The sequence below is a fragment of the Brevibacillus centrosporus genome (genome assembly GCF_003710815.1).
GTDB lineage: Bacteria > Bacillota > Bacilli > Brevibacillales > Brevibacillaceae > Brevibacillus > Brevibacillus centrosporus.
In genome coordinates this window covers 1-57,671 of record NZ_RHHP01000028.1, presented here as the reverse complement: position 1 = coordinate 57,671, position 57,671 = coordinate 1, and the positions used below count along the sequence as shown (strand labels likewise).

The 57,671-nt window shown below is 51.3% G+C and carries 53 protein-coding genes, 4 pseudogenes and 1 riboswitch; of the genes and pseudogenes, 47 read left to right on the top strand and 10 right to left on the bottom strand.

Going from position 1 to position 57,671, the window contains the following annotated elements; genetic code table 11:
• Positions 1–18 precede the first annotated feature (18 nt).
• Complete coding sequence (locus EDM55_RS20935) at positions 19–1,713, bottom strand: PucR family transcriptional regulator (RefSeq protein ID WP_122961300.1); 1,695 nt, start codon at positions 1,711–1,713, stop codon at positions 19–21.
• Positions 1,714–1,974: 261 nt separating this feature from the next.
• Here EDM55_RS20935 and EDM55_RS20930 point away from each other — a divergent pair, with 261 nt between their 5' ends.
• The 5 genes and pseudogenes from EDM55_RS20930 to EDM55_RS20910 all read left to right on the top strand — a co-directional run bounded on the left by EDM55_RS20930 (position 1,975) and on the right by EDM55_RS20910 (position 6,384).
• Positions 1,975–2,583, top strand: a complete 609-nt coding sequence (locus EDM55_RS20930) for an ankyrin repeat domain-containing protein (protein WP_122961299.1) — start codon at positions 1,975–1,977, stop codon at positions 2,581–2,583.
• A gap of 6 nt (positions 2,584–2,589) precedes the next feature.
• Entirely contained in the window at positions 2,590–3,495 is a 906-nt protein-coding gene (locus tag EDM55_RS20925) for an oxamate carbamoyltransferase subunit AllH family protein (protein WP_246071041.1), read from the top strand.
• A pseudogene (fdrA, locus tag EDM55_RS31315) lies at positions 3,477–4,817 on the top strand (acyl-CoA synthetase FdrA); the annotation flags it as partial. The gene EDM55_RS20925 and the pseudogene fdrA, both read left to right, overlap by 19 nt.
• Before the next feature lie 549 nt (positions 4,818–5,366).
• Positions 5,367–5,762, top strand: a complete 396-nt coding sequence (locus EDM55_RS20915) for a hypothetical protein (protein WP_122961298.1) — start codon at positions 5,367–5,369, stop codon at positions 5,760–5,762.
• 127 nt (positions 5,763–5,889) lie between these two features.
• Entirely contained in the window at positions 5,890–6,384 is a 495-nt protein-coding gene (locus EDM55_RS20910; RefSeq protein WP_122961297.1) for a hypothetical protein, read from the top strand.
• 30 nt (positions 6,385–6,414) lie between these two features.
• Here EDM55_RS20910 and EDM55_RS20905 read toward each other — a convergent pair whose 3' ends face one another.
• Positions 6,415–6,594, bottom strand: a complete 180-nt coding sequence (locus tag EDM55_RS20905) for a hypothetical protein (protein ID WP_092274517.1) — start codon at positions 6,592–6,594, stop codon at positions 6,415–6,417.
• 239 nt (positions 6,595–6,833) lie between these two features.
• Between EDM55_RS20905 and EDM55_RS20900 the strand changes: the two genes are divergently transcribed.
• Genes EDM55_RS20900 through EDM55_RS20890 form a run of 3 tightly spaced genes read left to right on the top strand, consistent with a single transcriptional unit; the run spans position 6,834 to position 9,929 of the window.
• Positions 6,834–7,841, top strand: coding sequence for an aminotransferase class V-fold PLP-dependent enzyme (locus EDM55_RS20900; protein ID WP_246071038.1), 1,008 nt, complete (start codon positions 6,834–6,836; stop codon positions 7,839–7,841).
• Entirely contained in the window at positions 7,838–8,473 is a 636-nt protein-coding gene (locus tag EDM55_RS20895) for a YitT family protein (protein ID WP_092274520.1), read from the top strand. Before EDM55_RS20900 ends, EDM55_RS20895 begins: the two co-directional genes overlap by 4 nt.
• 43 nt (positions 8,474–8,516) lie before the next feature.
• Positions 8,517–9,929: an amino acid permease gene (locus tag EDM55_RS20890; protein ID WP_122961296.1), complete on the top strand. Its 1,413-nt coding sequence runs from the start codon at positions 8,517–8,519 to the stop codon at positions 9,927–9,929.
• Positions 9,930–9,985: 56 nt separating this feature from the next.
• On the opposite strand, the gene EDM55_RS20885 is transcribed toward EDM55_RS20890, so the two are convergent.
• Positions 9,986–10,792: a helix-turn-helix domain-containing protein gene (locus EDM55_RS20885; RefSeq protein WP_092274523.1), complete on the bottom strand. Its 807-nt coding sequence runs from the start codon at positions 10,790–10,792 to the stop codon at positions 9,986–9,988.
• Between the two features lie 166 nt (positions 10,793–10,958).
• Between EDM55_RS20885 and tynA the strand changes: the two genes are divergently transcribed.
• From tynA to EDM55_RS20870, 3 genes are all read left to right on the top strand, one after another.
• A complete protein-coding gene (gene tynA, locus EDM55_RS20880; protein ID WP_092274526.1) occupies positions 10,959–13,265 on the top strand; it encodes a primary-amine oxidase in 2,307 nt (768 codons plus the stop codon).
• A 45-nt stretch (positions 13,266–13,310) separates the two neighbouring features.
• Complete coding sequence (locus EDM55_RS20875; RefSeq protein ID WP_122961295.1) at positions 13,311–14,783, top strand: aldehyde dehydrogenase family protein; 1,473 nt, start codon at positions 13,311–13,313, stop codon at positions 14,781–14,783.
• A gap of 207 nt (positions 14,784–14,990) precedes the next feature.
• Positions 14,991–16,463 (top strand): protein adenylyltransferase SelO, encoded by a 1,473-nt coding sequence (locus tag EDM55_RS20870; protein ID WP_122961294.1) that lies wholly within the window; start codon positions 14,991–14,993, stop codon positions 16,461–16,463.
• 70 nt (positions 16,464–16,533) lie between these two features.
• On the opposite strand, the gene EDM55_RS20865 is transcribed toward EDM55_RS20870, so the two are convergent.
• Positions 16,534–17,463 (bottom strand): TIGR01777 family oxidoreductase, encoded by a 930-nt coding sequence (locus tag EDM55_RS20865; RefSeq protein ID WP_122961293.1) that lies wholly within the window; start codon positions 17,461–17,463, stop codon positions 16,534–16,536.
• A 111-nt stretch (positions 17,464–17,574) separates the two neighbouring features.
• On the opposite strand from EDM55_RS20865, the gene EDM55_RS20860 reads away from it, so the two are divergent.
• The 9 genes and pseudogenes from EDM55_RS20860 (at position 17,575) to EDM55_RS20820 (ending at position 24,910) form a co-directional block, all read left to right on the top strand.
• Entirely contained in the window at positions 17,575–18,441 is an 867-nt protein-coding gene (locus EDM55_RS20860; protein WP_092274538.1) for a sugar nucleotide-binding protein, read from the top strand.
• A gap of 51 nt (positions 18,442–18,492) precedes the next feature.
• Positions 18,493–19,188 carry an aspartate/glutamate racemase family protein gene (locus tag EDM55_RS20855; protein ID WP_122961292.1) on the top strand — a complete coding sequence of 232 codons (696 nt, stop codon included), beginning with the start codon at positions 18,493–18,495 and terminating at the stop codon, positions 19,186–19,188.
• Between the two features lie 230 nt (positions 19,189–19,418).
• Positions 19,419–19,670: a CdaR family protein gene (locus EDM55_RS29990; protein WP_141295710.1), complete on the top strand. Its 252-nt coding sequence runs from the start codon at positions 19,419–19,421 to the stop codon at positions 19,668–19,670.
• Positions 19,657–20,301: pseudogene (locus EDM55_RS20850) on the top strand (2-aminoethylphosphonate--pyruvate transaminase); the annotation flags it as partial. The gene EDM55_RS29990 and the pseudogene EDM55_RS20850, both read left to right, overlap by 14 nt.
• A gap of 97 nt (positions 20,302–20,398) precedes the next feature.
• A pseudogene (locus EDM55_RS20845) lies at positions 20,399–21,009 on the top strand (hypothetical protein).
• 13 nt (positions 21,010–21,022) lie between these two features.
• The gene (locus EDM55_RS20840) at positions 21,023–21,808 is read left to right on the top strand and encodes a DeoR/GlpR family DNA-binding transcription regulator (RefSeq protein ID WP_122961290.1); all 786 of its coding nucleotides are present in this window, start codon (positions 21,023–21,025) and stop codon (positions 21,806–21,808) included.
• A gap of 149 nt (positions 21,809–21,957) precedes the next feature.
• Positions 21,958–22,524 (top strand): SLOG family protein, encoded by a 567-nt coding sequence (locus EDM55_RS20835; protein ID WP_092274550.1) that lies wholly within the window; start codon positions 21,958–21,960, stop codon positions 22,522–22,524.
• Between the two features lie 246 nt (positions 22,525–22,770).
• Positions 22,771–23,799, top strand: a complete 1,029-nt coding sequence (locus tag EDM55_RS20825) for a VOC family protein (RefSeq protein WP_122961289.1) — start codon at positions 22,771–22,773, stop codon at positions 23,797–23,799.
• A gap of 34 nt (positions 23,800–23,833) precedes the next feature.
• Positions 23,834–24,910, top strand: coding sequence for an NAD(P)H-dependent flavin oxidoreductase (locus tag EDM55_RS20820; RefSeq protein WP_092274736.1), 1,077 nt, complete (start codon positions 23,834–23,836; stop codon positions 24,908–24,910).
• A 104-nt stretch (positions 24,911–25,014) separates the two neighbouring features.
• Here the strand turns inward: EDM55_RS20820 and EDM55_RS20815 are convergent, their stop codons facing one another.
• A complete protein-coding gene (locus EDM55_RS20815) occupies positions 25,015–25,947 on the bottom strand; it encodes a GNAT family N-acetyltransferase (RefSeq protein ID WP_122961288.1) in 933 nt (310 codons plus the stop codon).
• A gap of 217 nt (positions 25,948–26,164) precedes the next feature.
• Between EDM55_RS20815 and nagA the strand changes: the two genes are divergently transcribed.
• A complete protein-coding gene (gene nagA / locus EDM55_RS20810) occupies positions 26,165–27,337 on the top strand; it encodes an N-acetylglucosamine-6-phosphate deacetylase (RefSeq protein WP_092274564.1) in 1,173 nt (390 codons plus the stop codon).
• Positions 27,338–27,401: 64 nt separating this feature from the next.
• Here the strand turns inward: nagA and EDM55_RS20805 are convergent, their stop codons facing one another.
• Positions 27,402–27,818: a VOC family protein gene (locus tag EDM55_RS20805; RefSeq protein WP_122961287.1), complete on the bottom strand. Its 417-nt coding sequence runs from the start codon at positions 27,816–27,818 to the stop codon at positions 27,402–27,404.
• 303 nt (positions 27,819–28,121) lie between these two features.
• Here EDM55_RS20805 and EDM55_RS20800 point away from each other — a divergent pair, with 303 nt between their 5' ends.
• The 9 genes from EDM55_RS20800 (at position 28,122) to EDM55_RS20760 (ending at position 36,014) form a co-directional block, all read left to right on the top strand.
• Positions 28,122–29,114, top strand: a complete 993-nt coding sequence (locus tag EDM55_RS20800) for a LacI family DNA-binding transcriptional regulator (RefSeq protein ID WP_122961286.1) — start codon at positions 28,122–28,124, stop codon at positions 29,112–29,114.
• Positions 29,115–29,128: 14 nt separating this feature from the next.
• Complete coding sequence (rbsK, locus tag EDM55_RS20795) at positions 29,129–30,046, top strand: ribokinase (protein WP_092274573.1); 918 nt, start codon at positions 29,129–29,131, stop codon at positions 30,044–30,046.
• Between the two features lie 10 nt (positions 30,047–30,056).
• Complete coding sequence (rbsD, locus tag EDM55_RS20790) at positions 30,057–30,452, top strand: D-ribose pyranase (RefSeq protein WP_092274576.1); 396 nt, start codon at positions 30,057–30,059, stop codon at positions 30,450–30,452.
• Positions 30,453–30,485: 33 nt separating this feature from the next.
• Positions 30,486–31,991 carry a sugar ABC transporter ATP-binding protein gene (locus EDM55_RS20785; RefSeq protein ID WP_122961285.1) on the top strand — a complete coding sequence of 502 codons (1,506 nt, stop codon included), beginning with the start codon at positions 30,486–30,488 and terminating at the stop codon, positions 31,989–31,991.
• Complete coding sequence (locus tag EDM55_RS20780; protein WP_122961284.1) at positions 31,981–32,904, top strand: ABC transporter permease; 924 nt, start codon at positions 31,981–31,983, stop codon at positions 32,902–32,904. The genes EDM55_RS20785 and EDM55_RS20780 overlap by 11 nt, the downstream gene beginning before the upstream one ends.
• Before the next feature lie 36 nt (positions 32,905–32,940).
• The gene (rbsB, locus tag EDM55_RS20775; protein ID WP_122961283.1) at positions 32,941–33,900 is read left to right on the top strand and encodes a ribose ABC transporter substrate-binding protein RbsB; all 960 of its coding nucleotides are present in this window, start codon (positions 32,941–32,943) and stop codon (positions 33,898–33,900) included.
• 381 nt (positions 33,901–34,281) lie between these two features.
• A complete protein-coding gene (locus EDM55_RS20770; protein WP_092274588.1) occupies positions 34,282–34,764 on the top strand; it encodes an NUDIX domain-containing protein in 483 nt (160 codons plus the stop codon).
• 78 nt (positions 34,765–34,842) lie between these two features.
• Positions 34,843–35,661 carry a TIM barrel protein gene (locus EDM55_RS20765; protein ID WP_246071037.1) on the top strand — a complete coding sequence of 273 codons (819 nt, stop codon included), beginning with the start codon at positions 34,843–34,845 and terminating at the stop codon, positions 35,659–35,661.
• Between the two features lie 29 nt (positions 35,662–35,690).
• Positions 35,691–36,014: a hypothetical protein gene (locus EDM55_RS20760; protein WP_122961281.1), complete on the top strand. Its 324-nt coding sequence runs from the start codon at positions 35,691–35,693 to the stop codon at positions 36,012–36,014.
• Between the two features lie 56 nt (positions 36,015–36,070).
• Here the strand turns inward: EDM55_RS20760 and EDM55_RS20755 are convergent, their stop codons facing one another.
• Positions 36,071–37,741, bottom strand: coding sequence for a YndJ family protein (locus tag EDM55_RS20755; RefSeq protein ID WP_170184443.1), 1,671 nt, complete (start codon positions 37,739–37,741; stop codon positions 36,071–36,073).
• Between the two features lie 187 nt (positions 37,742–37,928).
• Between EDM55_RS20755 and EDM55_RS31480 the strand changes: the two genes are divergently transcribed.
• Entirely contained in the window at positions 37,929–38,228 is a 300-nt protein-coding gene (locus tag EDM55_RS31480; protein WP_122961279.1) for a DUF6843 domain-containing protein, read from the top strand.
• Between the two features lie 414 nt (positions 38,229–38,642).
• On the opposite strand, the gene EDM55_RS20745 is transcribed toward EDM55_RS31480, so the two are convergent.
• On the bottom strand, positions 38,643–39,479 hold the full coding sequence (locus EDM55_RS20745) for a phosphohydrolase (protein WP_246071036.1): 837 nt from the start codon (positions 39,477–39,479) through the stop codon (positions 38,643–38,645).
• A gap of 113 nt (positions 39,480–39,592) precedes the next feature.
• Positions 39,593–40,138 carry a PadR family transcriptional regulator gene (locus tag EDM55_RS20740; protein ID WP_092274606.1) on the bottom strand — a complete coding sequence of 182 codons (546 nt, stop codon included), beginning with the start codon at positions 40,136–40,138 and terminating at the stop codon, positions 39,593–39,595.
• Between the two features lie 248 nt (positions 40,139–40,386).
• Between EDM55_RS20740 and EDM55_RS20735 the strand changes: the two genes are divergently transcribed.
• The gene (locus EDM55_RS20735) at positions 40,387–42,540 is read left to right on the top strand and encodes an ATP-dependent Clp protease ATP-binding subunit (protein WP_122961278.1); all 2,154 of its coding nucleotides are present in this window, start codon (positions 40,387–40,389) and stop codon (positions 42,538–42,540) included.
• 76 nt (positions 42,541–42,616) lie between these two features.
• Here the strand turns inward: EDM55_RS20735 and EDM55_RS20730 are convergent.
• Positions 42,617–43,708, bottom strand: a pseudogene (locus EDM55_RS20730) (aminotransferase-like domain-containing protein); the annotation flags it as partial.
• Here EDM55_RS20730 and EDM55_RS20725 point away from each other — a divergent pair.
• The 15 genes from EDM55_RS20725 to EDM55_RS20655 all read left to right on the top strand — a co-directional run bounded on the left by EDM55_RS20725 (position 43,607) and on the right by EDM55_RS20655 (position 57,620).
• Positions 43,607–44,479 (top strand): DMT family transporter, encoded by an 873-nt coding sequence (locus EDM55_RS20725; protein WP_246071035.1) that lies wholly within the window; start codon positions 43,607–43,609, stop codon positions 44,477–44,479. The pseudogene EDM55_RS20730 and the gene EDM55_RS20725 overlap by 102 nt on opposite strands.
• Positions 44,480–44,664: 185 nt before the next feature.
• Positions 44,665–45,651 carry an ABC transporter ATP-binding protein gene (locus tag EDM55_RS20720; RefSeq protein WP_122961275.1) on the top strand — a complete coding sequence of 329 codons (987 nt, stop codon included), beginning with the start codon at positions 44,665–44,667 and terminating at the stop codon, positions 45,649–45,651.
• Positions 45,645–46,499: an ABC transporter permease gene (locus tag EDM55_RS20715; RefSeq protein WP_092274621.1), complete on the top strand. Its 855-nt coding sequence runs from the start codon at positions 45,645–45,647 to the stop codon at positions 46,497–46,499. The genes EDM55_RS20720 and EDM55_RS20715 overlap by 7 nt, the downstream gene beginning before the upstream one ends.
• Positions 46,496–47,287, top strand: coding sequence for an ABC transporter permease (locus tag EDM55_RS20710; RefSeq protein ID WP_092274623.1), 792 nt, complete (start codon positions 46,496–46,498; stop codon positions 47,285–47,287). The genes EDM55_RS20715 and EDM55_RS20710 overlap by 4 nt, the downstream gene beginning before the upstream one ends.
• Before the next feature lie 21 nt (positions 47,288–47,308).
• Entirely contained in the window at positions 47,309–48,370 is a 1,062-nt protein-coding gene (locus EDM55_RS20705) for an ABC transporter substrate-binding protein (protein ID WP_092274626.1), read from the top strand.
• A 198-nt stretch (positions 48,371–48,568) separates the two neighbouring features.
• Complete coding sequence (locus tag EDM55_RS20700; protein ID WP_139228113.1) at positions 48,569–48,898, top strand: YmaF family protein; 330 nt, start codon at positions 48,569–48,571, stop codon at positions 48,896–48,898.
• A gap of 202 nt (positions 48,899–49,100) precedes the next feature.
• Positions 49,101–49,505 (top strand): VOC family protein, encoded by a 405-nt coding sequence (locus tag EDM55_RS20695; RefSeq protein WP_092274632.1) that lies wholly within the window; start codon positions 49,101–49,103, stop codon positions 49,503–49,505.
• 173 nt (positions 49,506–49,678) lie between these two features.
• Complete coding sequence (locus tag EDM55_RS20690; RefSeq protein ID WP_246071034.1) at positions 49,679–50,971, top strand: copper resistance CopC/CopD family protein; 1,293 nt, start codon at positions 49,679–49,681, stop codon at positions 50,969–50,971.
• A gap of 12 nt (positions 50,972–50,983) precedes the next feature.
• Positions 50,984–51,610, top strand: a complete 627-nt coding sequence (locus EDM55_RS20685) for a YcnI family copper-binding membrane protein (protein ID WP_092274635.1) — start codon at positions 50,984–50,986, stop codon at positions 51,608–51,610.
• A 261-nt stretch (positions 51,611–51,871) separates the two neighbouring features.
• The gene (locus tag EDM55_RS20680) at positions 51,872–53,113 is read left to right on the top strand and encodes an MFS transporter (protein WP_122961274.1); all 1,242 of its coding nucleotides are present in this window, start codon (positions 51,872–51,874) and stop codon (positions 53,111–53,113) included.
• 140 nt (positions 53,114–53,253) lie between these two features.
• Positions 53,254–53,475: a WYL domain-containing protein gene (locus EDM55_RS20675; protein WP_092274641.1), complete on the top strand. Its 222-nt coding sequence runs from the start codon at positions 53,254–53,256 to the stop codon at positions 53,473–53,475.
• Between the two features lie 121 nt (positions 53,476–53,596).
• A complete protein-coding gene (locus EDM55_RS20670; protein WP_092274644.1) occupies positions 53,597–53,845 on the top strand; it encodes a hypothetical protein in 249 nt (82 codons plus the stop codon).
• Positions 53,846–54,088: 243 nt separating this feature from the next.
• Complete coding sequence (gene rsgA / locus EDM55_RS20665) at positions 54,089–55,171, top strand: ribosome small subunit-dependent GTPase A (RefSeq protein WP_246071033.1); 1,083 nt, start codon at positions 54,089–54,091, stop codon at positions 55,169–55,171.
• Between the two features lie 119 nt (positions 55,172–55,290).
• Positions 55,291–55,392, top strand: a riboswitch (purine riboswitch).
• 296 nt (positions 55,393–55,688) lie between these two features.
• The gene (locus tag EDM55_RS20660; RefSeq protein ID WP_122961272.1) at positions 55,689–56,279 is read left to right on the top strand and encodes a xanthine phosphoribosyltransferase; all 591 of its coding nucleotides are present in this window, start codon (positions 55,689–55,691) and stop codon (positions 56,277–56,279) included.
• Between the two features lie 33 nt (positions 56,280–56,312).
• Complete coding sequence (locus EDM55_RS20655) at positions 56,313–57,620, top strand: nucleobase:cation symporter-2 family protein (RefSeq protein ID WP_122961271.1); 1,308 nt, start codon at positions 56,313–56,315, stop codon at positions 57,618–57,620.
• Positions 57,621–57,671 lie beyond the last annotated feature (51 nt).

The window sequence follows — 57,671 nt, the reverse complement described above, 5'->3', positions numbered from 1 at the left end:
GGATTACATAGATAGGATTCATTCCTTTTGCAATAGCTTGTAGATTTTCAGGGCGAGCTGGATCTGCAGCAGCTCCTCGGAGTGCTTGAGGTCCGTGCCGAGAATCTCCTTGATCTTGTCGATTCGATAAATGAACGTGTTGCGATGGATGAACAGAGCTTTCGCTGCTTCGCTCACGTTTTGATTATGAGAAAAATAGCTCTCAAGCGTCGTCATGAAGCTGGTTCCAAATCCAAGATCGTGCTCATGGACTTTCCCCAGTCGTTTTAAAAAGAAATCCTCCAGCTCGCTTGCCTTGATATTGGATTCGAGAAAGTGATAGATGGAATAGTCTTCAAAGTGCGAGACGGCACCCTTCCCATTGAATTTGTGCATGAGCCGGATGGCTTCGTGGGCTTCGGAAAAGCTCTTGTGCAAAGAGGTGATGGTCTTGTACTGACGACCAATCCCGACAGAAAAGGTCGTTTTCTTGACCTTGGCCAGCAGCGTCTCGTACAGCTCATCGGCAAACTGCTTCGCTTCACTGATCGTAATGGTGGGTCTGTACTCGTTTTGCCCAACCAGCACGATGACGCGGTTATTGCGGTAAAAGCACATGATTTCCCCATTGGCAGAGCTGGCGTGTTCATAAACGAGGTCGACACATTTTTTCGCGATCAGGTCCTGCTCATATTTTCGGACGACCATGTCTTCGAGACTGCCCACCACGTCAGGCTCAATCGTAATGACCATGCAGTAGTACATGTAGTTCGCGTTGATTCCGTGCAGATCGCACAGCGGCTGGATCGAATCGATCGAGGTGAGCTTTCCCGTGAGCAGATCATCAAAAAAGTCCTGCCGGATCGTCAGCTTGACCTCCTCGAGCTCACGGGTGCGTATCCTCTCCAGCGCAAGAATGGTGGAGGACTGCTCCAGAACGATGTAGTCAAACTCGGTCAGCTCCCGCATCGTTTGCCATACGATGATATAGCCGTAAATGTAGTTGGCGACTGCGACCGGCAGGATGCGGCATTTGATTTCCCGGCCTTTGGAATGATAGATCCGTTTCACCGATTTCTTGATCTGGCTGATGTTGCGGGGGATCGTATCCGTGAATTCTTTGGTGAAGACAGGGCGGTTTCGTACCAGATGCAGGCAGGAGGCGAGCGGGATGGGATTGTCCTTGACCTCCGTGTAGTGCAGCAGGTTCCAGTCCCGGTCTAGAAAGAGGATCGGGTTGTTGATGTTGTCTGACAGCTCGGCAGAGATCCGATCGATACCGCCGCCTTCCAGCGCGATGCGGAACAGCGAGTTGTGCATGTCGAGCGATTTGCGGTTAAGCAGGTCGTACCTTCCCGACGCCTTTTCGTTGATGATCGCGATCACTTTGGACAAGGTGTACTCAAACGGCAGGGCCAACAGCGGCAGTCCGTATTGGTTGGCCAGATCGATCATGTTTTGCGGGATTTCATCGAAGTAGCGATGCATCTTGATACACAAGCCAGAGCAGTTGATTTCAGCCAGCTCCTTGATGATCCGGTTTTGCAGTTCCTCGTTATCTTTGAAAATATAACCGGTCGACAAGAGCAGCTCATTGGGAGTAAGCCAGTCAAAAGCGTCCGGGTTTTCCATGATGTTGACGATCGAGACGACGTTGTTGATGCCTTGCTCTCCGGCGATGATGCGCATGCCGTCTATCGATTTGATCTGAAGCAGGTCTTTGATCGTGAGCACTTGGTGGCACTCCTTTCCAAGTAGGCTGCTAGGAATAAGAATTGTGCATTGTGCACAACGAAGCCGATTCTTTTTTAGTTTCGATACACAATGACGACAGAGTGGATCCTGCCTACAATAAGGCTGCAGGGGTTTCATACCCGCTATTTCACCCGTCTATCTACGGTAGGCGGCGTTTTATACCAGTCAACTATATCATAGGGATTTGATTGTGCAATCTGTTCTTTTTGATAGGCTGACTAGGATAGCAGGAGGTACAACATGGCTGATAATCAACTCGTACAATCGTTCCTTGCAGCAGCGAGCGAGGGCAATATCGCAGCACTCCAAAATTACGTAGCGCAAGGCGTCGATATCAATGCGCGAAACAAGCAGAAAAGAACCGCAATTTTGCTGGCGGCGATGAACGATCACTACAACGCAGTCGAGTATTTGATCGAGGCTGGGGCAGATATTGATCTGCAGGATGAAACCTGCTTCAATCCGTTCCTGTACGGCTGCATCAACGGCAAATTGGAGCTTGTGAAGCTGATGGTCAAAGCAGGTACGAACCTCGAGCTGTTGACTCGCTTCGGCGGCGTAGGGATTACCCCTGCTTGCGAAAAAGGTCATGTGGAAATCGTGCGTGAGCTCCTCACCACCACTGACATCAATGTGAACCATACCAATTTTGTCGGTTGGACACCGCTCATCGAAGCGATCATTTTGAATGACGGCGGTGAGAGACAGCAGACGATCATCAAGCTGCTCATCGAACACGGAGTAAACGTGAATATGGTGGACAAATACGGCGTCACACCACTTACGCTGGCAAGACAAAAAGGCTTCAAGGAAATCGAGCAAATCCTGCTCGATGCCGGGGCGTACTAAACGAGCGTGATACAAGCTCAAGCATTGTCGAGTGATGCCGATTTTCTGAATCAAGTCGCCAGTGGCGTGTTTAGCGGGTCTGTTCACAGCCTTTTTGACAGGACGATCAACCTGCATTGCAGAGAGAAGGAAGAGCTGTTCACGATCGCCTGTGTGGAGCTGGATAACGGGCCAAATACGCTAGTGACGGATCGAAAGCGCTTTCAAAACCTGGGAGTAGCGGTGGACGACCCAGTGTTTGTGAGAGACGGTGCGTTGTTCATCGGTCAGGCACTGGCGTTAACCTGGCAGCAGGCCAAGCAATGGGAATGCAGGCTCCCGGTTTATCCGGAAAAGGATCAGAAGCTGCGGGAGCATGTTGCTGTCATAAAGGAGTACGTAGCCGCTCATGGAAAGCCGGGCGGTTTGAAAAAGACGTCATCGCCAGCCAATGTTTTTGAAGCAGAAGTCTCGGCGCTCTTGGGTGCGAGAACGAGTCAGCTGTATCAGTCGCTGGCTCTTGGCAGGTGGTCCGAGGCATGCGAGCTCGCGATTGGGCTCGTGGGGCTCGGACCTGGATTGACGCCATCAGGAGACGATTATCTTGCGGGATTGTTTAGCGTCTATCATCTGCCGAACGCTCCGTGCTGTTTGCCATACCCATTTTTCGAAAAGCTTGCCCTCGCTACACGCCAGCGAACGAACGAAATCAGTTACATGATGCTCAAAAAAGCAGCGGTCGGCCAGGTAAGAGAATCGATCGTAAGTCTGCTCCAAGCCGCCATCGAGGGAACGGTCGAAGACGTCATTCGCTCTTTGGACAAAGTGCTCAGCATCGGCTCGTCGTCGGGTACAGATCTGACGATGGGGCTGGTCAGCGGACTCATGCTCCAATTAGAAACGGGAGGTAACGTATGTCTATCAAAGTCGTGATCAAGAAGAGTACCTATTTTGATTCCGTGTCGCTGATGTCCTTGTCGACAAAAGCGAACCAGCTTCCAGGTGTGGAACAAGCGGTTATCGCGATGGGTACGGAAATGAACAAGGAAGTCCTGCGCAACGTCGGACTTTTGATTCCAGAAATCGAAGAGGCGAAAAGCAGTGATCTGATGATCGTTGTGAAAGCAGAGACGGACGAGCTTTGCGACGACGCTTTCGCTGGCATCGAGGAGCTTTTCGCCAAGAAAGGCGTAACCAAAGGCGCGAGCGAGATCAAGTATGCAACCATCGACTCGGCTGCCAAAAGCATCCCGGAAGCAAACCTCGCCATCATCTCCGTGAACGGTGCGTTTGCCGCGAGAGAAGCGCGCAAGGCATTGGAAAACGACCTGCACGTCATGCTGTTTAGCGACAACGTCAGCATCGAGGAAGAAATTTCTTTGAAGCAATACGCGCACGAAAAAGGCCTCTTGATGATGGGACCTGACTGCGGTACTGCGATTATCGGAAACGTAGCCCTGTGCTTCGGAAATGCCGTTCGCAAAGGAAGCATCGGGATCGTAGCTGCTTCGGGAACAGGCAGCCAATAGGTGAGCGTACGCATTCACGACTTCGGCGGCGGGATCACCCAGCTGATCGGTACAGGCGGTCGCGATCTGAGCGAGCAAGTAGGCGGCATCATGATGCTGGATGGAATCAAAGCGTTGGACGAGGATGAAGCGACAAAAGTCATCGTGCTGATCTCCAAGCCTCCAGCACCAAGCGTGGAAGAAAAAGTGCTGGCACAAGTGAAAGACTGCAAAAAGCCAGTAGTCGTGTACTTCATCGGTGGTAAAGAAGAAGCGGTCCTCGCGGCAGGCGCGCATTTCGCGAAAACCTCGAAGGAAGCGGCTCTCAAAGCCGTGGTTTTGGCAGGAGCAAACGAAGATGAAATCAACAAGCGCGCTCTGAACTGGCCGCTGATTGAAGAAGTCCGCGCCAAGCTGACTCCTGAGCAAAAATACGTGCGTGGACTGTTCTGCGGCTGTACCTTGTGCGATGAGGCGATGTACATCGCGATGGAAACGTTTGAAGACGTATACAGCAACATCCAGAAGAACCCGGATTACAAGCTGAAAAACCTGCATGAGAGCAAGGCGCACACCTTCCTGGATATGGGCGATGATGACTTTACGAACGGCAAACCGCATCCGATGATCGACCCGTCCTCCCGTATTGCCAGATTCCTGCAGGAAGCGAAGGATCCTTCTGTTGGCGTCATCCTGATGGACTTCATCCTGGGCTTTGGCGCAAACGAAGATCCAGTGGGTGTTATGTGAGCAGGCGCACAGGTTCGGACAGATGCAGCAGCACCGCATGGCACACGGCGAGATCGTATGTTTTTTCGATTGGAATGACCCCAGTGAGGTGGCCCTACGAACCGGAGCTTTTTTCTCCGTTTTCCGAATGTAAATAACCGCCACCATAAAGGTGACGGTATTCATCGAGCTCGTTAGGTTTTAGGGTGTTACCGATAATCACGTGCGACGCATCTACCTCCGTAATGAAGCTAGAAGTCTATTGCAGTGAACGGTTTTCCCTTACTCGCTGGGTGATCGTGTAAATCATCCATGGCACATCGCCTCCTAGAAGACTAAAGCCTGTTTGAATAACACACCACCGAGCTCGATGACTTTATTATGGTCCATTCTCGTTTTTATATACACGCACATCTCAAATCTTTTTGAGGACGACCAAAACTCGATTGAACCGGGCTGCAGCGTGGCGTTGGCATATTTTTGCCGAGGCGTCACACGGTCCCACACAATTTGTCCGCCGCATGCATTGGCTATAGGATAAGTCCGAGAAAAAAGGATGAAGGCGATATGGCACGTTCGGATGACAAGCTGACAGTGATTTTTCAAAAAGGAAATAAACGCATGGTTGTTAAATCCCCACTGAATGGCAACAATTCGGCTACCCAAGTGGCAGGCGGCGGGGGAACGGACAGTACTGGCGGAACCAATGCCGCCATTGAAAGCCTGAATACGAAGCAGCAGCATGCAGTTGGCGGAGGACCTGGCTCCGTCGCTTACAATAAGAGTGCGAAAAGCAATCAAAAAGGAAAAGGGAAGAAAAAGCGAGCAGCTGGCACTGGAAAAAAGGGAAGAAGCGCCGCAGCGTCAAAAGCAGTAGAAAATCAAAGAAAAGATAAGGGAAACAGAGCCAAGTCCTCAGGGGGAACTGGCTCTGTTCGTTTTCGGCGAGAAGGGTTCCATTAATTGTCATCGTGAAGGGGCTGGCTAGCTTGGACAAATGGAGTTGGACAAGTAAATCAATCGGAAAGAAGGAATTATCAGGAAAATATGGAATTTTATAAGCCGATAAAAAAGAAAAGGGGAATAATTGGTGGGCAAAGGAAAAGCCAGCGTGGCTCTTGCTCTGATCCTCCTGATGATATTGTCAGGATGCGCGGATGTAAAGACGCATGGAGAGCCGCATGAAAAAGAAAAAACCGTTTCGTCCGTGGAAGCACGAGTGGAAAAATATCTTTCCTCCGATGACATTTCCATCTTCGTAGAGAACAAAGCTGCCAAGCCAGACGAGTTTATCGTCTATTCCAGTCTGCCGCCAAAAGGTCAGGAGCTGGAACGAAAAATATTGGCACTTCGCATTGTCAATCAGGTGATGCGTGACTACCCAAAGGCCACCTTTATCAGCATTTGGGACAACGCGGAAGCAGCAGGACAGATTGCCAAGAACGGGGATCTGGATGCATCCTGGGATGGATATCTCCACCAAGTCGCCTTTGCCATCAAAAACGCGCATGGGGTACGGGTGTCCTATGCGCTCGGCCCAGATGATTTCGATAATATTTCTTTTGGAATGTCTCTCTCTAGGTAGAGGCATTCTTTTTTTTGTCGGCAGGCATGCTTAACTGTCCGTCCTGTTTATGGAATCCCGCGTGTCCTGCAGCAGCTGCTCCGTGTAGGTTTGTTCGTACTTATCGGGAGTCAGCCGTACCTTTCGTTTTCTCCGCGAAAAGAACTCGTAAGCGCCCCCAAACAGCAAGAGTCCACCGAACACTAGGATCAAAAATACCCATAGCTTCATCCAGCAAGCCTCCTTTTTCTCCCCATATTCATAGTCAGAAATTTGGCGCGAAATGCGAAAAGTGTAAAGTGCTTTACTGATTCCGGTCGAGCTCTTCCTGTATCGTGAAGGTATTACATCGATAGGCCATCCAAGACGGAGCGGTACAGCATCTCTTCATCCTCGATGGTGTACAAGCCGCCATTTTTAGAGAGGATGTGCCTTCTCTCCAGCTCCTTCATCGGGCTTATGTGGACACCTTGCGCTACACCGGGATGGACTGGAATCTGTGGATGGATAAGGTGGAGGAAGCCAAAGGACAGTTCGCCCGACTGATCAACGCTTCTCCGGAAGAGATCGCGGTGCTGTCCTCTGTTTCAGACTGTGCCTCTTCTGTTGCTACTGCCCTGGACTTCTCGGGGGAACGCAATCAGATCGTCACGACCGAAATGGATTTTCCCAGCATCGGTCACGTGTGGCTGGCCCAGCAGAAACGAGGCGCACAGGTGCAGTTTCTTCCATCGGCAGATTCTGTTATACCGCTAGCGTACTACAGCGAGTCGGTGAATGAACAGACCCTGATTACGTCGATTCCCCACGTATCGTATTACAACGGCTTCAAGCAGGATGTCAAGCAAATCGCCCAGATCGTCCATAAAAAAGGCTCGTATCTGTTCGTAGACGCCTATCAGTCTGCGGGAAGCGTGCAGATTGACGTAAAAGCGATGGACATTGATTTTCTGGCAGCGGGCGTCCAAAAGTACATGCTGGGAATCCCGGGGATTGCTTTCTTGTATGTCCGCAAAGAGGTAGCGGAAAAGCTTACGCCAGTCGTAACAGGCTGGTTCGGGCGTGTCAGCCCGTTTGCGTTTGACATCAAGCAACTGGATTTTGCCCAGGCAGCACGTCGCTTTGAGACGGGGACCCCTCCGATGATCAATGGCTACGCGGCGGCGGCAAGCATCGGCATGCTAAACGAAATCGGGGTAGACCGGATTGAAGCTTATCTGCAAAGCCTGTCCCGTACGGCGATTGCCTACGCGCAGGAAAAAGGGCTGGGGGTGATGAGCCCTCTCGATTTGAGCCAAAAGGCAGCCAACACGGCCATCTACATTCCGCAAGCCTCCAAAGCGGAAGCCATTCTCAAAGAAAAAGGAATCCTGGTCTCGGCTCGCAACGATGTGATTCGGATCGCTCCGCACTTCTACAACACAGAGCAAGAAGTAAAGGCAGCGATCGACGCGTTGGCTGCTCTTGGGAATCGATGAACAACGCGTCCCTCGTAAAATCGCTCGGGAAGGAATGGAGCATGATTTTGGCGGGTACCGCATTGGTGGCGCTCGCGTACTACCTATTCATGCAGCCCAATGAAATCACAGCTCCAGGCTTGGGGGGAGTAGCTGTTTTGCTCGGCTACTTTCTCCCGATCTCCCTCGGACTGATTTACTTCTTGCTAAATGTACCGCTATTTCTGCTAGGTTACCGATTCGTCGGGCGCAAATTTGTCGTCAACAGCTTGGTCGGTATGGTGAGTTTGTCGCTGTTCTTATGGGTATTTTCTTTCCTTCCCGGTTGGCATCAGCCGCTGGCAGGAGTGCTGCTCGGGGGCATAGTCAGTGGGGCGGGGATTGCATTGGTCCTACGTGCCGGTGGAACGACAGGCGGTGTCGATATCGCTTGCGTGGTTCTGAACAAGATTTGGCCAGCCGCTACGATCGGCAAAATGATGATCGCCATGAACGCCCTGATCGTTATCGCTTCCTGGCTGGTATCGGATGCGCTGCACTCGATTTTTACGCTTCTCTCTTTGATTGTCGCAGGAAAAGCGGTCGACGTGTTCATGGTATGGGGGCAGCGAAACCGTGGTGAACAGCAGGCCGAGGCAGGTACGACAGGTTAATTCGCAATATTTGAAATCGAAAGTCATGACGGGGGGCAACTGTATGAAGGATAAGGACAACTTTCTCGAACGTGAATCAGGTCTACACCGAGGATTAACCAAAAGTCAGCTGACGATGATCGGGCTCGGGGGAGCGATTGGAACCGGGCTGTTTATGGGGAGTGCCATCGCAATCAGCTACGCAGGGCCGGGAGTCATCCTCAGCTATGTGATTGCAGCGTTTATCGCCGTGATCATGATGTTCTCTCTCTCGGAAATGGCTGTCGCCCATCCGACTGCTGGATCCTTCGGGGTCTATGCAGAAAAGTATTTGGGCGGCTGGGCAGGCTTTACCTCTCGCTGGACGTACTGGGCCGCGCAGGTCATTGCGGTAGGCGGAGAAGCGGTCGCGGTCGGCATCTACATGACATACTGGTTTCCTGACATTCCGGTATGGGTCTGGACCCTCGGATTTGGTGCGGCATTGCTCTACGTCAATTCTCGTTCGGTTGAGAACTTCGGCAGCATTGAGTATTGGTTCGCTATGATCAAGGTAGTAGCTATTATTGCTTTCATCATTTTCGGTATCGCGGTCGTGCTGGGGATCGGGACACCAGCAGTCGGCTTTGAAAACTTTACCAAGCATGACGGATTTTTGCCGCACGGGTTTGGCGGCGTATGGATGGCGGTGCTGATGGCGATCTTCAGCTTTGTCGGGGTAGAAGTCATCGCTGTGACGGCTGGGGAGGCCAAGGACCCGCGTTCGGCTGTTCCTCGGGCGATGCGTACGATGGTTGTCCGTTTGATCATCTTTTACTTCCTCGCGATGGGAATCATGATCGCTGTCGTTCCTTGGATCCATGCAGGTGCAAAGGAAATCGCCCAAAGCCCGTTTGTTCTCGTTTTTGATCACGTCGGGATATCCGCTGCAGCAGGTATCATGAACTTCGTCGTCCTGACAGCAGCCTTGTCCAGCATGAATACCAATCTGTACATGACTTCGCGGATGATCTTTTCCTTGTCGCGCAGCAACTACGCACCAGAGTCTTTTGGCAAACTGAACAAGGACGGCACACCGGTCAACGCCCTGCTGCTGTCGAGCATTGGTGTGGCGCTCGCAGCTCTCATCTCCAAAATCAGTCCGTTGGCGTATAACTACTTGTTTGGAATTGCCTTGTTCGGTGCCTTGTATGTTTGGCTGTTGACGCTTTTGTCGCATTTGAAATTCCGCAAGCAATGGGAGCAAAATGGAGGAGAGAAGCTTCCTGTCCGTGCACCGTTGTTTCCGGTCCTGCAGATCATCGGGATCGTACTGATCGCCGCGATCTTGATTACCATGGGCTTGGATACCGAGTTCTGGAACGTCTCCTGGATTATCGGAGTTCCATGGCTGGTTTTCCTCACCCTGATCTACTATGCCAAGTACAAGAAAAAGCTATCGCATGCGGATTCGAACCAGTCTGGAAAAACGGCATAAGAGGAAGGATCAGCAGTCCACCTTATCTGAGGTGGACTTTTTGCTGTCTGCAGGGACTAGAGTGGGGGAGTTTGCAAAAGCATGATGATCTGCATCGGAGTGAACAGGCTAAAATGCTTGAAATCCTTGATGAAATGAGCCTGATCGTAGTAGCCATGCTCGTTGGCGATCGTTCCCGAAGTGCTCGTCCGGTTCATCATGGCAGAGAGTGTATTTTGAAAGCGAGTGATGCGGCTGTACTGCTTCGGCGAGAGCCCGAGTGTGTCGACGAACTTTTTGCGGATATAGCGGCTGGATAGGCCGATGTCATCTGCGAGAGTATCGACAGTCACGTTCCCTTTGGATTGATAGATTTGCTGCAAGCAATAGGGAAGCAGTCCAGTAGGCTGCTCGGATGACAGCAGCTTCGGCAGCAAATATTTCTCGAAATGCGCGATGCGCTCCTCAAACAGCTCCAGCTCCGCGATGTCATCACAGAGACTTTCAGCTCCATGCATGACGTCACTCACATTTGGCTGACGGTCGATCAGATCGCGAAACGGAGTGGGGGACAGATACAAGCTTTGCAAGGGCGTGAGACGTACACCGAAATAGGTGGCGCCAGCATGAAAGGGAATGGTTTCCCCTTTCAGAATGGTCCCGCACATCAGGGAATGAGGGCGAAGGGGATCACAGCAGATCAGCACATCCATGCAGCCATCAGGTACGACGCGAATGGCATGGACAGACGTTCCCATAACGTATTGGTAATAGAGGACGGTCTGGCCTTGATAAGGGACGAGCTTTTCCTGATAGCTGCTGGTTTCCAGACGAAACCCGTACTGCACAGGAGGTAGATTGGCGGCGATTTCAAAGCGATTCATTCATCCATAACCACCTTTACAAAATCGTCAGGTTCACGCGTGATACATAGCTACCAATAGTATGATATAAACGCCAAGAAACTGATAGTTCCGAAATTTACAATACATTTGTCGCAGCCTGCCCCTACAATGAGTGTGTAAACACGAACAAGCGGGGGGATCTTTCATGCATCCACAGAAAAGCGAAAGAAAGAAGCTGCCAAAACAACTCGTCCTATCCACGGCAGCGTTAGGAACGGCTTTGACCTTTGCGCTGTCGCCGTCAGTGCCATTCGCGCAGAAGGCAAATGCACATGGCGGAGAGGCAGAATACCTTCCACTCCGGGCGATGGTGGAGGAATTCGGGGGAACCGTTGCTTGGGATAGCAAAACCCAAACGGCGCAAGTGAAGCGGAATGGCACCATTGTAACATTGAAGCCGAATCAGTCACAGGTGCTGGTAAATGGTACTTCTATCCAGCTGGAGGCGCCCGTTGTCTATAAAAATGGATCGTTGTACGTAACGCATCATTTCCTCAACGAAGTATTCCAATCCGAGCTGGATCAGACGGTTTCGGTTCAAAAGGTGGAGCATCCATTGAATCCGTTGACAGCAGAAGAGATTAACAGTGTTGTAAGCGCTGTCAAAGCGTCCGAATCCTATAAACAGAGCATGCGCTTTACGCAAATCTCGTTGAAGGAGCCGGAAAAAAGCAAGGTATGGAGCTGGGTATACGGGCAAAAGGGCGCATTTGAGAGAGAAGCGAATGTCGTGATGCTGGATGGCAAAAAGGTCATCGAGGCACAGGTAAACCTCGCGACGAAGAAGCTCGTCTCCTGGAAGGAAGTCGAGGGGGCACACGGGATGGTCATCTTGGATGACTTCCAGACTGTCCAAGCCGCAATCGAGCAGAGCAGTGAGTATGCGGATGCCCTGAAAAAACGGGGGATCAATGACGTGAAAAAGGTAGTTGCGACTCCGCTCACCGTCGGGTATTTCAACGAGGCAGATGGCTTGAAGCAGGACCTGCGTCTGCTGAAGGTCGTCTCTTACCTGGATGTGGGAGACGGAAACTACTGGGCGCACCCGATCGAAAATCTGGTAGCTATCGTGGACCTGGAGCAAAAGAAAGTGATCAAGATCGAAGACGCAGGCGTAATCCCGGTGCCTTTGAAGCCGACTCCTTACGATGGCCGCAGCCAGCAAGCGAAGCAAAACGTCAAGCCGCTCACGATCACGGAGCCGCAAGGGAAAAACTACAGCTTTGACGGTAATACGATCCATTGGGGCAACTGGGACTTCCACCTCCGGATGGATTCACGCGTAGGTCCCGTCCTGTCGACGATGACGTACAACGACAATGGCATCAAGCGCAAAATCATGTACGAGGGCTCGCTGGGCGGGATGATTGTTCCTTATGGCGATCCGGACGTGGGCTGGTATTTCAAAGCGTATCTGGACTCCGGGGACTACGGGATGGGAGTATTGACCTCTCCGCTGGAAAAGGGCACGGACGTACCGGATAACGCGCAGCTGCTCGAGGCGACCATCTCGGACAACGACGGAAACCCGTACACGATTCCAAATGCCATGGCGATCTTTGAGCAATACGCCGGACCGGAATTCAAGCACCAGGAGATGGGAAAAGACAACGTAAGCCGCGAGCGCCGTGAGCTGGTCGTTCGCTGGATCAGTACTGTGGGCAACTACGACTACATTTTCGACTGGATCCTGTCTCCGAACGGAACGATCAAGATCGATGTGGGCGCGACAGGTATCGAAGCAGTGAAGGCCGTGAAATCCTCCACGATGCACGATCCGACTGCGAAGGAGGATACCCGCTACGGCACGTTGATCGATCACAACATCGTCGGAACGACTCACCAGCACATTTACAACTTCCGCCTCGATCTCGATGTGGATGGCGAGAACAATACGTTGACAGAGGTCAATCCGCAGATCGCCGAAAATACAGCAGGTGGCCCGCGCAAGAGCGTGATTGTTACCGAGCAAAAGACCGTGACCACGGAGCAGGACGCAATCCAGACCTTTGACCCGTCCACGATTCGCCTGCTGAGCAATCCTTCCAAGGAAAACAAAGTCGGAAATCCGGTTTCCTATCAGATCATGCCGTACGCTGGAGGAACACATCCGGTGGCAAAAGGAGCTATGTTCAGCAAGGACGAGTGGCTGTACAACCGCGTGAATTTTATGGACAAACAAATCTGGGTCACCAAATACAATCCAGACGAGCGCTATCCAGAGGGAGAATACCCGAACCGTGCGAAGACGGATACAGGCTTGAAGGAGTTTACCGCAAACAACGACTCCATCGAGAACACAGATAATGTGGTGTGGATGACCACGGGCACGACGCACGTAGCTCGGGCAGAGGAATGGCCGATCATGCCGACGGAGTGGGTGCACGCGATGCTCAAGCCGTGGAATTTCTTCGATCAGACACCTACCTTGGACTTGCCTGAGAAAAAGTAGCGCTGCCATGTAAGATCAATCAAATGGGAATCGGGGGAGATTAAGATGGCACAATCATACCAATTGTTCATTGATGGAAAATGGGTAGATGCTTTGTCAGGCAAGACATTCGATTCGTTCAATCCGGCGACGGGAGAAGTAAACGGCGTGGTGGCTGAAGCGGGGGCGCAGGACGTTGATCTGGCGGTAAAAGCTGCGCGCAAAGCGTTTGAAACCGGAGCTTGGGCGGAAATGGCGCCAAGTGATCGCGGCAGGCTGCTGTACCGTGCCGCACAAAAAATGTGGGAGAAGCTCGATTATCTCGCAGAGGTAGAGTCCAGTGACAACGGCTTGCCGATCAACGAAACGAAGTACATTGCGATGCCCGCAACCATCGATGTGCTGGAATTCTACGCGGGACTCGCCAACAAAGTGCAGGGAGAGACGCTGGCTTCTCCTGGGAATCGCTTCAACTACACGCTGCGAGAGCCACTAGGCGTCATTGGAGCGATCGTGCCGTGGAACTTCCCGCTCATGCTGGCGATGTGGAAGCTGGCTCCGGCTCTGGCAGCGGGCAACACCATCGTCATCAAGCCGGCGGAGCAGACGCCGATCAGCATGCTGGAGCTGGCAAAGGTATTTCAGGAAGCGGGAATCCCGGATGGCGTAATCAACGTAGTTCCCGGGTTCGGCGCCGTTGCGGGAGACGCGCTGTCTTCTCATCCGGATGTAGACAAAATCGCCTTTACGGGTTCTACCTCGACAGGCAGACTGATCATGCAGGCGGCAAGCAAGCATCTCAAGCCTGTAACACTTGAGCTTGGAGGCAAATCGCCAAACATCGTCTTCGCCGACGCAGAGCTGGACGATGCCGTGAATGGCGCCCTCTTCGGAATTTACTTTGCGCAAGGCCAAGTGTGCGCGGCGGGTTCTCGTCTGTTCGTACAGGACAGCGTCTACGACCGCTTCTTGGATGCTTTCAGCAAAAAGGCGCAAACCATTCGGGTCGGCAACCCGCTCGATCCTGCCACGCAAATGGGTCCACAAGTATCGATGGCTCAGCTGGAGCGGATCGAGCACTATGTAGAAAAGGGACTGGAGGAAGGAGCCAACCTCGTGCTGGGCGGCAAACGCAATCCGCAGGCAGGCACCGGCTATTTCTTCACACCAACCATCTTTGAAAATGTGACGAACAACATGACCATTGCCCGTGAAGAAATTTTTGGTCCGGTCATCTCGGTCATTCGCTTCAAGGACGAAGAGGACGCGCTCCGTCTGGCTAACGAAACGACCTATGGACTCGCTTCCGGTGTTTGGACCAACGATTTGAAACGCGCACATCGCATGGCACGTGGCCTGCACGCAGGAACGGTGTACATTAATACGTATTCCATGCTCGACAGCACCACACCGTTTGGCGGTACGAAGCAGAGCGGCTTTGGTCGCGAGCTGGGGATGCAGGCGATGGACATGTATACGCATACGAAGAGCGTCTGGGTCGACCTGGGCAAGCAAGGCCTGAACTGGTACGGGGTATAAAAGAGAGCAAGATTACAGCAAGGTGCGATCAGCCTTCCTCATGCAGGGAGGCTTTTTTTCATTCCCTACACTTTGAAAGCGGAAAGGGCACGCGTCTGGTGCACGAAACACGTTATAATAGAATGGCAAAAGTAAACAATAATAAGGGCAATTCTGTGCAGAAATAGAAGGCTGCAAACCCAATGACGCATAGAAAAAGGAGTTACAATGACAGAGAAAAAAGCAGGTCGCAGTGCTGGATGGAATTTCGACAACAGTTATGCTCGTTTGCCTCAAACCTTCTTTACCGAGCAACAGCCAACCCCTGCTCGCTCGCCAAAGCTGGTCATCCTGAATGAAGCTTTGGCAGGTTCACTTGGGTTAAATAGTGATGCGCTGAAAAGGGAGGATGGCGTGGAAGCTCTTGCAGGCAGCCAGATTCCCGAAGGTGCTCTGCCGCTGGCGCAAGCCTATGCCGGGCATCAATTCGGCTATTTTACGATGCTGGGGGATGGCAGGGCGGTCCTGCTCGGCGAACAAGTGACACCGGATGGACAGCGGTTTGACATTCAGCTGAAAGGGGCGGGACGGACGCCTTATTCCCGGCGTGGCGACGGGCGCGCGGCACTTGGGCCGATGCTTCGCGAGTACATCATCAGCGAAGCGATGCACGCTCTTGGGATTCCTACCACGCGCAGCCTGGCTGTCGTGACCACGGGCGAGAATATCATTCGCGAAACGTATTTGCCCGGTGCCGTTTTGACTCGTGTGGCTGCCAGCCATATTCGCGTGGGCACGTTTCAATATGCCGCCAAATGGGGGACTCAGGAGGAGCTGCAGGCCTTGGCGGACTACAACCTCGAGAGGCATTTTGCGAAACCGGACGAGGGGGAAAACCGCTATTTGTTCCTTCTGAAAGAAGTGATCAAACGGCAGGCTGCGCTGATTGCCAAATGGCAGCTGGTCGGCTTCATTCACGGCGTGATGAACACTGACAACATGGCCCTGAGTGGAGAAACCATTGACTACGGTCCGTGCGCCTTCATGGACACGTTCGATCCAGCCACCGTCTTTAGCTCGATTGACGAGCAGGGGCGCTACGCCTATGCGAATCAGCCGTATATTGCCGTGTGGAATCTCTCGAGATTTGCGGAAACGCTTCTCCCGCTGCTGCATGACGATCAGGAGCAGGCAGTCAAAGCGGCAGAAGGAGCACTTGCAGGTTTTGCCGAGCAGTATACGGGGGAATGGCTAAATGGGATGAGGGCGAAGCTGGGGCTCTTTACGGAAGAGGAGCAGGACGGATCGCTTGTAGAGAGCTTGCTCAAATTGATGGAAAAAGAGAAAGCCGACTATACGAATACGTTCCGAGCCCTCACGCTGGATAAGCCGCAAGAGTCGGCGATGTTTGGCACACCGGAATTTACCGAATGGCTGGGGCAATGGCAAGCAAGGTGGGACAGACAGCCGCAGTCCAAGGAGGAATCTCTGCAGCTGATGCGCCAGAACAATCCAGCTGTCATCCCTCGCAACCATCGCGTAGAGGCAGCGTTGGACGCGGCAGTGACAGGAGATTTCAGCGTGCTGGAAAGGCTGCTGGACGTGCTTGCAAGGCCGTTTGCGTATACGACCGATCAGGAAGAGTACGCGGCTTTGCCTGCACCCTCGCATTATCCTTATCAAACCTATTGCGGGACCTAAGGCACAATACGAAAAGGCAGCGAATGACGGAAAGGTCTATCGCTGCCTTTTTTGATTTTCTACAGAGAGCTTACGCGTTGGCCTTCTCCGGTACGAGCAGATCTCGCAGCGCTGCCTCTAGATCGATGTGACCAAAGGAAAAGCCGCTCTCTAGCAGTTTCGCCGGGACACAATTGCGGCCAGTCAAAGCGAGACTAGGGTCCGTTCGCATGACTAGATAAGCGCCGAGCCAGACGAAGGGTGCAGGAGTCGGAGGAGCCCAGCCCTTGTTCAATACCTTGCGAAGTGTCTGCATGAACTCACGGTTGGTAACCGGCTTTGGACCCGTAGCATTGACGATGCCGCTGACCTGCTCGTTTTCCATGGCATAGAAAAACATCTCGTTCAAGTCATCTACATGCAGCCAGCTAATGTATTGATTCCCACTGCCGACAGTGCCGCCGAGTCGCATCGAAGCAAGCTTGGCGAGAGGCTCGAGGGCACCGCCATTTTTCCCCAGCGCAAAGCCGATCCGCAGCATGACCTTGCGTGTATGCGTCAGCTCGCGTTCAAAAAACGCCTGCTCCCACCGCTGGCAAACCTGCACGGAAAAGCCTGTGCCATGCGGGGCATTCTCGTCGCATTCCTGCAGCGTATCGCCGAAAATAGCGAGAGAGCCGGCTTGCACAAAGACAGCGGGAGGCTTTGCGCTTGCCAGAATCGCTTCGGTCAGGACTCGCACGGAATCCAGGCGAGAACGAATGATTTCCTCTTTGTTTTTGGGCGTGTACAAGCAGTTGACGCTTTTGCCGGTAAAGTTGATGACGGCATAGCTGCCATCGATTGCATCTGTCCAAGCTCCTCTTGTCGCGCCATCCCATTGCAGATAGCGGATAGATCCAGCTGCCCGAGAATTCCCTCGAGTCAGAATTACGACCTCAAATCCCTTTGCAGCGAGAAAATCAGCCAAGGCGTTTCCCAGAAAGCCGGAGCCGCCAGCCAGCACGATTTTTTTACTCATGGTAACATCCCCCTCTCGGACCTTCCTCTTTTTGGTAGATCATGGTGGGCTCTCTGAGGTATATTGTACTGGAATAAACAGGGAATGGACAGAGGAAGGGGAAGGGATGCGATGAAAAGGCAACGGATCCTGCTGCTGGGGGGAAGCGGCTATCTGGGGGCGCAAATAGACAGCTGCCTGAGGACGAGCCAAGAGCATGAAGTCGTCGCCACCTGCTTTTCGGGCGCGATCCAGCCGGGATGGACTCGGGTCAATGTGAAGGACGCAGAGACTTTTGCGGCGCTGGTCTCTGCAGCTTCACCGGACGTCCTCATATGGGCCCTTCGGGGGAATGATAGCGCGGATGCCCAAGAGCTGATCGAAATAGGCATGCGGGTACTGCTCGCCCATATACCGAAACAGGCAAAATTGATCTATCTTTCCACGGATGGCGTGTTCGGCAATAAGCCAGGCCCGTTCACCGAGCAAGAAGAATGGGAGCTGCTGGATGAAAGAAATCCACTGGCAGGCTACTGCCTGGCCAAAATCATGGGGGAGCAGATGGTACGTGAACAGCATGATCATCACCTCATTCTGCGTTTTGGGCCCATCTATGGAAAGAATGTGCAAGGCATCTGGGACAAACGGACAAAGGCATTGGTCAGCGAGCTTCAGGAAGGCAGAGGAGTTGTACGCACTGAAAATCTGTACAAGTCATTCGTTCATGTGGAGGATTTGGGCCGTGCAGTAGCAGAGCTCGTGACAAGCTCGCACAAAGGCACCCTTCACTTGGGACCGGAGGAAAAAGCGAGCTACTACACGTTTTGCCGGAGCATGGCGAAAGATTTCGGCTATGCTCCCGAGCTGGTACATGGGGAGATCTTGTCTGCTGAAAAAGCCCGAGAGCTGGGGATTCCGCTTGATACCTCACTCGACACGAGCAAGGGGAGGGCTTGGGTAAAGACGGAATTTCGAGGGGTATCAGGGCAGGAGAAATGAGAGAACGATGAGAAGATACAGGAAGAATGAGAACATGGAGGGGGAGTGGGAATGAGAACAATTGGACTGATCGGCGGCATGAGCTGGGAGTCTTCCCAGATGTACTATCAAAAGGTGAACGAAGCGGTGAGAGATCGGTTGGGAGGCTTGCATTCGGCGAAATGCATCCTGTATTCGGTCGACTTTGCTGAGATAGAAGAGCTGCAGCATGCAGGAAAGTGGGAGGAAGCTGGCACGCATATGGCGAATGCCGCTCGCAGTCTACAGGCAGCAGGAGCAGACATGATCGTCCTTTGCACCAATACGATGCACAAGCTGGCGTATGCGATACAGGGGGCTTCTTCTTTGCCGTTTATTCACATCGCGGATGCGACAGCGGGCAAGATCAAAGCGGACGGGTATCAACGAGTCGGCTTGCTCGCCACACGCTTTACGATGGAGCAAGCGTTTTATACCGGTCGTCTGCAGCAGGAGCACGGGCTGGAGGTACTGCTCCCCGATGAAGCGGAAAGAGAGGCTGTGCATGCGATCATCTACGAGGAGCTGTGCCGGGGCATCATTCGTGAGGAGTCAAAGCAGGTTTACCTGCGCATCATCGATAAACTGATCGAAGAAGGCGCGGAGGCCATAATCCTCGGGTGCACGGAAATCGGTCTGTTGATTACACAAACGGACTGCTCTGTGGCGGTGTACGATACGACAGAGATTCACGCGATTGCCGCTGTGGAAGCTGCCCTGGAAAAATAGCAACCGATATGGCTACAAAAGGTCACCAGCATTTGCTGCGTGGTCTTTTTTTTGAATGGATGAAGGAAGAAAGGCAGCCTGCCTCTTAACGGGTGAAAGACGGGCTGTCGGTTATGTGTTCCATCCAAAGCTACTCGACTGCCAAATAATCCAGTACGATTCCTATAAAAAGCTTCCCGATGTTCAGCATGGAGCGCTCATCTACATCAAACTTCGGGTGGTGGTGCGGTTTGATTGCACGCATCAAAAGAAAGCTGGAAACGAATCGTCTGCTCATCTTTGGCTACCACAACAAGGTCACGCTGCTGGCTATGATGTCCTCGAAGGAGGATGTCGATAAGCTGTGTCAAAAGGTCGCTGATGTAGTGGGGGAATGGTCAGAGAGTGAAGGTCTGCCTTTGTGTGCGGGTGTAGGAACGGCAGGTCAAGGGATCTGCGCGATCAAAAAGAGTCACGATGAGGCGCAAAAAGCGCATCGGTGAGGCAGCCAAACGATTTGGCAAAACCTTTATCGTGGAGGCCATGAGCAGCTTCGGTGGTGTACCGATGGACATCGCAGACCTGCATATCGACTACCTGATCTCCAGCGCAAACAAATGTATTCAGGGTGTACCTGGTTTTGGCTTCATTGTCGCTAAAACAACGGAGCTTATCGCATGCAAATGCCGTGCGCGTACACTTTCACTCGATTTATACGACCAGTGGGAAACGATGGAGAAGCATAATGGCAAGTGGCGGTTCACATCCCCAACTCATGTGGTGCGTGCTTTCTACCAGGCGTTGGTTGAGCTGGAAGCAGAGGGTGGTGTCGCAAAACGCTACGAGCGCTACAAGCGCAACCAAGAGATCCTGGCAGAAGGTTTGGAGCGTCTCGGATTCCGCATCCTGCTGACCAAAGAGTCGCAATCTCCTTTCATCACGTCGATTTACTACCCGGATCAAGAAGCGTTTTCTTTCCAAGCCTTCTATGACCGGCTGAAAAAAGCGGGTTTTGTGATCTACCCAGGCAAAATCTCGCAGGCAGATACCTTCCGCATCGGCAATATCGGAGAGATCTATCCAGAAGATATGGAGCGGCTTTTGAAAGCGGTGGAAGAGAACCGTTTCTGGTAGAAAGTAAGCCTCTTTTTTTGACAAAAGAACCAAGGAAATGCACAAAAAACAACAAAACGCTGTCATGCAGCCGATTGAATACAGGGAGGATCCTAACATGAAAGTCTTTTGTCTAGGTGGAGCAGGTAACATTTGTCGGGAAGCGGTAATTTGCACAAATCACGATCGGAGATTTCAACGAAGAGGAAGGGCGTAAGGTAGTGGCTTGGCTAAACGAACCGCGAGTAGATTTTGTGCATGTCAACGTAAGCAAGTACCGCCATTTGCGCGCCCACGTGAAATCGAGCTTCCGGCTCCTTATGGCAAAACGGTTCAGTACATCATCCCTCATGCAGAAACGAAGACCTTGGCACAGGCTTTGTCTCCCAAAGGTGTCAAGCTGATCGAGGTGCGGGGAACCTGGCCGCAAAAGAACATGGCACTGGTCAAAGCACTCTACGATTACGGATTCCTGCGTAACGACAAGATCACTGTGGGTGAAACTCAAATAGGAATCCTTGATTGTATCTCCCAATACCTCTACAATTCTAGTGAAGGGAAAGAAACGGAATTGTATGGCTATTCGACTGCATGTAGAAGTGACAGGGACTCGGGAAGGGCGTCATTACTCCGGAAGAGGCCTTTGATCCGGCAGTCATTTTTGCTGAATTAGCCAAGCGCCAGATCGTCATCCACGAGGAGATCACAGAGCTGGTAGCACAATCATAGGGGGACATGAAGCGTGTCGTTGTTCGGAGAAGAGCGTAAGCAGATCATTTTGCAACTGGTAAACGCAAACGGTAAGGTACGAACCAACGATTTGGTAGAAAAGCTGCAGGTTTCGTCGGAGTCCATTCGCAGGTATTTGGAAGAGCTCGAATCGGAGAAAAAGCTGAAGCGTGTATACGGTGGAGCGGTCAAGCTGAACCTGGATCGCACGGAGCCGTCCCATATGAGCCGGGAAGTCCTGCGTGCCGAGGAGAAAAAGCGGATCGGCCGCGCAGCCGCAGATTTGGTACAGGACAACGACACGATCGTCATCGACGAAGGAACGACTCCTTTGCAAATGATCACTTTCCTGTCCACCAAAAAAGATTTGACGATCCTCACCAGCTCCATCACCGCACTCAACATGTTGATCGAGTACCAGAACGGCGGCTTGCTCAGCGCCGAGATCTACTTTTTGGGCGGCAAAGTAAACGCCAAGCATCATCGGGTGGGCGGCTCCTTTGCCGAACAAATGATGAAAGACTTTTTCGTGGACAAGGCATTCCTCTCCGTAGACGGCTTGCTCATCCACAAAGGAATTACCTGCTATGATCCGGAGCGGGCAGTGCTGGCAAAACGTTTTATCGAAAACGCAAACGAGAGCATCATCTTGGCGGACCATTCCAAGATCGGAATCAGCACACTGTCCAAGGTGGCTGAGCTGAAGGAAATCGATATCGTCATCAGCGATACGAAAGCGCCTGCTGACTGGAGCAAAGAACTGCAAGCCCACAACGTGACCTGGCTCGTAGCTGAGTAACAAGATGGACAAGTGTAGACCGGTTTTTTCCCAATAGGGAGAGGATCGGTCTTTTTCCATGGCGTTTTCTGTGTCATTCAAGTTTGTGTTACGATAAGAAAAACAGGAGTCGCATTGGCTAGAGCTTCTTGTAAACGAGAGGTGGCATCATGCTAAAACGGTTATTTGTTTCAGGCTACAAGGCTCACGAGCTTGGCATTTTCAATGAAAAAAATCCGGGGCTAGCCATTATTAAGAAAGCGCTCAAGCGGGAACTCGTAAGATTCCTTGAGGACGAGCTGGAATGGGTGATCATATCCGGTCAGCTCGGGGTAGAAATGTGGGCTGCCGAAATCGTTCTGGAATTAAAAAAAGACTATCCTCAGCTGAAGCTGGCGGTCATTACTCCGTTTTTGAATCAAGAGGAAAAGTGGAAAGAAGAGACACAGGATTACTACCGGAATATTGTGATGCAAGCGGACTATCTCAATAGTGTCTATCAAACACCGTACCAGGGAGCTTGGCAGCTCGGAGAGAAAGACAAATTCTTGCTATCCAATTCAGACGGGATCTTGTTAGTGTACGATGAAGAAAACGAAGGCTCCCCGAAGTTTCTAAGTAAGCTCGCCGCAAAAAGAGCGGATCTAGGCGACTATCAGTTATTTCGCATTAATGCCTATGACTTGCAGGCCATTGCTGAGGAACAGCAGCAGGAATTGTACAATGACCATTTCTAAACGAAATAACCAGCATGAGAAGCCGCCGAGGAAGGTGGCTTTTCGAATTTCATCAGTTCGTTTTCAGTTTATAGCACAGCTCCGTCCTGTTCGAGACGCCCAGCTTTCTGTACGTATTTTGCAAATGTCGTTTCACCTTCGCAGCAGCGCAATTGCCAAAACGGTACGTGTGGTATGGAAAAAGATTGTATAATAGGAGGTGTCAAGCCAGTAGAAAGAAAAGGGAATGACGTAGGAGAGATGCACATGATTGACAGACTGGACCATTTTGTCTTAACGGTTCGGGATATAGAGGCGACCTGTCGGTTCTACGAGCAAGTCCTCCAGATGAAGCCAGTCACCTTTGGTAGAGGCAGGTGGGCTTTGCAATACGGCCAGCAAAAAATCAACCTGCATCAGGCCGGTCATGAGTTTGAACCGAAAGCACAGCATCCTGCTCCAGGCTCTGCAGATCTTTGTTTTCTCACATCCGTCCCATTGGAACAGGTCATCACGCACATGACAGCCTGTGGGGTAAGAGTCATAGAGGGTCCAGTTGAGCGGACGGGAGCCAATGGTCCCATACTTTCGGTGTACGTTCGTGACCCGGATGGAAACCTCATTGAGATTTCAAATGAGGGAGTGCGCGAACAGCCTGTTCACCCTGACCCAACTGTGGAGAAAATCAGCAGCCTGTTCAAAGGACGGGAGTCAAGCATCATGGGGGACGAGCGATACGGCTCTTTCAGCGTCCTGTTACCTCTCGTACCTATGGAAGGTGAGCGGTTGGGCATCCTGTTTGAAAAGCGGGCAAGCACGATGCGGCGTCAAGCCAACGAAGTCTGTTTCCCCGGAGGACGCACAGAGGAAGGGGACGAATCGCGCTGGGCTACGGCCCGTCGTGAGACAAGCGAGGAGCTGGGGCTGCCGCAGTCGCGCATTCAGCTGATCGGGTCACTGGACATCCTGCTTGGTCCGGGCAGGGGCAGTATTTATCCGTTTGTCGGCTATCTGGAAGGCATCGCAGACATGAATCCGAATCCGGACGAGGTAGGAGAAGTGTTCGTGATCGCCTTGGATACCTTGCTGGGGATGCAGCCTGCCATTCATAAAACTTCGAGCTACATACAGCCCGAAAAGGATTTCCCGTTCCATTTGATTCCAGGGGGAGAACGCTATCCATGGCGGTCGGGAACGATCGAGCATTTGTTTTACGAGGTAGAAGGACGTGTCATTTGGGGAATGACTGCGCGTGTGCTAGCGCATTTTCTTGATTTGATCCGACATCAGGTATAGATTGCGTGAAACCATTTGGGAGGAGTGGGGAATGATGTGGCAGGCAAACGCGATAACGACTCGATTGCAGGTGAAATTGCCGATCCTTCAAGCGGGCATGGCTGGTGGAACGACGACTCCGGAGCTGGTCGCAGCCGTTTCGGAAGCAGGTGGACTCGGAACGCTGGGTGCAGGGTATATGAGTGCAGGACAGATGCGTGACGCGATCCGCGCGATTCGTGCTCGGACCGACAAGCCCTTTGCCGTCAATCTGTTCATCCCGGAGAGCTACGACGGCAGCCAGCCTGTAGCTGATTCGGTTTCAAGCGTAATGAACGAGGTTCGCGACCGGCTGGGCATACCGGATGATCCAGAGGTAACCCGTTTTGCGGAACCGTTTGAAGAGCAGATGGCTGTCGTTCTCGAGGAGCAGGTACCCGTATTCAGCTTTACCTTTGGCGTATTGGAAAAGCGCTGGCTTGCTGAGCTGAAGCAGAGGGGAACCACCACGATTGGGACAGCAACCACCGTGCGGGAAGCGATCGCCCTCGAAGCCAGCGGTGTCGATATGATTGCTGCCCAAGGAAGTGAAGGCGGAGGGCACCGCGGATCGTTTTTGCCAGATTCACCGAGCAATCTGATAGGTACGATGGCATTGGTACCGCAGATTGTGGATCGTGTGGACATTCCCGTCATTGCAGCGGGAGGGATCATGGATGGCCGGGGGATTGCTGCTGCGTTTGCACTGGGAGCGCAAGCCGTACAGCTGGGCACCGCGTTTTTGACCTGCGTAGAGAGTGGAGCTCATCCACAGTACAAGCGCTCTGTTCGTGAGACGAGTGATGAGGCGACGGTCATTACCCGTGCCTTTTCCGGTAAATCGGCCAGAGGCATCGAGAATGAGTTCATGACCTTGCTGGCACCGCATGATCACGAGCTGCCACCTTATCCGGTACAAAATGCGTTGACGCGCGATATTCGAAATGCGGCAGCGAAGCAGGACAGAACAGAGTATCTATCGATGTGGGCAGGTCAGGCAGCTTCGCTTAGCCGGGAAATGTCTGCAGGGGAGCTGGTTGCTGCGCTTGTCGAGGAAACAGAGCGGGTATGCCAGGGGTTGCTCAAAAAATGAGGATCTGCCAGCTTTGAATTGCGCTGCAGGATGAGCTGGAGCTGGAAAAGCGTTTGGATTAGGGTGTGATTGCAAAGACGATCACACCCTTTTTGCTGTCTTCCTCAAAAGCGGACCCGGTATTCGCTGCGCTGGGCAAAACGATGGAATCCCGCCCGTAAAAAGGAGTTTGCCATCGGTTCATTGTGCAAGTCCGTATCGGCCCGGATGTAGCGCTCGCCACTTTGCACAAGTGATATCACTCCCCGGTTCAACAGGACGTCGACGTAGCCGCGCCCTCTGAATTCAGGGAGGACTCCGATGTAGCCAATCGTCGCAAACGTGGGACTTTTGGTCGGCATGACGAATCCAATCAGCTCGTTCTCTGGCGTATAGGCAAGCTCCCACCAATGAGCCTCATAAGACATGCTTTGCAGGTCGTGAAAGATCTCTTTTGCCTGGAGATAGGGACCGAGGTCGGCACGTTCTTGCGCAATCTGTCTGTCGAGAGTGGAAGCGGAGCCGCGCATGATCGCATCGATGAACGAAGCTTCCCCTACTTCCGACAAGCTGCGAAACAGAATGCCTCCGTTTGCTTCCTGACTGCGAGGCTCGTCGGATTTCCACTCGAAACGGGAGGTTTCCCGCTGCAGATGAAACCCTTTCTTTTTTAAAAACGTCTGTCGAGTCGGCCCACTTTCTTGCCATTGCGGGGCCATAGCTGGCGTATCCAGCACATACCCCAGCTGCTCGGCACCTAGCTGTTTGCACATCAGCAGCAGATCCTGCCACAGCTGGTCGCCACACGCGTCATCCTCCCAGGGAAGATCGAGCAGAACAATATCCGAAGGTACGTCCTTTCCGGGGAGCGTCCAAAACGCAGCACGCCCGAGTGCTTCACCCTCTTTTTCCACGAGAAAACACCATTCAGGACGCATAGCGCCTTGCGAAAACATATGCTCCACATACGCAAGAATGGAGGCGTGCCGTTCAGGAAGCGTCAAGACAGCGACAAAATCAGAAAGCTCATGCATGGCAACGCAGCGCACGGTATACATGTGTGGATTCTCTCCCTCGGCTTCCTAAGGTAATTTGATATTTGTAACCTTCAATTTAATTTTTGGTCGTTACTAATTCATCATAGTAAGAAAATTCCTTCCAGTCAATCTAGTTCTTGCACGTACCTTGGTTTTGTTATTTTTCAAGTGCTATAATCGGAATGACACGAATCTGTCCGAAAAAGATTTGCATGGCAGCAATGCGGAGGGGAAAAGCATGAATCAGACAATCGCCCTGAGAGGGACGGTACTTGCGAGTGGCGAGGAAATCGAAAACGGTTTGGTAGTCGTGGCGGGAGGGACCATCCAGTTCGTGGGGGAAGCAGATACGTATCGCGAAGCTCTGCCTGCCGGAGTGATCGAAGTGGCAGAAGGCTGGATTGCTCCTGGTTTCATCGACTTGCATATGCACGGTATCAACGGCTGTGACACGATGGACGGGACACCTGAGTCGCTGCAGGAGATTTCTCGTGCTTTAACAAGGTTTGGCGTTACGACCTTTTTAGCTACGACGATGACAGCGCCTTATGGGGAACTGGAAACCGCGTTGGAGAACATTGTCCAGCAAAAACGGGTAGGATTAGCAGGGGCGCAGGTAGCGGGAATCCATCTGGAAGGACCGTGGATCAACCCGCGTTATAAAGGAGCGCAAAAGGAAGAGAACATCGCGATCCCAACGCTGGATGCGGTGCGGCATTTCTATGAAAAAGCAGAAGGACTGATTAAGGTCGTCACCATTGCTCCAGAGCAGCCAGAGGCATTGGAGGCGATCGCCTGGCTCAAAGATCGTGGGGTCATCGTATCAGCTGGGCATACCGGAGCGTCCTTTGCCCAAGCGGCTGAGGCTGTCGAAGCAGGAGTGCGTCACTTCACGCACTGCTTCAACGCCATGACAGGCTTGCATCATCGCGAGCCAGGAGTGGTAGGTGCGGCGATGTATCACGAGCAGCTGAGCACGGAGCTGATCGCCGATGGCATCCATGTGCATCCTGCTGTGATGCGAATATTGTATCGGGTCAAAACAGCTGAGCGTCTTGCGCTGGTCAGTGACTCGATGCGAGCTGCGGCGATGGGAGAAGGAACCTACGACCTTGGCGGGCAGGAGGTTCACGTCCAAGGTCAGGAAGCCAAGCTCGCGGATGGGACGCTGGCGGGAAGCATTTTGACCCTGAACCGGGCGGTAGGCAATATGGTGACGCTAAGCGGAGTGCCATTGCCGGAAGCGGTCGAGATGGCTTCCCTGACCCCAGCAACGATCCTCGGCATAGCGGACCGCAAAGGGAGACTGGCGGCCGGCTACGATGCGGACATCGTCATTTTGGACAAGGCATTTCAGGTGCAGGCTACGTTTGTGGCAGGACAGAACGTTTATCGAGCAAACGAAAACTAGAGATGGCATGGAAGACACAAAGGAAGCAGTCTGATCGAAGTGGATCAGGCTGCTCTTTGGCATTTCAAGCTTGCTTTTGGGCGTCTAAAATCTCAAGGTAGTGAGGATTGTACATAATGCCGAGAATGTTTCCAAAGGGATCAATGACGGTAGCCGTGATAAAGCCAGCCCCTCTGTCCTGTGGTTCCTCATGCGGCTGTGCGCCCATCTGCAGCAGCTTCTCATAAGTGGCTGTCACATCGTCAACATGCCAGTAGACGACAACGCCAGAGGGGGAAGCTCCTGTCTTCGAAGGGGCATAACGGCTATCGATGATGCCCAGCTCGTGCTGATAGTCGCCGATACGAAATTCGACGTAGCCTGGTCGACGAAAGTACGGCTCGATGCCCACTAGTTCGGTATACCATTTCGTTGCTGCATCCAGGTCCTCCGCCCAAAAACTGACGGTACTCATGCCGCGCAAGGTTCTTCCTTCATTCATAAAGCATGCCTCCTCATGAAAGTGGTTTGGTCTGGCTTCCTCTCATCCATGTATTAATCATAAGGGAGAAAGACTGACAGAAGCTGTCAGGGAAGGCATACTCCCCGAAAGAAAAATTCCTTTTCAAAAAAAGACGTAGCAAGGGGATTTCTGCAAAAAAGTATTGACAGCTTTTTTTGAGCAGGAGTATAGTGTAAGCATCAAATATGGTACCGGTTACACACGAATGATTTCCACAATCATTCTCTTTTTTTGGAATGTATGTAACCGGTTACACATTGTGAAGAGACGGTGAAGGCAAGCATGGCAACGATACGCGATGTGGCCAAATTAGCGGGGGTGTCCGTGGCAACGGTATCCCGATACCTCAATAAAAATGGATACGTGAACAAGGATACGGAGCAAAGAGTGGCCAAGGCGATCGAGCAGCTCAATTACGAGCCGAATGCGGTCGCGCGTGGTTTGGCTGGGAAGCAGACGGGCACAATAGCGTTAATTCTGCCCGATATTGCCAACCCGTTTTTTCCGGAAATTGCAAGAGGCGTGGAAGACGTCGCTCAAAAGCATGGCTTCACGGTCATTCTGTGCAACTCCGACGATCAAGGCCAAAAGGAAAAATCGTATATCGAAATGCTGCGTAAAAAATACGTCGACGGGATCATTTTCGCCTCCAATACACTGGGACAGGATGACGTCGAGCAAATGAATAAAAACAACATTCCACTCGTGGTGCTTGACCGGGCTCCGACCCGCCAATCGTGCAGTGTCATTCGCTCGCGAAATTACGAGGGGGCAAAGCTGGCAGTATCGCATCTCTTGGACATCGGCTGCAAAAAGATCGCTCATCTGTACGGACCACAGGAGCTGATCACCGCCAAAAAACGGATGCTCGGCTATGAAGAGTCGGTGCTGGATTTTCCGTGGTACACACCAAGCTTGATGGTGCCTGGGCATTTTCGGATGGACGGTGGACTTGCCGCAGTCAAGGAGCTGTTTGCCAAGCACCCGGATGTGGACGGAATCTTTTGCGGAAATGACCTGATGGCGATAGGGGCATTGAAAGGACTTCACCAGCTTGGCGTTCGCGTACCCGAAGACGTCGCGATCATCGGCTTTGACGGCATCAGCCTGACGGAGATTACCACACCAGAGCTTACGACCATTGCCCAGCCCAACTACGATATGGGGGCACTGGCTGCTAAGGTGCTGATCGAGACGATCCAATCAGGTGTGATGGAAGCCAAGCTGTATGAGCTGGATGTAGAGTTGATCGTGCGTGATTCCACGAAAAGATAAAGGAGAGAGAAACGATGAAAACGCCGCCACAGGTTGTCGTCATTGGCAGTTTGAATATGGATATCGTTGTCGAGGCAAAGCGACCGCCGCTCATGGGAGAGACGGTTCATGGAAACCAGGTTCACTTTATTCCAGGTGGAAAAGGAGCCAATCAAGCAGTAGCCTCTGCCCGTTTGGGAGCCAAGACGACGATGATTGGTGCGGTTGGCGCCGATGCTTTCGGCACGGAGCTGCTGCAAGCGCTGAAGCAGGAAGGCATCGATGTGGAAGCGGTAAAGGCAGAAGCTGACAGCCATACAGGCGTGGCCTCCATCGTGCTGTCCCAGGGCGATAATCAGATCATCGTGGTGGCAGGGGCAAACGGACAAGTCACGGCTGCTGACATCGACCAGCACGTCGATAAGATCAAACAGTCCGATGTGGTGCTTCTGCAATTGGAAATACCTCTGGAAACGGTGATTTATGCAGCTGCCAAAGCAAAAGAGCTGGGCAAGACGGTGGTGCTCAATCCAGCGCCGGCCCGCGAGCTGCCAGATGAACTTCTGAGTCAGGTGGACGTCCTCATTCCAAATGAATCCGAGCTTTATCTGCTGGCCCAGGCGGATGCCAAAATCGAGCTTGCGGACGCCATGCAGGCGATGCTGCAAAAAGGTGTTTCTACCGTCGTGACCACTTTAGGCTCCAAAGGGGCAGCGTATTTGACTGCCAAAGGAGAGCAAGGACTGGTCGCAAGCCATCGCGTTCAAGTCGTAGATACGACAGGAGCGGGAGATTCCTTTAATGCCGGATTCTCCTATGCATTAGCCGGTGGAGCGGCAGTCGGGGAAGCAGTCGCATTCGCTACGAAAGTGGCTGCGCTCGCTGTGACAAAGCTCGGCGCACAGGCAGGTATGCCTACCCTCGCACAAGTAGAGGAATTCATCGCAGAGTAAGGGGGACATTATGAAAAAACTAGGCATTTTAAACAGCGATATTTCAGCGCTGATCAGCCAGCTGGGACATACGGATCGAATCGTCATTTGCGATGCTGGCTTGCCGATTCCTGATTTCGTGACACGCATAGATCTGGCGGTGGTTCCAGGACTGCCTTCCTTTTTTGAAGTGTTGAATGCGGTATTGCTAGAAATGCAGGTAGAGAAGGCGATTTTCGCAGAGGAACTGATCAAGGCCCAGCCGAGCGCGCACATCTATCTGGAAGCCGCTCTTCCGGGAGTGGAGATGGAGAGTGTCTCGCACGAAGCCTTCAAGGACCTGACGAAGGAAGCAAAAGCCATCATCCGCACGGGTGAATGCACGCCATATGCGAACGTCATTTTGCAAGCAGGTGTGACGTTTTAATAGCAACACACGGCGAAGAGAGGAGGAGTACACATGTCAGCCTATCTGTTGGAGATGAAAGGAATCAACAAATCCTTCCCGGGAGTCAAGGTGCTAAGTGATGTCCAGCTGAACCTGAAAAGCGGTGAGCTGGTTGCATTGATGGGGGAAAATGGGGCAGGCAAGTCCACTTTGATGAAGATTCTCGGTGGCATTTACGAGCGGGATGCGGGGACAATCATCGTCAAGGGCGAGACACAGGAAAAGATGACGCCGGATATCGCCTCCAGTCGAGGAATTGCGATCATCCACCAGGAGATGAACCTGATTCCCCATCTGTCTGTCATGGAAAACATATTTCTCGGTCGTGAATACACATACGGCAAGAGTGGCATTGTCAATTGGCGCAAAATGCGGCAGGAAACCAAGCGCTGGCTCGATCAGCTGGCGATCAAGCTCGATCCGGATACGCTGGTCGGCGATCTGTCAGTCGGTCAGCAGCAGATGATCGAAATCGCCAAGGCCCTTTCGATGCAGGCAGACATTCTCGTTCTGGACGAGCCGACAGCTGCCTTGACCAACCGCGAGATCGACGCCCTCTTTGACATGATTGCCTCACTCAAGGAAAAAGGCGTCGGGATGATCTACATTTCACACCGGATGGAGGAAATCTTTCAGGTGAGCGATCGGATCACCGTTTTGCGCGATGGACAGTACGTGGGAACCGTTGAGACGGCCGAGACGAATCTGGACGAGCTGGTGAAAATGATGGTAGGTCGTGAAATCACCGACCGTTTTCCAAAGGTAGAGGTTCAGCTGGGCGGGGAGCGACTTCGCGTCGAAAACCTGAATGTCAAAGACAAGCTCTCCAATATCTCCTTCTCGATCAAAAGCGGGGAGATTGTCGGAGTGGCAGGGCTGATGGGAGCAGGACGCACGGAGATGGCAAAAGCTCTGTTCGGTTTGGAGAAGGTGCGGGAAGGACAGATTCTCGTCGATGGCAAGCCGGTGCGTGTGACGCGGCCGATCGATGCGATCTCTGCGGGAATTGCGCTCGTGACGGAGGACCGTAAAGAAGAAGGTCTGGTCCTGTCGCTTTCGGTGCGGGAGAATATTTCTCTGCCGAATTTACAAAAAGTCTCGTCTCTCGGCGTCATGAAGCCGAGAGACGAGCAGGTGCTGAGCAATGATGCGATCCAGCGCTTGTTCATCAAGACAGCAGGCGGCGAACAGATCGTAGGCTCGCTGTCCGGCGGAAATCAGCAAAAGGTCGTAATCGGCAAATGGCTGGCGAAGAAGCCGAAAATCCTGATACTGGACGAGCCGACTCGCGGTGTCGATATCGGGGCGAAAAAAGAAATCTACGATATTATGAATCGCCTCGCACAGGATGGTGTCGCGATTTTGATGATCTCCTCCGAGCTTCCAGAGGTGCTGGGCATGAGTGACCGCGTCCTGGTCATGCATGAAGGCCGCATCACGGGAGAGTTTACGAGAGAAGAGGCTACACAGGAAATGATTATGCGTGCAGCGACGGGAGGGACTAGCCATGCGGTTTAATGTTTTGCAGAGAATGGGCCCGCTGCTTGGGCTCGCCTTGATTGTCATCGTCCTATCGGTTATTAACAGTGACTTCTTGACAGTAAGCAATATTTTCAACGTGTTGCGCCAGATTTCGATTAATGCCTTGATTGCGTTTGGGATGACCTTCGTTATTTTGACGGGCGGCATTGACTTATCCGTAGGGTCCATGTTGGCTCTTGCAAGCGCTATCACTGCAGGGTTGATGGCGAGCGGTATGGATACGTGGCTGGCTGTCTTGATTGGCCTTTTGGCTGGTGTAGTCATGGGGGCGATCAACGGCATCATCATCACCAAAGGGAAAGTGGCTCCGTTCATCGGTACCTTGGCGACGATGACCGTGTTCCGTGGCCTGACGCTGGTCTACACAGAGGGCAGACCGATTACTGGACTGAATGAAGACTTCGCGCTGCTGGGGAAAGGCTTTTTCCTGGAGATCCCGATGCCAGTCATTTGGATGCTGATTTCGTTTGCTATCTTGTATTTCTTACTTCGTCATACGACCTTTGGACGCCATGTATACGCACTCGGCAGCAACGAGGAAGCGACCAAGCTGTCCGGGATCAATACGGGCAAAGTCAAAGTGCTCGTCTACTCGATCAGCGGTCTGTTTGCAGCCCTGAGCGGGATCATCCTGACCTCCCGTCTCAACTCGGCGCAGCCAACCGCAGGGACATCCTACGAGCTCGATGCGATTGCCGCGGTTGTTTTGGGCGGTACGAGCCTGTCCGGAGGGCGTGGGTGGATCGTCGGTACCCTGATTGGGGCGATGATCATCGGTGTGTTAGATAACGGTCTGAACCTGCTGAATGTCTCTTCCTTCTACCAGTCGGTAGTCAAAGGGGCGGTCATTCTCATCGCAGTGCTCTTGGACCGATCTAAAGCTAAATAAATAAAAAGCTTGGACTTTAAGGAGGATGGATTCGTTATGAAGAAATTTTTGAAGATGGCAATGGCTTGTACGCTGGTACTGGGGGCACTCGCAGGCTGCTCCACGTCTTCCAACCTGGAAAACAAACCAGCTGAGCAATCCGCTGGCAACACAAATGCAGGCGGCGGCGAAGCAGGCGGCAAAGTAACGATTGGTCTGGCCGTTTCCACACTGAACAACCCGTTCTTCGTTTCCTTGAAAGAGGGAGCTGAGAAAGCGGCTAAAGATGCAGGAGCAGAGCTCTTGGTAGTAGACGCACAAGACGATACGGCGAAGCAAATCAGCGGCGTAGAGGATTTGATCCAGAAAAAAGTAAGTGTCATCATGATCAACCCGACTGACTCTGCAGCGATCGTCACAGCTGTAGAAGCAGCCAACAAAGCAAACATTCCTGTTATCACGGTTGACCGTGCAGCTGAAGGCGGACAAGTGGTGTCTCATATCGCTTCTGACAACGTAAAAGGCGGCAAAATGGCTGGCGATTTCATCCTGGAAAAGCTGGGCGGCAAAGGCAACATCGTTGAGCTGCAAGGGATCGCTGGTACTTCCGCAGCGCGTGATCGCGGAAAAGGCTTCCACGATGCAGTAGACGGCAAAGAAGGCGTGAAAGTAGTAGCGTCCCAGCCGGCTGACTTCGACCGAGCAAAAGGTCTCTCTGTCATGGAAAACATCCTGCAAGCAAACAAAGATGTACAAGCAGTATTTGCACACAACGACGAAATGGCACTGGGAGCTCTGCAAGCCGTAGAAGCAGCAGGTAAAGACATCGTTGTTGTAGGCTTCGACGCAACGGACGACGCAGTAAAATCCGTAAACGACGGCAAAATGGGTGCAACGGTTGCTCAAAAACCGGCAGCCATCGGTGAAACCGCTGTGCAAACCGCTCTGAAAGTAGCAAAAGGTGAGAAAGTGGAAAGCAACATCCCGGTTGATCTGGAGCTCGTTACGAAAAAGTAAGGGAATCGTTCGGTTTCCTTGAGTACAGGCTCCATCAGATAAAAGACTTCCCCGGCAGGCCAAGTGAATTGGCTGAGCTGGGGAAGTTTTTTTACTAATGTTCCTGCCGGTCGTGAGCAAGCAGCGATAGGAAAAGGAATCAGAATGCGCAAGAAGAAGATAAAAGCGTATAGAAAAATTCTCCGATACAAGGAGTCAAGATCTGATGAAAGGGACGATGCAGACGCACACCGGATGAACAGTTGGAAGTGATCATGGAAATCGAAAAAAAGGAGCTTGGATATTGGAAGGGACAGATAGGGACTCCTATCAGTACTTGTACAATCAAAGGAAATCTGATTGTTTTCCAGAATCAGTAAATAGTGAGGTGATTTACTGCGTATGAGTTATCCAGAATCATATGTCGGACAAGTAAGGAAGCTTGTGGGGCACAACCCTCTGATCGTACCTTCTATCCGAGCCATTATCTGTGACGAAACAGGAAAGGTCTTGTTTACGAAGGGAAATGGCAGGTGGGGAATGCCAGCAGGATCTATAGAACTGGGGGAATCCATCTATGAGACCTTGCAAAGGGAAGTAAAGGAAGAAACGGGCCTTGAAGTGGTAAGTGCTACATTAATTGCGATTTATTCAGGAAAGCCCATGGTGGAGAATAGCTATCACGATAAGTATCAACTGTTCGAGTTTTTATTTAAAGTGGATTCCTGGGAGGGCGAACTGCTCTCGAAAACAGATGAAACGACTGATGCCGAGTTTTTTGCTATTGACGCAAGACCGGTCGCAAGGAATGGTTTCTGGGGCGAGCATTTCACCGAGGTGTTTGAAGATTATCAAAATTATAAGGGGACCCTCATTTTAAAGTGATATAGAAACGGCAAACCGCAAACCAATCAGACAGGTACGAAGTGGATTGCCATCAATCTAAAGGAGTAGAGATGGATCATGCATAGATTCGGCGTATCTGGAAGCACAATTTTAACGAATCCCGATCAGTTTGACGAATTGTTCTGGGAGGGGATCGATTTAATCGAGATCGGTGAGTTTCCTGATGAATCAGCGTTCCACTCTTTCCTAGAGCTTTCTCGAACGAAACAAACTCCCTTCGGCGTCCATTCACCGTTATTACGAAATGGAAGCAAATACGACTTGCTTGAAAAGGTTTCATTTGACCCCTTGGACGCACGAATGCAACTTGAAAAAGAGGCCGCGCTATTGTCAGGTCTGGGTGCGGAATACATCCTGGTCCATTTTCCTTACTTTGCGAGAGAATCGACGGAATCCGTAAACGAGTTAATAGAGTCGGGTTTGCAAGAATTGAGCCGAATCCAACATACCTATGAGATCCCCATTATTTGTGAACCCAAATTAGGGATTGGGCGTTCCGCAAAAGGAATCCAATACCTGGATGCGTTTCCGGTTGAAATATGGGAGAAGTACTCCTTGAAGCTTTGCATAGACATAGGGGATTATTTCATGGCTGCAGGAGATGAAATTCTCGAATATTTGGAGAAGTGGAAGGAACACATCAGCGTCGTTCATTTGCACAACGTGGCGTTTGAGGACGATAAATACATTTGGATTCCCGTCCATCCGAGCCATGAGAATAATGGCGTGCAGTATAAAATTGCGCATGTCATCGGGTTCCTAGCCAAGTGCAAAGGAGTACAGTTTAACTTCGAGCATACGCCACATAGTAAGCCAAGCAAACCATTCGTTCAGGAAGGGGTCGCTTGGGTCCGAAGTCTGGTTATGTCTAAATAGGCGAATGTGAGCGAAGGAAGGAGACCTTCATGTCAATCGAGCTCGATGAATTGCAGAGATGGAAACGGCAATTAGAAGCAGAAAAAGCGGAATTGGACCGGATAACCCAGAAGGACAAGGAAGAAATTGAACGGTTAAAGATCCGCTGCAGCCTGTTTGAAAATGCGGTTTGGTCCTGGAGGGTAACAGACCCTGACGCAGCGGATTCCTTTGCGAATACAGCGAGCGAACTAAGAGGGGCTATTCACCGAAAAGAAGCAGAATTACAAATGAAAAGCAGAGAAGTGAAATCAAGATTGCATGAGATGGATCGATTGGTATTGACAATCAATGAAAGAATTTCACAATTGTAAACGCGAACACAGACATGGAAGGCAGCCATACCAGTTGGCTGCCTCCAAACTTGCTCCTAGGTTCTTTTAAATATACGGTAATCCAACGTCAGAAACTTGACCCCAAACAACCACATGTCATGCCTCGCTTCTATTTCTCCTTTTGGTGATTCTGGATCTTTCCATACCGTAATGGTTTCATTGATAGGAAGGCGAATGGCCTTCTGATTGATCACGAGGTAAACACCTTGATCCCCAGACAACCCTTCAGATGGCCAAGAAGTCAACACGAGTGTATCCGCCGCATCCTGCAACTGTAGAATGCTTGTCATCTGGGAATAAGGGAGCGGGAAGGCGATGTTCATATAGCGTGTATCTTCTGACACGTGGGTGGAATACAAAGCCGCATAAATCGCTGTTCTGGATGGGATGTAGGTTCGTACCCAGGCACGAACTTGTTCCCTGCCGTCCCTCTCGTCTAGTATTGGCAAAATAACGCTTTTGACCTGCAATTCACTCGTTTCTGCCTCAAGGGGAAAGTTCATTTGCTCCAGCCATTGGCTCATGAGCTTATAGACCCTTGCTGGCCGCTTAAACCCGCTGCTCCAGTTGGGGGACAAATGCAGCTCGTATTCATCTGTGTGCTCATAGAAACGGATGATATCCTCGTCGATCCGGTCGGGATTAAATCGTGCGCTGCGGTAAGTCTGCATGTCGTCGACTAATCCAGTCGGCTTGTGCTTCGGTGCGTGGTCGAGTACAGCCAGATTGGCAAATACATCGGCACCGATTTTCCCCTTTCCTTGAATAAGGCTAAACGGAATCCGTGCCGTTTCTTGATCCATCAAGGTGGCGTGCCATGCCAGTACCCCGATAAAGGAAAAAAGGATCGCGTTTCCCCAACCGTGGAAAAAAATCATGGTGGAAATCATGAGGGTTGGCTGCCCCGTCCATTCCCCAAACCCGTAAGTGACAGCCAGTGCCATCGTAATCCAAATGACACTGCTCGCGAGAATATGTAACCCCTTCGTCCAACCGGTGGCTTTTGGAATGATCGAAAAAAAGACAAGGACGCTGTACAGGAGCAGTGACAAGGTGAATACGGCAACAGACACCCACTCAACAAGGGGAGAGTACGTAATCCCCAGTGCGATGAGGATGGGGGCAATCCCGCCAAGCACAACCATGATGCGCGAGAAGGAGCTTTTCCATTGGCTGTCGTGCAAGAAGCCAAATAAAACGGGTGCGACAAAACCAGCATAGTGAAAATGGTTGACTGTAAGCAACATGATGTGTCCCTGAAATCCTAACAAGGGAACCCCGAATTGATGAGCCACCACCCAGATCCCGCCGATACTGATGTACAAAAAGCCAATCCCTTTTGATAACTCTGCCAAATTTGCGGTTCGCTTTATAAAAAGGAAGGCGCCTGTGACAGCGATCCACACGGTTACGAAACCCCATGGAATGGAGAGTAAACCGGCAACGATACCCGGTGAAAGAAGAAAAGACACGGCTAGCGCCATCGCACCGATTGGAATTTGGCTGACGAGGAGCTTCAATAGGAAGAGGGGCTTCTGCTTCGCTGACTCAATTACTCGGTACAAGGTTAACGGCACGACTACGAAAACAGCAAATAGGATGATGCGCTCCGTCTGATCGTAGTAGGGAATGAACCAAAACAGCAGCCATACCAGCAAACCGATCGGGACATAGGAATGGATGATTTGGATTCGTCGATTTAGCAAAATAGGCGACCTCCGCGCTTCAACAGGATCTTTTTATCAACAATTCTATAGTACCGAGCGAGCTGGGGATACCATAAATATACAATTTGCAAGAGAGGGACGAGTGAATAAAATTAGAAATATTTTCTAAAATAGAGGGTCTATACATGAAAAGGGTACTCATTTACGAAAATTCAGGTGGTAGACCATGACGATAAAAATGATTGTGCGAGTTGCGATTGTATGGGCAATTCTGACGGTGACAGGCTGTTCGGCTTCGAGTGAGAAAACGAATGACCTATATCTCATGAATGAAAAAGGCTATTTTGTTGCTTCAACGCCCGACATGGAGTACGGGAGGATCACTGACAAATATTATTACATCGATAAGCAGGGACAAAGAAAGCCCATTCAGAATGACTGTGTAAGGGCGCTGGGGACAGGGAGTTTGCAACCTACCTCGGTGATTCCAAGAGTATCGAGATCCGCTACACAGGCATTTAAGTGACCAAAACAAAATGCGGTAAGGCTTTCAAAGACGGCGAGAATAGCACGCTCGGTGAAGACGTAGATGCTGTTATTGACGAAATCTTGAAAGAGTACGAGAAGGCTTCTAAGTGAGGCCCTTTTTTCTTGATACCTAGCAAGGGGGGAGTGAGGACGATGTTGAAGCGGCTACTTTTGATTGGTTTCTTCCTGATGATCAGTCTTTTCGCCCTAGTGTCCTGTACGAATAAGCCTTCTCTAGAATTGGTGGAGGTGTCGGCGCAGATCGTCACAGACAAATCCATCAGCGGCCAGACAGGCATCATGGATGGAGTGAAAGTCATCAAATATGTGACTCCAACCGTAATCTCCTATACATTCACCGTGAAAAATAACGGCATTCAAAAGGTTGGCGATGTCGAGAAGCCAGTTCGTTTCAAGCTCGAGCCAAGCGAGCAGCTCCGTCTGACGCTACTGGAAACGAGCGGAACCGATGCATTTGAGAAGATGAATGGCGGTTATATGGCTGCGGCTGAGATACTCCCAAATCAAACGGCCGAGTACGACGCCTTTTATGAATTAGGCACAACAGAGGTACCTCGACATGCTTCATTTGCTTCAGCTTTTTTTGTTCGAACTCATCCATTCTTTTTTCCTCGGTGTAAATGAGCACAGACTCTACTTCATTGAATACAAATTGGTCCTGATCGGGGCCATCCCCGCGCAAACGGCTGATCACATCTTGAACAAAGACATCTCTCTCGACCATGTAAAACAAAAGGTTCAACTGATTGGCCCGCATATTTCCTGACGAATCCCAGTCCCACGTATCAAACGAGCGTACCAGCTCGACATAGTCGCTAAGAACGTCAGACGGAGCTAAAAGGCCTTGGTCGACCAGGTAGGAGTAGTAGAGACTGGTTGCCGAGGTCTTTTTCCCTGAGTCCTCGATGATTACGTTTGCCCAATCATAGCTGGAAGCCAATGGCAATGCAGTCGGGTGATGATCGATTAATCGAAGGAAATGCCCTTGCTTGACTTTTTTCTGTATAAGCGCGGCTACCTCTTCGTTGACGCTGACATCCGTAATGACGACTTCCATTTCGCGGGAAAGCTCTTCGTCCAGAAATCTTTGGACTTCCTGATTGACGGTGTAAGGTGTCACTCCGCGCAGGTCCATCTCTCGGGAAGGAAAGGCAAGGCGGCTGAGAATGAAACAAGACTCCCCATCCAAGTCCTTATCGCTGAAGTGAACCAGTTTTGGCTGATTCAACAGGGGCACCCCCTTACTCGGTTAGGATCATGAACATATTTAACTAGGATGTCCACTACGAGAAAAAAACCAACAGTCCACATGGGAATGTTGGCTTCTTGTAGTCTGCTCGATTAGTCTTTTCGTTTCTCCAGCAATTCGAGAACCCACTCACACCATTTCACATCTTCCTTCATGCGGCGGACACCCCACGAGAGCAATATGTAATCACTGAAAGCAGGGTGGTTCGGATCGTTCGGATGTCCATCTGATTGTTGCTCCATCTCTTGCATGACATGTTCATACATTTGCATATGTTCCTTGCATTGTTCGATCCGACTCGTGAACAAGGCTCGTGCAGATTTGGCATCAGTAAGCTGCAAGCAATACGCTTTCAATACCATTTCATCGCGGGTAACCGGTTCGGCAGGAGGTTCAGCCAGCCATAATTTTAAAGCGATTTCTCCCTTTTCTGTTATGGAATACACTTTTTTATCTGGCCGATCTGTCTGGTGGACGCGGGTGAATTGCATGTACCCTTCTTGTTCTAGTTTAGCGAGAAGCGGGTATATCTGGCTGTGCTTGGCTTGCCAGTATGGCTGAAGCTGGAGCATTAGATCATAGCCGGAGCTAGGTGTTCGAGCAACTAGTCCAAGAAGTCCGTATGCGAGTGTATTCAAATGATAATGCCCCCTGACTTAACTCATCTCATCTCATGACCATTATAGGAAGGGATAGGAAGCGAATCAATACATGTAAAAAATTCCTATTCATTTCTTCTTGAAAGTCAAAGAAGGTCAAATTATAATAAAGACATCGAAGGTCAATAAAGGTCAAACATTCAATGGCGATTGACCGTCGTATCCTGCAAACAAGCGGGAGAATGCTATTGCCACAAAAAACATTCGCTGTATAGGGGGTAAGATTTATGCAGTGTGAAGTATGCCAACAACGAAATGCAAACGTGTTTTTGAATATACAGGTTCAAGGGAAGCAGCAAAAGTATCATTTGTGCAACGAATGCCATGCGAAAATGTCAAACAAGATCGGACTTGGCATGAACTTTGGTCCTTTTTCTTCCTTCTCCGGGCTGGATGATTTCCTGCAAAACTTTGCGAAAGCTTCGTCCATGAATCCGGGAGCAGGAAATGCTTCTTCTGCAAACGCGACAGCCAGCGACCGCGGACGTGGAGGAATCCTCGACAAGATGGGGCGCAATCTGAATGATGCCGCTCGTGCAGGCCTCATTGATCCAGTGATCGGTCGGGATAGCGAGATTGAGCGCGTCATCGAGATTTTGAACCGTCGCGGCAAGAACAACCCGGTCTTGATCGGGGAGCCCGGTGTCGGTAAAACCGCCATTGCAGAGGGCCTGGCCCTGCGAATCGTCGAGGGAAATGTCCCAACCAAGCTGCGCGGGAAAATCGTCTATACGTTAGATGTAGCGTCTCTCGTAGCGGGCACGGGTATTCGTGGTCAGTTTGAAGAAAAAATGAAACAGATCATAGCGGAGCTGACGCAGCGTGAAAATGTCATTCTGTTTATCGATGAGCTGCATCTCCTGGTCGGAGCCGGCTCCGCAGAAGGCTCGATGGATGCAGGGAATATCCTGAAGCCAGCTCTGGCTCGCGGCGAGCTGCAAGTCATCGGGGCAACCACGCTCAAAGAGTATCGCGTCATTGAAAAGGATGCAGCTCTGGAGCGCCGTTTCCAACCGGTCATGGTCAAAGAGCCTACAACGGACGAGGCATTGGAGATTTTGAAGGGACTGCGTGCGAAATACGAGTCTTATCACCTGGTGTCGTATCCGGACGATGTACTGCGGGCGTGTGTGGAATACTCGCACCGCTACATTCAGGATCGTTTTCTCCCCGACAAAGCCATCGATCTGCTGGATGAAGCAGGCTCGAAGCTGAATCTGCGCTCCTCTGCGAACGATACAGAGGAAATGAGAGCACGCTTGAAAGCCATCGGCGTCGAAAAACAGGACGCCACGAAAGCAGAGGATTACGAGCGTGCGGCAAAGCTGCGCGATGAAGAAGCGAAAATCCTCGCGGCACTCGATACGAAGGACAGTTCCGAGTATCATGCAGTCGTTTCCGTCGAGGATATTCAGGAAATCATCGAGCAAAAAACAGGGATTCCGGTGAAGAAGCTGCAGAGCGATGAGCAGACGAAAATGAAGCATCTGGTGGAGAATCTGGAACGCAAAGTCATTGGTCAAAACGAGGCAGTAACACAGGTAGGCAAAGCGATTCGCCGCAGCCGGGCCGGACTGAAACCGAAACACAGACCGATCGCGTCCTTCCTGTTTGTCGGACCGACTGGCGTAGGGAAGACAGAGCTGACCAAAGCATTGGCAGAAGAGCTGTTCGGTACGCGCGATTCGATGATCCGGCTGGACATGAGTGAGTACATGGAAAAGCATTCGGTGTCCAAACTGATCGGTTCCCCTCCTGGCTACGTCGGTCACGAAGAGGCGGGACAGCTGACAGAGCGCGTACGCCGCAATCCGTACAGCATCATCTTGCTAGATGAGATCGAAAAGGCGCATCCGGACGTTCAGAACATGTTCCTGCAAATTCTGGAGGATGGACGATTGACAGATAGCCAAGGCCGCACTGTCACTTTCAAAGACACAGTGATTATTGCGACGAGCAACGCGGGGGTAAGTGAGCGGAAAATTTCCGTGGGCTTTGGTGCCAAAACTCCTGAGCCTGTGTCAGTCTTGGAGTCGCTGGGCGCGTACTTTCGACCGGAGTTTCTCAACCGCTTTGACGGTATTATCGCCTTTAACCATTTGCAAAAAGAAGATCTGGTGAAGATCGTGGATGTCTTGCTGCAGGATGTCATGGCGAATTTGAGCGACCAAGGAATGGAAATGACGATCTCCGCGGAAGCCAAAGCCATGCTGGCGGAAAAAGGCTATCATCCAGCATTCGGGGCAAGACCGCTGCGCAGGGTCATTCAGCAGTACGTCGAGGACGGCATTGCGGATCTGGTGATGGAGGAAGAGCAAATTTCCCGGATCAGCGTCGATGTCGTGGATGGTGAAATTAAAGTGACGAAGGGAACCGAATAATAGCAAGCGGCTGATGCTTGACCGAGGATTCGCGATGAAGCGAATCCTCTTTTTTTCGTAAGCAGAGAAATCGGAATTACCGCTGAGCTTTGTGCAGCACTTCGACCAGCTGCTCGACTGCCTGCTCGATCCGCTCTTCTTTTACGGTAGAGGCGTTTAGCTTGAGGATGTTTTCGCGGGGAAAGTCAGACAAGTAGTGCCTGTCTATGGATTCGACCAGAATGAACTGCTTTTTCAGGACTGGAACGAGGCGAGAAACAGATAACGGCTCATTTAGGACGAGATGCGTATGAATGCCGGGGTGCTTCATCATAGGAAAGCGAAACAGGCCATCAGTCCTTGCCTGCTCGCGAATCAGGGAATCTGTCAAAAGCCTTGCCCTGCGGTCGTAGGAAGTGCGTATTTTTTGTTTGTGCCTATCGAACATCCCGCTCTTTACATAAATCTCTAAGGCCGCCTGAGACAGCATGGAGCTGTCGATGTCGAGAAGCTTTTTGAAGTGATTGAAGCTATCCTTGAGGGACTCGGGAATGACGGCGACTCCCAAGCGCAGCCCGGGAAAAATGATTTTGGAAAAGCTTTTCAAATAAATAACATGCCCAGAGCGATTGTAGGAGAAAAGCGGATCGGCTTTGCTGTCCTGCTCGAGATCGGCGAGGTGATCGTCCTCCACAATATATACATCGTATTTCTTGGCAAGCTCTACGATCGCTTTTTTGTCTTGCTGGGAGTAGGTGGTACCCAATGGACTGTGAAAGCGCGGCATCGTGTAAAAAAACTTGATGCTCTCGCTGCGGAAGAGCTGCTCCAATTCATCGAGATCCAGCCCCGCCCTAGTGCGTTTGATGCCCATGACCGGAAGCTTGTGCGTCTCCAAGTATTCGATCAGCAGATGGTAGCCTGGCTGCTCGATCAAGATGTTCGTTTTGCCGTTGGGAAAAGGAATCGTCGCCAAGAGCGCCAAGGCTTGCTGTACGCCAGACGTGACGACAATATGAGAAGGCTGCGCAAAGACTTGGTGATTCGCCAAAAGCTTTTGCAGGACGGGAATGAGAGTGGGTAGACCTTGGGCGGTTCCGTAAACAAACAAATCATTTTTGTACGTCTCGATGGCCTTGTTGATGCAATGCTGAAAGTCCAGATACGGAAAGATATCCGGATCGGGGGCTGGGTGAGGCTGACCATCAAACCGAAGCAGATCGGTGCCTTATTGCCTTTGGCTGTTCTGTATCCAACGCTGTTTTTCACCCTGCAAGCCTTCGGGCTGGTGTATACGACGTCATCGGAAGCGGGGATCATCCAGGCAACTGTCCCGATCTTCACCTTGCTGATGGCGAGCTTTCTCTTAAAGGAAGCGTCAACCTGGCTGCAGAAGGCGTCTACCCTTTTGTCGGTGTCTGGGGTCATCTACATGCTTGCGATGAAAGGCGGGGCGGTAGGTGCAGGAAGCAGTCTGGGAACGGTCTTGATCCTGTTATCTGCCTTGTCTCAGGCGGGGTATAGCGTGCTGGCTCGAAAAATGACTAGAAGCTTTCATTATATAGACATCACCTTTATGGTGTCACTGATCGGGTTTCTATTCTTTAATGGGTGGGCGGTTTCTCGGCATCTGGCTGCGGGAGAGCTGAGCTCGTTTTGGGCGCCTCTCGAAAATCCGTTGTTCCTCGCCTCCATTCTGTTTCTGGGGATTCTCTCGTCACTTGTGACCTCCCTATTGAACAACTTTGCCCTGTCGAAGCTGGAAGCTTCCAGGCTGAGCGTATTCAACAACCTGTCTACCTTGGTTACGGTCGTGGCAGGTGTCCTATTCTTGCAGGAGCAGCTATCTCTCTATCATCTATTGGGAGGCTTGCTCATTATAGCGGGGGTGATCGGCACGAACTACTTCGGTATGAAGGCCAAGAGGTCTGCACCAAAACCGACATCTGCGTCCATATAAGGAGAAATGCATAAATAAGCCGGGCCCATAGTCATGCAGGGGCTCGGCCTTTTTGTGCTTCATCTCCTACCGGGGAACGAGGAAAAATTGAGCAAGGAGGGTTTGAAACTGTTTACAAAACGCATCATATTCGATATAGTAACCTAGATTGCTATGAGTATGATGACATATGGTGGAATGAACGAATGAAAACGATTATACATCTGGATACAATTGAAAAAAGATTCGCAGAAGCAGTAGTAGTTCCCCCTTTATCGCTCACGATCGAAGAAGGGGAGTTTTTGACTTTACTGGGTCCGAGCGGCTGCGGCAAAACAACCTTGCTGCGGATGATTGCAGGCTTCGAGGAGCCTACCTCGGGAGACATTTTTCTGGATGGAAAGCCTTTGGGGCATGTACCGCCGTATCAGCGCGACATGAACATGGTGTTCCAACAATACGCCTTGTTCCCGCATATGAATGTGGAGCAGAACATCCTATTCGGACTGAAAATGAAAAAGGTCAATGCAGCAGAACAGAAGCGCCGCCTGGAAGAAGTGCTGCAGTACGTACAGCTGACAGAGCTGCGAAAACGGACGCCGAAGCAATTGTCTGGCGGTCAGCAGCAGCGGGTGGCGATCGCTCGAGCGATCATTAACAACCCTCGTGTACTGCTGTTGGACGAGCCTTTGGGTGCACTGGACTATCAGCTGCGCAAAAGCTTGCAGCTGGAGCTGAAAAACCTGCAGAAGAACCTCGGTATTACGTTTATTTACGTAACGCATGACCAGGAAGAAGCGATGGCGATGTCCGATCGGATCGCTGTCATGAACAAAGGGCGTATAGAGCAGATTGCCTCTCCTGCAGAGATCTACAACACACCTCAGACGCTGTTTGTAGCGACCTTCATTGGCGAGAACAACATTTTCCGCCAGGCAAGTACGTGTACAGCTGTGCGACCGGAAAAGATCAAGCTGTACCGGACAGATGAGCAGCCAGGCAAGCATCGCTGCAAAGGAAAAATTACGGACGCGGTGTTCCTCGGGAATTTGCGCAAAGTGTTTATCCGTCTCGATGGACAAGATCAGGTCGTCATGGCCCATCAGTATGCGGGTGACGGTCTCGACTGGCAGGTGGACGATCTCGTGGCGATTGGCTGGTCACAGGCAGACGAGGTGAAGTTGCCTTGTTAAACAAAAAACCGACGAAACTTCTCGCGCTTCCGGCACTGTTGTGGTTGGGTGCGCTCTTCGTCTTGCCGATGCTGCTGATTGTCATGCTTTCTTTTTGGAAAAGAGGAACATACGGGCAAGTTGTCTATGAGTTCACGGCAAACAACTACATCCGTATAGTGGATCCCCTGTACGGGCAGATTTTTTGGGACACATTTGTCGTGGCTATTCTGACAACGGTGCTGTCGATCTTGTTCGGGTATCCGCTTTCCTATTACATTTCCCGATTGGAGCGTTCCAAACAGCAGATTTGGCTTTTGCTGGTGATGATTCCGTTCTGGATCAACTTTCTGGTCCGCTCCTATGCTTGGGTCATCATCCTGCGCTCGCAAGGCGTAGTGAACACGATCCTGCAATCCTTGGGGATCATTAGCGAGCCACTGCCGTTGCTGTACAACTCGGGTTCCGTGATGCTCGGGATGGTGTACACACTCGTTCCCTTCATGGTCTTGCCCATTTATGTGTCCCTCGAGCAAATGGATCGACGCAAGCTGGAAGCGGCATACGATCTGGGGGCGACGCCGTGGAAGGCCTTTTGGCACGTGACACTGCCCATGACCAAGTCTGGTGTGGTGACAGGCTCCATTCTCGTCTTTGTTTCCTCTATCGGGATGTTCGTGGTTCCGGATGTCATGGGGGGGGCAAAGTCTGCTTTGATGGGGAACGTCATTCAGAACCAGTTTCTGTCTGCGCGTGACTGGCCGTTTGGTTCAGCCCTGTCCATTGTTTTGATGCTGTTGTCGATGCTCTTGATCCTTCTGTTCTTCAAAGCGACCAAAGCTAGCGAGAAGAAGGAGGGGACAGCATGAAAACATGGCGCAGAAACGTATTATCGGGCTATTCCTGGCTGATGCTGGTCTTTTTGTATCTGCCGATTGCGATCTTGATGCTCTACTCGTTCAATGATTCACGGATTAATGCCGTGTGGAGCGGTTTTACATGGAAGTGGTACCTCTCTTTGTTTGATAACAGGCAGGTTATGGCGGCGCTCGCAAACAGCATGACCATCGGGATTATCAGCAGCGTTTTGGCTACCGTTCTCGGTACGGCTGCGGCCCTGGCGATCAAGCACTACTCGCTGCGCTGGCGGACGTTTGTCAACGGCCTGATTTACTTGCCGATCGTCATCCCCGAAATCATGATGGGTCTAGCGCTGCTCGTGTTGTTCAGCCAGGTTCATATGGAGCTCGGGAAAGGTACACTGATCATGGCGCATGTCACGTTTAGCATGCCGTACGTGATGGTTATTATCAACGCGCGACTGGCTGACATGGGCAAGGAGCTGGAGGAAGCTGCTCAAGACTTGGGCGCGACTCCTTGGGGAACGCTCCGTCATGTGACCCTTCCCTTGATTATGCCGGGAATCGTGGCAGGCTTTTTGATGTCCTTTACCTTGTCGCTGGACGACTTCATCATTTCCTTTTTCGTGGCGGGTCCAAACTCTACGACGCTGCCATTGTATATCTATGGCTTGGTGAAACGGGGCGTATCGCCAGAAGTGAATGCCCTGTCCACGATGCTGATTGTTTGCACCGTGCTCTTGGTCATTATCGCCGAGCTGTTCCGACGTAAAGATTCGAAGACTATCACATATTGATTTGGAGGCCTGGAGGAGAAAATGAAACGTTTTAAGTCCCTCATGATCGGCGCTTTGTCCGCCGCACTCGCATTGACTGTTGTTGGTTGTTCGTCATCGTCATCGGAGAAGCAAGAAGAGCAAGTGCTCAACATCTACAGCTGGGCCGATAACTTTGATCCAGACGTCATCAAGGATTTTGAACAGAAGTACAACGTCAAGGTCAACTATGACGTATACGGCAGCAACGAAGAAATGCTGGCGAAGATTCAAGCGGGCGCTTCGGGCTATGACCTGATCCAGCCTTCCGACTACATGGTCGCTACGATGATTCAGCTCGGCCTGTTGGAGGACTTGAACAAGGAAGCCATCCCGAATATGAAAAACATCGTGTCTACCTTCCAGACACCTCCGTTTGATCCGGACAACAAGCATTCCGTCGTGTACACTTGGGGTATTACAGGGATTGCCTACAACAAAAAGTTCGTCAAGGAAGCCCCTACGAGCTGGGCAGACCTGTGGAACGAAAAATACAAAGACCGCGTGATTCTCTTGAACGACCCTCGTGAAGTCATGGGGATGTCTTTGATCAAAAACGGCTTCTCCAACAGCACCAAGGATAAAGGGGAGCTGGAAAAAGCATTCGCGGATCTCAAAACGCTGGTACCAGGCGTTGTGGCATTTGATACCGACAACATCAAGCAAAAAATGATCGCGGAAGAAGCTTGGATCGGTACCGTTTGGTCCGGTGACGCAGCATTCATCCACGCGCAAAATCCGGATGTGGAATACGTGATTCCAAAAGAAGGCGCGACTATTTGGGCAGATACCCTGGCCATTCCAAAAGGCGCGAAGCACAAGGAACTGGCAGAAAAATTCATCGACTACTTGATGGATCCACAAGTCAGTGTGAAAAACTACGAGTCGATCGGCTACAGCAACCCGAACGAGCAAGCGTACTCCCTGCATAGCGAGGAATACCGTTCCAACAAAATGATCTTCCTCGACAAGGCGGACATCGCTCGTGCGGAGTGGCTCGTCGATGTAGGAGATGCCTTGCAAGAATACGATCGCTACTGGACAGAAATGAAGAGTGGCCGATAATCGGAAGAACCGAGACTGGACGATGTGCCAGTCTCTTTTTTGTGTTCAATCGACTAGGAGTCGGACAAAGATGTACGAATTTCTAGCCGTCATACGCCGTTGCCAAGTCACAGCTTGTTCATACGATAGAGTAGTTCTTGCAAAAAGGAGGGATTACCCATCGCAAAGAAAAAGCTCCGCAAAACACAAGCCTCCCGCGTGAACCGAGTACGCCACCGCATGGAGGGGGTAACGTCGCTGGTTGACAATCACCGTCATTTGTTCAGCAATGTGTCTGACATCGTGGTGCGAGTACCGAGCCAAAGATCGCATTTTCACCTATTCCGTGCAATCACAACGACAACAGACGGACATCGCCATTTGTATTTTGGACAAACGGGTCTCTCGATTAATGGCACAGGTCCTTTTGGTGGAGGACCCAACCATTTCCATCGAGTAAATGTTCTCACCCAGATCACTCGTGGTCATCGTCACCGGATCAATGGTACGACAACGACCAACCGCGTCATCCGCAATAGCAGGCCCTAAAGACTAGAATCATTAGAAGAAGGGAAAGCCCGTGAGGATCTCTCATGGGCGTCTTCCTTTCTTTCCTATTTATTACTAGACAGCGAAAACAGACGGGTGAGATAGTAGAATATGCAGGGATGACGCTAGCAGATCGAGGGAATTCTAGCGTTTATGAATACAATTTCGGACATGTCTTGATGAAGCTGGAGGTGTGTAGGAAGTGACAAATGCGAAGATTACGACATTCCTTATGTTTGCGGGTCAGGCAGAAGAGGCAATGAACTTTTATGTATCTGTTTTTGAGCGTGCTGAAATACATACGATTCATCGATTTGGATCAGATGCGGGGGCAGCAGAGGGGAGCGTAATGCATGCGACGTTTTCGCTGAAAGATCAGACGTTTATGTGCATTGACAGCATCGTCAAACACGAATTTGGCTTTACGCCCGCCATGTCCCTGTTCGTTGAGTGCGACACCGAGCAAGAAATTGAGCATCTTTACCACAAGCTGTCCGAAGGTGGTGCTGTTCTCATGCCGCTCTCCTCGACGCCGATCAGCAAAAGCTTTGGGTGGATATCCGATCAATATGGTGTTTCCTGGCAGCTCAATCTGCGAAAAGAATAGGAAAATCACGGACATGTGCGCTGTGTGGAACCACCCCATCAGCGCTTTTTTGCGTTTTCACAGCTGTTTCAACAATTCGTCACAGCAGATAGCCCGTTTGAGCCATATGGCCGTAGAGTCAAGTCTGGTACGATATAACCTGTGAAAAGGCTATGCAACAAAAGTGGATGGTGATGAGCGTGAAACGATACGTAGCCTTACTCTGGATGGCTCTGTTCCTCGTGCTGAGCGTGACACCAGCAGCGGTCCAGGCACATGCCGGATTAATGGGAAGCCAGCCAAAAGACAATGAAGTTCTGCAAGCCAACCCTGGCCAGATCTCCATGCGCTTTACAGAAGTATTGGAGCCGGATCTGGTAGCTATACATTTGTACAACTGGAAGGGTGAAGAGGTCCAGCTGGAGGCGCCAACACTGCAGCCTGGGGACGCTTCTCAAGTGAATGCGAAATTGCCCGATCTGCCGGAAGGGACGTACACGGCGATCGTTTCGGTCGTCTCCGAGGACGGTCATCCGGTGGAAGAAAGACTGACGTTTTCGATCGGACAAAAAAGTGCTTCCGTGGTAGATCCAACTGCCCAAAAATCTGACAGCTCTTATTTGATTGTGTATCGGTATCTGACTCAAGGCATTCTTCTTTTGGGCGGTGGATTGTACCTGTTGGCATGGAGAGGAGAGCGCTACGGCCTCCCTTCGTTCGGCAAACTGCTGGGTATCATGAGACAGATCGGCTGGGGACTGGCGATCATTGGACTGGTCTTCCTCTGGTTCCTCTACGATGAATCACTCGCCGCTGTGTCACTGACAGATGCGCTGTGGCAAGGAAGCTGGTCCGTCCTGATGCAATCTTCCTTTGCGATGATGCTGCTGGTCTCGCTTGGACTCTTGATTTTGCTTGCGATCCCGGGCATGGTGAGCGGATGGTATGTCATTCTGTGGCTGGCGCTGTTGTGCACACAAGCATTTGGAGGACACGCCTGGGGCATATCACCGGTATGGCTGTCTCTCTTGCTCAGAGTTCTGCACGTGCTGACAGTCTCCTTATGGATGGGGGCACTCTTCTACTTGCTTCTGACTTACAGGCAGGCAGAGCGGGGAAACGAGGGATTCAAAGCCTTCTTTTTGCGGACAGTAGCCGTTGCATCGCTTTTGGCCGTACTGACTGGCATTGCGATGCTTGGCATTCAGACGAATGTGATCGCTATTTTCCAAAGCTCGCTTACGTGGAGCTACCTGTTTTATGGAAAGGTGGCAGCTGTATGTGTCATGCTGGTGATCGCCTTTTGGCAAACAAAGAATTGGCGTCAAAAGAATGCTTTGCGCCCGCTGCTGTTGCGTTGGGAAGTGGCATTAGGGATCGTGGCCATCCTGGCGGGAATGTGGATGAGCCAGACGCAGTATCCGACTACCGTTGATTCAAGCACAACCGATTCGGCTACAACTGTAATACATCAGCACCAACATTAGGAGGGGTTTTCGATGAAAGCAACAAAATGGATGAGCAGTGTATTGATGGCAGGTGCGATTTTGACGTTCGCGACAGCTGCGCAGGCACACGTCAACGTCTATCCGAAAGAAACGACAACGGGTGCCTATGAAAAATACACCGTGCGAGTACCCGTTGAAAAAGACGTGAATACCATAAAGGTCAAGCTGGAATTCCCGGCGAACGTGAAGGTAAGCACCGTTCAGCCTATCCCCGGCTGGAGCTATGCGTTTGAAAAAGATAAGGACGGCCGCAACACAGCATTGGTCTGGACTGCGACAGAGGGTGGGATCAAGGCGCATGAGTTTACAGAGTTTGCGTTCGTGGGAGCCAACCCGAAAGAAGCGGGCACTCTGTCCTGGAAGGCTTACCAAACTTATGCGGATGGCGAAGTAGTGGAATGGACCGGAGCGCCGGATTCAAAGACACCAGCATCGTTGACGACGATCAAAGAGGGAGCAGGTGAAGCAGGGCACGAGCCAGGCCAAGCTGCCGCGACCGCGCCTGCTGCAGAGCAAGGAGCTGCGGCTGCGACAGGAAGCAGCAATACGCTTCCAATCGTGCTGTCAGGATTGGCTCTTCTCCTATCGATTGTCAGCCTGTTCCGTAAAAAAGCATAAGCATCAAAAGAGGCCGTGTGGATCATCGATCTGCACGGTTTTTTTGTCGGACGAAAACCTGATCTCGTCAAAAAAGGAAAATTCCTTATAATAGAGCTAACTACTCTCGGAGGTGTATGAATCATGTTAGTATCCAAAACAGCTGCAACTCACCCAATAAAGAAAGAAAAATTTGGCGGTAGAGCGACACGTACGCTTTTGCAGCAGTAGGTAGAAAACGGAACGTGTCGATCTGCCTAAATAAGGGCGGATATTGTTCCTATGAAGATGAATGCGACAAAATTGTATATGCTCATGCGTTTTACCACGGCTCTTGCCAACTCGACGATGTTTACCACGTACGCCATTTTCTATGTGGCGACGCTGGGATTATCCCCTTTGGAGCTCCTGGTTGTAGGGACCGTTTTGGAGCTTACCGTGGTTCTGTTCGAAGGAGTAACGGGGGTGGTGGCTGATACGTATAGCCGGCGCCTGTCCATGATCATTGGGATGTTTGTGCTGGGCAGCGGCTTCGTCCTGCAGGGAGTGATGGGCTCGCTTGCGGGGGCGCCTCCACTCCTTCCGATGTTCGGCTGGGTGCTTCTGGCTCAAGTCCTTTTTGGGGTCGGTCATACCTTTATCAGCGGTGCGGATACGGCGTGGATCGCAGATGAGGCAGGAGAGGAGCAATTAGGGAGCCTGTTCATGCGTGCAAAGCGGGTCTCGCTTGTGGCAACGATGGCAGGGATTGGCCTCAGCGTCTATCTGTCGACGCAGGGAGCGCAGCTTCCTTACTTCGTAGGCGGTTTGATGTATATGGCCCTCGGGTTGCTTTTGATTCTTTTTATGAAAGAAACGGGTTTTATGCCCCGCATGCGGGAGGCAGGCTCCACCGCGTGGCAGGAAATGAAAACAACGTGGCTAACGGGCGTGCAGGTGGTGCGTGCGCAGCCGATCCTGCTGTTGATCTTGATCGTAACGCTTTTTAGCGGTGCTTCCTCAGAAGGCTATGATCGGCTGCGGGAAGCTCATTTGATTCGGGAAATCGGCTTTCCTGCTGCCATTCCCCTTTCGATGGCTGTCTGGTTCGGAGTGATGGCGGTCGCCACTGCTTTTCTTGGCTTGATTGCGGTCAAGCTCACGGAAAAATGGCTGGATATCAACAATGAGCGAATCGTCATGACGGGTATGTTCATGCTCACGTTCTTGCGGCTGCTTGCGATTTTGTTCTTTGCGCTGTCTCCGAGCTTCTGGTGGGCGCTCGCAGCTTTGCTTTTGATCGGCTTGATCGAGGCCATCAGCAGCCCCTTGTACGATACGTGGCTGAATATGAATATCCCCAGCAATGTCCGAGCGACTGTCCTCTCCATGCTCAGTCAGTCAAATGCGTTAGGACAGACCGCGGGAGGACCGGCAGTGGGCTGGGTCGGTAGTCGAATATCTGTGCGGGCGTCGTTGATCGTGGCAGCAGTTCTATTGTCCCCGATCCTTTACGTGTACGGAAAAGCCGTGCGTAGATCATAAAAGCAACAGAAAAAGACAGATGCTCTTTTGGGCATTTGTCTTTTTTTTATTGTCTGTTCGCATATAATGAGAACAAAACTTGCGAACAAGCGTTCTGGATGATATGATGTTCATACAGAAGAAATGGCGGTGACAACCTGATGATTCGTGAACTGAACAAATATTGGCGAAGACAGCAAATCATCGAGATGATCTACCTTGATAAGAACGGGGAAACCAGCAGGAGAGTCGTACGAATTCTAGAGCTGGATGCGATGGGCCAGCGCATGAAGGCCTACTGCTACGCGCGGAATGCGTATCGCGTGTTTGCCGTAGCGAATATATTGGCGGTAGCACCAGCAGAGGACCTGACCGCAGGCTAGCGAGTGCTGCTCCACCATTCTCCTCCTGAAATGACAGTCCATTCCATTCTATGCTGGGAAACATGGTATACTGAAGGGACAACGGACGTTCAAAGATTGGACGCAGAAGGGAGTGGAGACGATGGAAGTTTTCATTATCGTCGTGTTCATGTTTATCATATTGATGGTGGTAGTGAGCTCTTCTTTAAAGAAGGGTGGACGTGGGCGTTCCCACTCGTCAACTGACAGCGGTACACCGTATTACGTCGATAGTGACCCGCGCCGAGATGATTCCGATAGTGGCTGGGGGCATGGCCATAGTCACGGGCACAGTCACAGCGATGGGGGATCTGACAGCGGGGGCGGCGACGGCGGAGGCGGAGGCGACTGAGCCTGTTGCAACCGTAGTATTTCGTGGTACAATAGCTGGGAAATCATCAACAAACTGGATCATTCGGTTTGAAAAGGAGAGATGTTTTATGGCAAGCACAAAATTGATAGAGATTGTAGCAATCGGGGTCACAGGAATCCTCCTTTCAAACGAACTCCAATAACGGTTTTGATTTGAGGATTCGACTGTGACTGGTATGGCCAAAAGCCAATGTATGAAACCATTCGCAGGGGGAATCCATTCGTGAATCAACAAGTACAACAAACCTTACAAACTTTGGGCTGGAATGAGGCTTTTGCCAATCATTTTGCCCCTTATGCCGAACAAGGCTACAGTGTGGGACGCATCACACTGGAACATAAACGGATCTATCGCCTGCTTGGCGAGCATGGCGAGCTCTTGGGCGAGGTAACAGGAAAGCTGCGATATGAAGCGACAGGCCGCGAGGATTATCCGGCTGTCGGGGACTGGGTCGTCATCAGTCCACGTGCAGTAGAGAAAAAAGCGACGATTCACGCCGTTTTACCACGGAAGAGCAAGTTTTCACGAAAGGCCGCTGGCGACAACGTGGAAGAACAGATCGTGGCGGCAAACGTGGATACGGTCTTTTTGGTCAACGCTCTGAACAACGATTTTAACATTCGCAGGATGGAGCGCTATCTGATTCTCGCTTGGGAAAGCGGAGCCTCACCTGTCATCGTACTGAGCAAAGCCGATTTGTGCGACGATCTGGACGCACGAATGCGCGAAGTGGAATCCATCGCGATCGGTGTACCCGTGCACGTCGTCAGTGCCGAGCAAGGCGAAGGCTTGGAGGAGCTGGCCCCTTATCTTTCGGAAGGCAAAACCATTGCACTTATGGGCTCTTCCGGAGTAGGCAAATCCACTCTGATCAACAAGCTGAGTGGCACCGACATGCAGAAAGTGAGCGAGGTGCGGGAAGGGGACGACCGGGGCCGTCATACGACGACGCACCGGGAGCTGTTCTTATTGCCGAGCGGGGGATTGATGATCGATACGCCGGGCATGCGCGAGCTGCAGCTTTGGGAAGCAGATGAAGGCTTCCGTGGTGCGTTCGATGACATCGAGACACTCGGACAGTCCTGCCGCTTTGGGGATTGCCAGCATATGCGCGAGCCAGGCTGCGCGGTGCGGGAAGCGATCGAGGATGGTTCTCTGGAAAAAGCGCGCTTTGACAGCTATCTCAAGCTGCAAAGGGAGCTGGCCCATCTGGCACGCAAGGAAGACGCGAGATTGCAGGCAGCTGAAAAGGATAAATGGAAAAAAATCAATGTGCAGATGCGGCAGCGCAAGCCGAAGCGATAAAGAGAGAGCCCTCGAAAATCGGGGGCTCTTTCCATGTTTTCCAACGCTTGAGCGGCGGAAGTGACTTTCAAAAATTAACGCTTGCCCGTAGGCTGCCTGATATGATAGATTGGTCAATATCCAAAAAGCATATGCAAGCTCGTATAATTTTGGGAATAAGGCCCAACAGTTTCTACCGGGTGACCGTAAATCGCCTGACTACGAGTGAGAGAACGTCACGATTCTTTTCTATTCAGGCTTCTTACTGATAAAAAGAATTTGATTTGGTGACGCCCGCGCTTTGAATAGCGTGCTGTACCCTGGCAAAACAAGCCCAGAGGGGACAGATTTCACTTGGAGTTGGTATTTTCGTTACTGCCACCCTGTGATCTGTTCACTCTGGGCTTTCCTTATACAGTAAGAATTTATAAAATTCTTAGCCAGTATAAGTGCAATTAAGACTCCGCCACAAAAGCTTGGCGGAGCCAAGTTTTCTAATTGTTTTCAGGCGGTTGTTATTCGTGGAGGAGGAACATAGATGAAAGAACTGCAAGAGCGCATTATTCGTGACGGTAAGGTACTGTCTGCATCCGTATTGAAAGTGGATGCCTTTTTGAATCATCAGGTCGACCCGCAGCTGACCATGAACATTGGGAAACGATTTGCGGAACTGTTTGCGGATGAAAAGGTGACCAAAGTCGTGACGATAGAGGCAAGTGGCATTCACTTCGCCTTGGCAACATCGGTTGCACTAGGCGTACCGTTTATTTACGCGAAAAAGAAAAAGGCGGTTACCTTGACCGAGGAGGTTTACTCGGCTCCCGTTCACTCGTTCACCAGACAAGAAACGTATCAAATCAGCGTGTCCAAGCAGTATTTGCAGGCAGAGGATCGCGTCTTGATTGTCGATGATTTCCTGGCGACAGGTGCCGCTCTCGTAGGACTTACGCAGATTGTGAAAGACGCAGGCGCACATCTCGTGGGTATCGGTGCAGTCATCGAGAAAAGCTTTCAGGAAGGCCGCGGATTGCTCGAAAAAGAGGGCATTCGCATCGAGTCTTTGGCACGCATCGAATCCATGTCTCCGGAACATATTCATTTCATTGAACCAGCTGCAACACGCGTTTAAAACAAATAGATAGAGGGGAAGAGAAACAATCGTATGTTATCCAAACAAAAAGTGATAACTTTGGGCTTGCAGCACGTCTTGGCCATGTATGCGGGAGCAGTCGTTGTGCCTTTGATCATCGGGGGAGCTCTTCATCTGACTCCGGCGCAAATCGCTTATTTGATCGCAGCTGACCTGTTTACCTGCGGGATCGCTACCTTGCTGCAGGTACTCGGTACGAAATACACGGGGATTCGCCTGCCGGTTGTGCTGGGCTGTACGTTCACAGCGGTAGGACCGATCATTGCGATCGCCTCGCAGACCAATCTCGCAACCGCGTATGGCGCCATTATTATATCCGGTATATTTGTGGTTTTGGCAGCTCCTTTATTCGGTAAGCTGCTTCGCTTCTTCCCAACGGTTGTACAGGGCTCGGTCGTTACGATTATCGGTCTTTCCCTGATTCCCGTCGCTATGAACAACGTAGCTGGCGGTCAAGGCATGCCAGACTTTGGGGCTCCGCGCAATCTGCTCCTGGCATTGGGCACACTTGCTATTATTCTTCTCATCAATCGTCTGTGTACAGGATTTATCCGTGCAATTTCCGTTTTGCTGGGCTTGATTGCCGGTACAGTAGTCGCGTATTTTATGGGGATGGTCAGCTTCGCCAATGTGGTGTCGGCCTCCTGGTTTAGCATCGTAGAGCCTTTCTATTTCGGTACACCACAGTTTAGCATCGTCGCGATCATTACCATGATTCTGGTAAACATCATCAGCATGGCTGAGTCCACAGGCGTGTATTTTGCCCTTGGGAAGGTGACGAACAAAGACGTAAGGAAAGAGGATGTCGTAAAAGGCTTGCGCGGTGAAGGGATCGCCATTATGCTGGGGGGTATTTTCAACGCATTCCCATATACGGCTTTCTCTCAAAACGTAGGGCTGGTAAGCTTGACTGGCATCAAGTCTCGTGACGTGATGATCGGTGCAGGTGGAATCCTGGTCGTTCTCGGTCTTTTGCCAAAGCTGGCTGCACTGACGACGGTGGTTCCGAACGCCGTATTGGGTGGTGCGATGGTAGCGATGTTCGGGATGGTAGTCGCATCAGGTATCAACATCCTGTCCCAAGTGGACTTGCGTCAAAACGAAAACCTGCTGATTGCTGCTTGCAGTATCGCAGTAGGCTTGGGCTCAGCTGCTGTTCCTAGCATGTTTGACCAGCTGCCTGAAATGGCAAAAATGCTGCTGCAAAACGGCATCGTGACAGGCTCTTTGACTGCTGTCATTCTGAATATCCTGCTGGTTCATACGAATAAAAATTTGCAGCCATCCGTTGAGGAAAAAGCTGTACAGGAAGCTTCCTAAGCAAGCACGAGAAATTGAAAACCGCTCAGGTTGAACTGCACCCCAATTGTT

Bases quoted from the DNA above. Each gene is read 5' to 3' on its own strand.
- EDM55_RS20915 (WP_122961298.1), top strand. From the start codon at position 5,367: ATGGCACGTTCGGATGACAAGCTGACAGTGATTTTTCAAAAAGGAAAT.
- EDM55_RS20820 (WP_092274736.1), top strand. From the start codon at position 23,834: ATGTGGCAGGCAAACGCGATAACGACTCGATTGCAGGTGAAATTGCCG.
- EDM55_RS20720 (WP_122961275.1), top strand. From the start codon at position 44,665: ATGAAAACGATTATACATCTGGATACAATTGAAAAAAGATTCGCAGAA.
- EDM55_RS20930 (WP_122961299.1), top strand. From the start codon at position 1,975: ATGGCTGATAATCAACTCGTACAATCGTTCCTTGCAGCAGCGAGCGAG.
- nagA (WP_092274564.1), top strand. From the start codon at position 26,165: ATGAATCAGACAATCGCCCTGAGAGGGACGGTACTTGCGAGTGGCGAG.
- EDM55_RS20780 (WP_122961284.1), top strand. From the start codon at position 31,981: ATGCGGTTTAATGTTTTGCAGAGAATGGGCCCGCTGCTTGGGCTCGCC.
- EDM55_RS20670 (WP_092274644.1), top strand. From the start codon at position 53,597: ATGGAAGTTTTCATTATCGTCGTGTTCATGTTTATCATATTGATGGTG.
- EDM55_RS20760 (WP_122961281.1), top strand. From the start codon at position 35,691: ATGTCAATCGAGCTCGATGAATTGCAGAGATGGAAACGGCAATTAGAA.
- EDM55_RS20865 (WP_122961293.1), bottom strand. From the start codon at position 17,463: ATGAGTAAAAAAATCGTGCTGGCTGGCGGCTCCGGCTTTCTGGGAAAC.
- EDM55_RS20870 (WP_122961294.1), top strand. From the start codon at position 14,991: ATGACAGAGAAAAAAGCAGGTCGCAGTGCTGGATGGAATTTCGACAAC.
- EDM55_RS20705 (WP_092274626.1), top strand. From the start codon at position 47,309: ATGAAACGTTTTAAGTCCCTCATGATCGGCGCTTTGTCCGCCGCACTC.
- EDM55_RS20675 (WP_092274641.1), top strand. From the start codon at position 53,254: ATGATTCGTGAACTGAACAAATATTGGCGAAGACAGCAAATCATCGAG.
- EDM55_RS20770 (WP_092274588.1), top strand. From the start codon at position 34,282: ATGAGTTATCCAGAATCATATGTCGGACAAGTAAGGAAGCTTGTGGGG.
- rbsK (WP_092274573.1), top strand. From the start codon at position 29,129: ATGAAAACGCCGCCACAGGTTGTCGTCATTGGCAGTTTGAATATGGAT.
- EDM55_RS20660 (WP_122961272.1), top strand. From the start codon at position 55,689: ATGAAAGAACTGCAAGAGCGCATTATTCGTGACGGTAAGGTACTGTCT.
- EDM55_RS20825 (WP_122961289.1), top strand. From the start codon at position 22,771: ATGATTGACAGACTGGACCATTTTGTCTTAACGGTTCGGGATATAGAG.
- EDM55_RS20860 (WP_092274538.1), top strand. From the start codon at position 17,575: ATGAAAAGGCAACGGATCCTGCTGCTGGGGGGAAGCGGCTATCTGGGG.
- EDM55_RS20805 (WP_122961287.1), bottom strand. From the start codon at position 27,818: ATGAATGAAGGAAGAACCTTGCGCGGCATGAGTACCGTCAGTTTTTGG.
- EDM55_RS31480 (WP_122961279.1), top strand. From the start codon at position 37,929: ATGACGATAAAAATGATTGTGCGAGTTGCGATTGTATGGGCAATTCTG.
- EDM55_RS20835 (WP_092274550.1), top strand. From the start codon at position 21,958: ATGCTAAAACGGTTATTTGTTTCAGGCTACAAGGCTCACGAGCTTGGC.
- EDM55_RS20800 (WP_122961286.1), top strand. From the start codon at position 28,122: ATGGCAACGATACGCGATGTGGCCAAATTAGCGGGGGTGTCCGTGGCA.
- EDM55_RS20890 (WP_122961296.1), top strand. From the start codon at position 8,517: ATGAAGGATAAGGACAACTTTCTCGAACGTGAATCAGGTCTACACCGA.
- EDM55_RS20875 (WP_122961295.1), top strand. From the start codon at position 13,311: ATGGCACAATCATACCAATTGTTCATTGATGGAAAATGGGTAGATGCT.
- EDM55_RS20655 (WP_122961271.1), top strand. From the start codon at position 56,313: ATGTTATCCAAACAAAAAGTGATAACTTTGGGCTTGCAGCACGTCTTG.
- EDM55_RS20785 (WP_122961285.1), top strand. From the start codon at position 30,486: ATGTCAGCCTATCTGTTGGAGATGAAAGGAATCAACAAATCCTTCCCG.
- tynA (WP_092274526.1), top strand. From the start codon at position 10,959: ATGCATCCACAGAAAAGCGAAAGAAAGAAGCTGCCAAAACAACTCGTC.
- EDM55_RS20815 (WP_122961288.1), bottom strand. From the start codon at position 25,947: ATGTATACCGTGCGCTGCGTTGCCATGCATGAGCTTTCTGATTTTGTC.
- rbsB (WP_122961283.1), top strand. From the start codon at position 32,941: ATGAAGAAATTTTTGAAGATGGCAATGGCTTGTACGCTGGTACTGGGG.
- EDM55_RS20885 (WP_092274523.1), bottom strand. From the start codon at position 10,792: ATGAATCGCTTTGAAATCGCCGCCAATCTACCTCCTGTGCAGTACGGG.
- EDM55_RS20895 (WP_092274520.1), top strand. From the start codon at position 7,838: ATGAACAACGCGTCCCTCGTAAAATCGCTCGGGAAGGAATGGAGCATG.
- EDM55_RS20855 (WP_122961292.1), top strand. From the start codon at position 18,493: ATGAGAACAATTGGACTGATCGGCGGCATGAGCTGGGAGTCTTCCCAG.
- EDM55_RS20710 (WP_092274623.1), top strand. From the start codon at position 46,496: ATGAAAACATGGCGCAGAAACGTATTATCGGGCTATTCCTGGCTGATG.
- EDM55_RS20680 (WP_122961274.1), top strand. From the start codon at position 51,872: ATGAAGATGAATGCGACAAAATTGTATATGCTCATGCGTTTTACCACG.
- EDM55_RS20905 (WP_092274517.1), bottom strand. From the start codon at position 6,594: ATGAAGCTATGGGTATTTTTGATCCTAGTGTTCGGTGGACTCTTGCTG.
- EDM55_RS20765 (WP_246071037.1), top strand. From the start codon at position 34,843: ATGCATAGATTCGGCGTATCTGGAAGCACAATTTTAACGAATCCCGAT.
- EDM55_RS20690 (WP_246071034.1), top strand. From the start codon at position 49,679: ATGAGCGTGAAACGATACGTAGCCTTACTCTGGATGGCTCTGTTCCTC.
- EDM55_RS20685 (WP_092274635.1), top strand. From the start codon at position 50,984: ATGAAAGCAACAAAATGGATGAGCAGTGTATTGATGGCAGGTGCGATT.
- EDM55_RS20735 (WP_122961278.1), top strand. From the start codon at position 40,387: ATGCAGTGTGAAGTATGCCAACAACGAAATGCAAACGTGTTTTTGAAT.
- rbsD (WP_092274576.1), top strand. From the start codon at position 30,057: ATGAAAAAACTAGGCATTTTAAACAGCGATATTTCAGCGCTGATCAGC.